Raw genomic sequence first — 47626 nt, 5'->3', positions numbered from 1 at the left:
CTTTCGTCGATACGCTTTTACGCACAGATTTCGCCATACGCAAGTATCCTAGCTACGCGGGGACTTGGCTCCTCCCGCGACCGGACTTTCACCGGCTAGAAGATGCGTGCTTAGCTGGGCACGCCGACCAGAAAAAGGCCGTCGATCTGATCGACGGCCTGATCATCATAAGGATGATCACTGCTTCAATACTGCCAGTAACCGTTTGGCATCACCGGCTGGCGTACTGATGGTTTCATAAATTTTCAGCGTTACAGGGATTTCCAGCTGATCCGAGCTCACATTATCAAAATTAATGATCTGGCTCCCGCTCATCAACCGGTTATCTCCTGCCAGCGTGTAAACCTTGGAGGCTATCCGCGTGCCCTCGTTATTCTCCAACTGCATATACAGCTTCGGATTGCTGGGATCTACGATCACCTCATCGGTTGTATGCACGTCAAGGTCCATCTTGAATTTATAGTTAAAGGCGTATGCCCGGGTCGTAGGATTCGCCATCGTAACGGCGGATTCAGACCAGGAAGACAGCTTCAATTCAAAAGGATAGAATGTAAGCAAAGTCGAATCCGCTGCAGCCGGATTGACCGCCACACTGGTTTCAGCTATCGGAAACTTATACGTTTGCTGCCCCTGCTGCTCCATAAGACGGAAGGTAAATCGGGGCGCATCCTCAGATAACGGTACGGTAAAGGTATACGTGACTACTGTCCCCAATCCGGGCAGCACCTCCTTCACTGGGCTCACAATCCGGCTGCCGCCATAGGTGATCCCCCGGCCATTCTGCAGCTCGGCCGTCACATCCGGAACAGAAATCGGGCTTCCGCTCGGATTCATGTATTTCAGCTGCGCTACTGCCGTCTTGAAGCTTTGCCCCTCATTTTCGAACCAATCCAAACTCATCAACGAGACGCCTAACTGTGGACTGACCGCTTGGCTTAGCGAATCTATGGCGATGGGGGTGCCAAGCTCATATGCCGGCAAGGCCATCGGCGCTCCGTAAGAGTCCGGAAGCCTGAAGCCGATCCGTCCCGTATAATAATTCATGGGCGCCGTTTGTCCTGGCTTCAAGAAGCTTTCAGGCGTTAGAACATAGAACGCGGTAAGCTGCTTGTTCAAGTCGGTCGTGACCGCATAATGCAAATACTTCTTTTCCCCGGGATTGAGGACAACGGGCTCCTGCTCGATTCGCTTCCCTACAAACGTTTGTCCATCCGCTTTTCCCCCGAGGGTAAAATCCGGAACGGTTTCCGTATAGCTGCCCGGGTTTTGTACGATGAGCTGAACCATATAGGTCGGCGCTTGTCCTGTAAATTGTCTGTTCAATCGCGAGGCCGTATATTTCAAAGCGGAAGATTCCCCCGGAACGGAGAACGTGACCCCCCAATTTCCCAATAAAGCCGGATCCTCAATGACAGCGTCTTTACCTCGCCATACGATCGATCCGATGGGGGCATCGGCCAGCAGAGTCTCCTGCTTCGGGTACACCTTCTGATTGACATCAATCCAGAGCATATCCGTTACATTCAGGTCCGTTTTCACTTCGATCTCGGTCATATAGCTTAATTCGACAAAGCTCTGAGCGGGAATCGAACGCGGGTTGCTTGCGCTTGGCTGCAGGGTATACACCGTGCCGTCCGACGCTTTGATCCGAAGCTCATAATCAGGGATCCGAATCGCGGAGCCCGATGTGTTCTTCAGCTTCACTACAGCACCCATGCGCCAGCCGGCGGTTGTCTTTTCCTGCAGCACGCTTTTAACTTGGGCTTGTGTATTGTCCGTAATGTCGTAGCTTGGCATAGCCGTGGTCAGCGTTAATGCTCCTGTACCGGATGACTTCGTAGTTCTGGAGCCCGGTATATATTGCTGCTTCGCCTCGTAAGAAGAGGTAACCAACAGATCGCGGGTGGCGGCAGAGGTTCCTCCGAATGTTCCGTCCGCTGCACCGCCCATCAGCTTTAATTGGATCGCCAGAGCAGCGTAGCCTTTGGCCCAGTCCGAAACGGTCGGGTCGTTTAAGCCTGCAGGCGATTTGGCTTCAGCGTCTTTATTCAAGCCGCGGATCAGGAAGGCGGCCAGCTGTTCCTTGGTCACTTCGCCAGCCGGATTGTAAGCATTCTGGGCGACACCGTCCGTAAGATTAGCCTCTTTGAGCGCTTCAATATAAGGCAGGGCATAGCCGTTAGCCGGGTCGTCGGCGCTTACGTCGCTAAAGCTGGAGGATTTCAACGAAGCGTCCACCTTCAGGCCGAAAATCAGCGCAGCTACCTTTGCGAATTGAGCGCGGTTCATTTTGTCCTTCACACCGAATCTGCCGTCCTCTACACCATCAAAAATACCTGCGGATATCATTGTGTCGTATTTGGCTTTAACAGAAGCGTCCAAATCCTTTAAATCGCTGAAGTCAGCGGATGACTTCGGTGGATTGGCGCCTAACGCCGCGGTTGAAAACATAGACAACGCTATAGCCGTTGCCAGCAGTAAAGAAATACGTTTCTTCATTTGAGTAAACCTCCCGAAATCACTTGCTGCAATCACTTTTTTACTACAGGGGCTTTTTTCTTGCCGCTCAAGAAAAACACAAACGGAATACAAAGAAATGCAGGGATGGCCGAGATGTAAAATGTATCGGCGATCGAACGGACCAACGCTTCTTTTTGCATAATGCCGGCCAAGTATGCGGCTGCGGTTCCCGATGCCGTCGCGAGATCCACCGCCCAGGAATAAATCGCTCCGGAGAGCATGGAAAGCGTATCATTGGCCGTAATGGAATCGGCAGACACGCTGTCGGATATATGCTGGTAATGAAGGATTTGACGGTTGCTCATGATCGCGGCAAAAAGCGCGATCCCCAAAGACCCGGCCACCTGACGGCAAACGTTGGACAGCGGAGAAGCGTTGCCGACCTGCTGAGGAGCCACGGCCATCATGCCGGCTGTGGTCAGCGGCATCATACAAAGGCCGATTCCTATTCCGCGAATCGTTAATATGAGATTCAGCCAATGATTCGGTGTATCGGTCGTCAAATGATGCAGCTCTATCGTCATGATCCCCAGGAGAGACAAGCCTACGACACCTAAAGGAACGATCCCGAACCGGTCCGCCAGCTTCCCGCTAAGCGGCATCATCAAAGCCATGGCAATCGACTGGGGCATCATGAGAATGCCCGTCTGCATCGCAGTAAGCCCTTGAATATTTTGCAGATAGAGAGGCGTTAAGAACGTGCCTCCCATCATCCCCATCATAACCAGGCTGCCCGATATCACGCTGATTGTAAATTTGATATTTTTGAAAATTTTCAAATCGAGCACGGGCTGCTCCACTCCGAGCTCTACCCACAGCAGCAGAAGAAGGCTGAAGAAGGCAACAAACAGCAGGCTGACGATGTAAAAAGAGGTCCAACCTTCAGCTTGGCCTTTGCTTAGGGCCAGCAGCAGCGATCCAAAAAAGATCATGGAAAGCACTGCGCCGGCCGTATCGAATTTGAGCCCTTCTTTGCGCGGCGCGTCTTTCAATAGGATCTTACCGAGTACAACGGCCAGGATACCGATAGGGATATTGATAAAGAACAACAGACGCCAGCTGTAGTATTGAATCAAATATCCGCCGAACGTCGGCCCAAGTGCGGGAGCTACCATGGCGGCAACGCCCCACAGACCGATCGCAGTACCAACCTTCTCTCTCGGAAAGGTCGAATAAATGATGGACATCCCGATCGGCATAATAAATCCGCCGGCGAAGCCTTGAAGCACACGAAATAAGATGAGCGAGCTGTCGCTCCATGCAAGCCCGCAAACCACCGAGCCTATGGTAAAGCCGGCAACCGAATAAACAAATACGGTTTTGTTCCCGAAACGCGCTCCCAAAAAGCCGCACATGGGAATGACCATGGCGGAAGCCAGCGTATATCCGGTGATGACCCACTGCACCGTATTGATATCGGAGCCGAATACCGCGACGAATTTATTCATCGCTACATTCATCAGACTGCTGTTCAGTACAGCGACAAAGGTGCCCATCACGATGGCGATCAAGGCAAACCACATCCCGCTGTCACCTGACTTTTGTTGATTATCCGCCGATGCATCGGCCATAGCTGCAAGCACCTCCTATTGAGCCTTCACCTTGGTGCCGTCCGTCAGCTTATCGTCAGGATTCACGATAATTTGTTGATCCGCCTTGATCTTGTCATTCGGCTGTACATAGACCCAATCCTGATTTTTTTCTTCCGTCTTCACTTCCACCAGACGAGCCGTATCGTTATCCATCGTAAAGAGATATTCCTTATTCTCTTTTTTCACGACGGCGCTTTTCGGCACTTCAATTCGGCTGTTTCCGGTACCGTCAAAATGGACTTCGGCCACCATACCGGCAAACAACAGACCGTCCTTGTTATCCACCTTTACTTTGACCGGGAATGTATTGCTGTTCGGGTTGGAGACGGGACTTACAAAGGAGATCGTGCCCTGGAACAATGGATCGGGCATGCTTTGAACCTTCACGCTTACAGGTGTCCCTACGCTCACTTTGGTAATTTGACTGTCCGTGACGGTCAGCTCCACTTGCACCTGATCCATATTGACCAAAGAGATGATCGGCACCCCAGGCTGAGCCATCTCGCCCGGTGATATGCTTTTCTTCACAACGACCCCGTCGATCGGTGCCGTAATCGTCGCATTGTTCAGGCTGCTGTTTGCCAGCTCCAGTCCCGCGTTTAACCGGTCAACCTCCGCCTGAAGCGCTTTGAGCGTATTGTCCGTAGGTCCGATCCGGGCCTGTTCAAGCTTGGCCTTGGCCGCCTCCACCTGGGCCGCCGCCGCTTTTTGCGCGGCCTGAGCCTGCTGGTAGCCTGCCTTGGCTTTCTCATAATCAAGCGTCCCTTTATCCAGATCCTCCTGCGTCACGCTGGAGCTGCTGTCAAACATATTCCGCAGGCGGTTATACGTTGAGGTACTGAGGTCTAAAGCTGCGCTGGCCTGCTGCAGAGCGGCCGTTGCTTGCTCATACGCGCCCTGCGCCATATTCACGGCGCTCTCGAGTCCCTGTATCTCCTGCGTGCGGGCTCCGGCCTGCGTATCGGCCAGCTTCGCCTGCGCTGCGGCCACGCCGGATTGTGCCTGCTTCACCTGCTGCTGCAGGTCGTCGGTTTCCAGCTGAACCAGAACATCGCCTTTTTTCACCTTATCGCCCTCCTGCACATTCACCCCGGCCACTTTACCGGCCGTCTTCGAGACGATTTTGATATCTTGATCGGGAATGATTTTACCGCTTAATCCGGGATCCGTGAATTGCCCAAGCTTGATGACCTTGACGGGCACGCTTGCGGTATCCGCACTGCTTGCGTCTAACGTAGAGCTGCATCCCGGCAAAATGCCGACGACCGCCATCGTAAGAACCGTCGGAACGATCCATTTATGTACTCTTTTCATCGCTAACTAACCCCTTTTCAGTTGCTTTTCAAATGAATTTTGATCGTAGTGCTCATTCCCGGCGATACATCCAAACCCAGCTGATCGTCAATAGAAATTTTGACGGGAATGCGCTGGGTGACCTTGGTAAAGTTACCGCTCGTATTCGTTGAAGGAAGCAGCGAAAAGGTGGAAGCCGTGGCCTTGCTGATTTCTTTTACATGACCTGTCAGAGCTTTGCCGGGGAACGTATCCACATGGATATCTACCCTTTGTCCTTCATGGATTTTATGAATCTCCGTTTCTTCAATATTAGCCGTTACGTATAATTGCGCCTTATTCACTACCATGGCAACGGTTTGACCCGGAGAGGCGACTTCCCCTGCTTTAACCAGTGTTTTAATGACCGTGCCTTCAATGGGAGCTCTTAATGCCGCTTGATCGAGGCTGCTCGTAGGCAAATTATTGCTGTCCTGCTGTCCGATAATTTGATCCGCCAGAACATGATCCCCTTCATTCACCTGCAGCGATATCACCTTGCCTGTAATGCGGGGCATGACTTTGTAAATATCTCCGGCAAGCCTGGAGTCATCGGTCGAGACATAATTTTGCCCTTCATACCAGAAGTAACCGCCAATCCCTCCTCCAACGACCACAAGGGCCGCTAAAATAACATACAATACCGCTTTGCGCTTCATGCCTTCTCCCCAACCTTCATTTCTATTTGTTTGTTCAGCAGTCCAATGGATTTCACAATCATATTCAGTTCATGCTCCGGCAGGCCGCTCAAAAGCTCGGTAAAAAACGTTTCCTGAAACACCGAGCTTCCCGCCATTTTTTGCTGCAGCTTTTCCGTTTTGCGGATCCATACCATGCGGCGGTCATGTTCATCCCTTTCGCGTTGAATCCAGCCATCCCGTTCCAGCCGATCGATAATGCCCGAAACCGTACTGTAGGACAGCTGCACCGCATCGACAATCTGCCCGATCGTCTTGGGCTCCTTATAAATTTGATGAAGAGTCATCCATTGAGGAGGCGTTATGCCGTTATCCCTCATCGTTTTGCTTAAAATTTCATTGTGGCTTCGAATCAAATCCTTCATCAGCCTGACGATCTCACTCTCCAGGCCCATCGTTTCACCCCCCCATGCAAGTTGTTTCTATATTACAGAAATAGTACTTATAAATATTTTAGAACTATATATTTCGTGTCACTAAATTTTTATATATGAACTATACCAAAAAAAGCCGTAGTTGGAAATCCTGAAATAAAGGCATTTTTCCTCAAAAAGATGCATTTCAAGCGATTCATCACATCATTCTCTCACCGATTGACATGATGTCACTTTCCTGCTGAATGTCACTGCCGTTCATCAAAAAAGAGGCCTTAAAGGCCTCTCCTACAGCTTCCTATTTTATTGAATGATGGTGAGTATCGATAACCCAAGGATGGCGACAATCAACAGGTGAATCCCGTTAGCGCGAACCCCTGCGGTAAGTCCCGTAGTACCGGACAGACGGCTTACCAATAAATTTAACGGATTCACCGGACTGAGTACGGCTGAGATAGACCAAGCCAGCATGAGCAAAATCGCGAGCGCAATGGGAGTGGTCCCCAAGGCCTGGGCATCCATTTGAGTGACAAGCGCAGTCACGATGACCATCGGATGAATGCCTATAAAGGTTACGAAAACCACCGTAACAATGACCGATATCTCGAAAATAAAAAATGACTGTTGAGCCAAGCTGATCAAGGCCCATTTAATCCCGCTTCCAAAGGTGGTGCCCTGCAGAGCGTTCCCTAATAGTCCTGCGCTGGTAAACAGTACGATTTCATTATTCATAATAGGTACGGACCGTTTCCGAAACTCGGTCCATTGGGCACCCAGCCGTCTCCAATCCTTGGATAACATCCCCCAGCATAGAGGGAAAGAAATGGCCAACAGGCTGACGATAACAAGCATCGACCAATGGGTCAGAGCTTCCAATAGAAAGGTCGTACTCATCAAAAGCACGACAATCAAAACCAATCGAACCAGTTTTTGACGATAGCTTCTGTCATGTGATTCTTCTGCGGGCGCAGCTTCCTTGAAAGAATCCAGGCTTAGGGGATGACGTTTGGACCAAATCGCAAACAATGCATTTCCGATCAGGAAAAAAAGAAGGGCAAAGCAGATGCCGTAAGCCATATATTCGACTGTTGGAATCTTCAAGTAATAGAGCACCAGGGCAACGGATGCAAAATAGGGCGACCACAGCATGGTTGTCGAAAATCCTACCAAATAGCTTTTGGCCAGCATCACAGGAGGAAGCTTTAGGCCTTTAAGCAGTTCATCGACGATGCGGATCGAACCGATATTCAAAATCGGACCCAATACAAACAACACGCTCGTAATTCCCGCGAAAAGCTTACGGGGATGGTGCAGCAGGCCTCGCAGCAGCGTATCGATGGCATCAAAATATCCGCCAAGCTTTAACGGTATGGAAAGCAGAGGCACCAAAATGACGAGGGTCAGCAGAGGAAGGTTCATCGATATTCCTTCACTTACGCCATCGAACCCTCTTCCTTTTTGAAACTCCACAGCGATGCCGGTAATCAGCATGCAGATCCCAAACCAACGCGGTACAGTACTGGCCTGCGTAGCACTCCCCATAAAGGCAGCCAGTGCCATACAAATGACCAGATACTCCAGCCATTGAGCGTGAACAAAATATTGGATGAGGAATAATCCGCACATGCCCAAAATCAAATAACTTCGCACCAGGTATTTCGCCTCCAGCTTTCATTAAGAAAAAGCCGGTTTTCTTCTGTTAAGAATCCCGGCTTTTGGTTATATGTTTTGATTCAAAGAATCATGATTTCACGAATATGGTTTTGATGGACGTATAAAATTCAATGGCCGCCTGACCTTGTTCACGGGAATGAGAGCTTGATTGCTTCATACCGCCAAATGGCGCCTGCAGCTCGACTCCGGCCGATTCCGCATTAATACGAACCAGGCCCGCATCCATCTCTTGGATAAATGATAGCATATTTCCGATGTTTTGTGTGAAAATGGAGGCACTTAACCCATATTTTGTATCATTGGCCGCTTCCAGCGCTTCTTGTATGGTATCCACCTTGATTAAAGCAAGCACCGGACCGAAAATCTCTTCCTGAGCAATAACCATATCGCGGTTTACATTTTCGAATACGGTTGGCTCAACATAGAAGCCGTTTTCCAAGCCGCCATCGGTAATCCTCTTTCCGCCTGCCACAAGAACGGCTCCTTCTTGCTTCCCCTTCTCGATATAGGATAATACGGTTTTCAATTGACTTTCACTGGCGCAAGGCCCCATCCATGTATCACTGTTTAGTCCGTCGCCGACTTTAATTTCTTTCACTTTAGCTAGCAGCTTTTCTTTAAATTGATCATAAATTTCACTTTGTACAATGACACGGCTGCTTGCCGTACATTTTTGTCCCGTGGAACGAAGTCCGCCGCTGATGGTTGCTTCGACAGCCAGGTTGAGATCCGCATCCGCCGCAACGATAACAGGATTTTTGCCTCCCATTTCAAGCTGATATTTGGCCCCCCGGGCTACGGCGCCTTGAGCCACGAGTTTACCGACTTGGTCAGAACCTGTGAAGCTGATCCCTTTAATATCGTTGTGGTCAATGATACCCTGCCCGATCACGGAGCCGGCACCGGTCACCATATTGAGCACGCCCGCAGGAAAACCTGCTTCAGCGAAGCATTCGATCACTTTGGCCGCCGTTACGGCTGTTTCTTGTGCAGGCTTGAACACTACGGCATTACCATAAATCAGTGCAGGAGCGATTTTCCAGATCGGAATCGCTACAGGAAAGTTCCAAGGCGCAATAATACCTACCACACCGAGGGGAACGCGATTGGTGAACATCAGCGCTTCGCTGTCTGTAGACGGTATCACATCTCCAACCTTACGCATGCCTTCACCCGCATAGTAGCGAAGAATCGCTACGCCTCTGGCCGTTTCGCCTTTGGCTTCAGGAAGCGATTTGCCCATTTCTCTTGTCATCGTTTCCGCAATGTCGTTGAGACGGGCTTCAATTATATTGGCCGCTTTGAAGAGATAATCGCCTCGGGCGGCGCCGGAAAGCTTTCTCCATTTAACTTGAGCTTCCTTAGCCGCTTGAACCGCCTGATCCAAATCCGCCGCCGTCGATTTTTGAATATAGCCTACCACTTCCTGTACATTGGCAGGGTTCGTGCTCTTATCCACTTCACCTGAGGAAGAAGCCGTCCAGCTTCCATTAATATAATTCAAATAAGTATTTGTTTTGGTTTTCTCTCCAATAGTCATCTGTATTCCAACCCTTTCTATGGCATTCATAGGTAATGACAAACGATGATTAGTCCACTAAAGTCACCTGGGCTCCATATCGCTGGGCTGCGCTTAACAACTCGGCATGAATTTCCTTGGACAATGCGATTCCGTTTTTGCGTGCTTCCTCGGCTCTTGCATATTCCAGATCGCCTGGCATATAGACTTTATCAAAGCCTTTGGCCGGCGCGCTGTCACGAGTTTCACGCTCTTTATCCCCCATACGTTCAAGGAACGCATCGATCGGCATCATGGCATTGACATTGAGGGCTGCAAACATGTGTCCCAGATTTTGCGGAACCGGATCATCATAAAAGCGCGGGATTTGTGCGCCGTATAGCGCTCCGGTCAATACTCCGGTTAAAATGTCCACCATAATAGCCAGGCCGGACCCTTTGGCTCCCCCGAAAGGCAGCAAACTTCCTTTTAACGCCTCATGAGGATCGCTTGTTTCCTGCCCGTCGATGGTAATGGCCCAATCCGTCGGAATCGGCTTGTTCATCTTGGAAGCCAATGTGATTTTGCCTCTGGCCTGATTGCTTGTAGCCATATCCAGCATAATCGGCTTGCCGGATGGAGACGGCACCGCAATCGAAATCGGATTCGTACCCAGCGTAGGAACCTTGGAGCCGAATGGAACCATAACAGGAGAAGTATTCGTCATCGAGATGCCGATCATTCCCTGGGCTGCAATTTGAGCCGTCCAATAGGCTGCTGTGCCGTAGTGATTCGAATTCCGGACGCCAACCCAGGAGCTGCCGTATTCCTTCGCTTTCTTGACCGCAACGTCGACGGCTTCCTGGGATACGATCTGACCCCACCCGTTGCCCGCATCAAGCAGTGCGGTTGTAGGCGTTTCGGAAACGACGGTGATGTTCGTTTCCTTGGTCACCAGGTTATTGTCCAGTCTGACCAGGTAATCGTTCAATTTGGAAACACCGTGTGAATGAACGCCTGTCAGGTTGGCATGCACAAGCGAATCTGCGATAATTTCCGAATCACGCCCAGGAATCCCTGCTGCGATCAATACTTGTTTACAAAACGCCGTTAATTTTTCCGGAGATACTCGAATATCGGACATGGTTTACTTTAGCTCCTTTATTTGCTGGATTCGATGGCTGTTTTTTTAGGAAAACGATCTAACGTATGCTTCAAGATGCTCTCCAGCTGAGCGTAATGCTCTTTCTCGACCGGAATCAGCGGCGCCCGCACCTTACCGCCGACAGGTAATCCCATGATCTCCATACCGGCCTTGATTAAAGAAACGGCATAGCCTTTTCTTTGTTTACGAATGTTGTTGATCGGGAAAATCACTTCTTTATATAGCTCATTCAGTAAAGAATGATTATTTTCTTGGACGGCGTTATAAAACATTCTCGATATGTGAGGAATATAGTTCGAAATAGCCGATGTATAAGCGGTATAGCCTAACGGGACATAAGCCGGGTAAGTCACTTCGGCAAACGGCATGCCATTGATCCAGCTCAAGCGGTTGCCTAAGGTCTGAACGAACTCGATATTGCTCTCCATCTTCCCGAAGCCGTCTTTAAGACCGATGAACTGGGGAAGCTCGGCTAATTTAGTCAAAGTACCCAATGATAATATGGCATTGTCGCGTTGATAAACAATGGCATTCAAATCGGTAGATTCGATAATGGTCTTAAAATATTCATATAATCCGGATTGTTCTCCGTTGATTAAATAAGGAGGCAAAATTAAATATCCGTCCGCCCCTTTGGCTTGCGTGATGCGTGCCAATTCGACAGCGTCTTTGATATTTCCCCCAACGCCGGTGTATACGGGTACTTTTCCCTTGCTCAGCGAAACGGCAAGCTCCACAATCGCTTCATATTCGCTGCGTGTCAACGATTGAAACTCTCCCGCGCCGGCCGAAACGTAAATCCCATCCAATCCTCCGTCAATCAAAAAGTTAATGTTTGCGGCTAATGCCTGTACATCCAATTGATCGTTGTCTTTAAAGGGGGCAACGGGAAAGCCCAGAATCCCTTTGATTTGATTAGCAGGTTTACTCATTCGTGCTCCATTCCTCTCCATATATCTGTTGTTATGTTATGGTCCGAATCAAATGCAATCTCAATAGGATCACCCCATACTTGTAAGCGGGGATCCCCCTTCATATCCGCCAAAACCGATTCGGATACCAAAATATTTTCCAATTCCAATGTATTTTTGATCCATACTACCCTCGGATTTTGAAGATCGATATGGTAACACGTTCTCAATGCGGTGCTTATGGCCTCCCGGTCATTGGACATAATGACTGGAATTTTAGCGGAATCCAGAACTTTGGACGTAATGACGTTGGCATAGGTATAGCTCAGATTGATTTGTTCAAAAACCCGTCTGGTGATCACATCGGCCACGCCAATTCCACAGGCATTTCCTTTCGTTTCCTTTGTTAATCCACGAACGAAAACCCGCTCAATTTGAGGCGCATTGAATTTTTGCGGAGCTTTCGAAGCGGCCCGTCCTGTGATGTTAGGATCCATTCCCGAACCGCTGATGTTTTTGCCTATTTCATTGACCATAAGCAAATCCACTTGTTCCGGTACAATTCTGGGCATGTATTTTTTCGCTTGAACAAGCAGCTCTTTATCTTTAAGAATCAGCTCATCCGGTGTGACGGCTTCGATATGTGCTGTCTTGTCGTAAGCATTCTCCAGGACTCCAATTCCAAAAGCGATAGGCGCATGCTTCAGATAAATCTCTGCAACTTTGGGCAGCAAAGCGGGCATATGGGCAAGCGGATGCTGATGAATCGCCAGCGTCCCCTTGTGCCGGCCTAAGCCGATCGCCATCATTTTTAACAAGCCGCTTTCATGATCTCCCTTAAAGCTCGTATGAGGCTTTACCCGATTGATGAAGACAATGGCATCGGAATGATAGGATGCTTCATCCAGGTAAATGGGGGTGCCGTCATCCAAGGTGCCGATCTGAACGACATTCATGGAGTTCAGGATGGGAACACCCATGCTTCCTTCCGTAATGCCCAATTCCGCCAGCATCTTGATCTGGCCTTCTGCGGTTCCGCCTCCATGGCTTCCCATAGCTGGAACAATGAACGGTTTGGCTCCCCATTCCATCAGTTGATGGACTAGTGTAACCACCAGTTTGGGCAGATTCGCAATTCCCCTGCTCCCAACGCCTACGGCGACACGGGACCCGGCTTTAATCGAACTTCTTATCGCTTCTTTGTTCAGTTCCTTTCTCATTTCGCCTTCAATATCACCAATCGTTGGCGCTTCAAACACTTGACGTACAGGTATCATTCTCGGAAGCGGAACGAAATTGCTTAATTCACCTGTCAACATTGGCTTGCACCCTTTCGTCCGTTACATAATGAGGGTATATCATCCCTTATATGCCGGAGATGACATACCCTATATCCTAATTCCGATTACTTGATCAGGCCGATCTTCTTCGCAACCTCACCGGTGGATTTATACGTTTCTTCGGCAATTTTCTTGAAATCCTCCGGACCGCTGTAGGCCGGGGAAATTCCGATCTTTTTGAAGTTTGCAATAACTTCAGGGTCTTCTAAAGACTTTTTGAAGGCATCATGCAAAATGGTCACAACTTCTTTTGGAGTTCCCTTCGGAGCGACAATACCCGTCCAAGCGTTGTATCCGGTATAGCCTCTTTCAGCAAGCAAAGGCGCATCCGGAATCGCATCCGATTTGGTGGTACCGATATTGGCCAGAATGCGCAGTTCTCCGGCATCCACTTGCGGCTTGGCTTCATGAACCTGTACAACCGCGCCTTTCACATGTCCGCCGAGCAGCGCAGTAATTGCAGGCGCAGCACCATCATATGGCACGTGCTTCAATTTTAGTCCATCTTTCAACGCAACGGCTTCCAAATTCAAATGCTGCGTATTTCCTACGCCCGGAGTAGAATAAGTAAATGCGTTCGGATTGTTTTTCGCATAATCCAACCATTCATCTACGGTTTTCCAAGGTGCATCCGCTTTCACAACCAATACGTGAGGTACAGAGTTTGCGATCAAAATCGGTTCAAAGCTGTCAAAGGAGTACGGTGTTTTACCGTAGTTAGGCTGAATGGATAAATTTCCAATCGTCGCCATGGAGATCACATAGCCATCCGCTTTGGATTGGGTAAGACCGGTCAATCCGATGGTGCCGCTGGCGCCCGGTTTGTTTTCCACAACAACGGAACCGTTATTCGGGAGATATTTGGAAACTACGTTTGCCAATGTGCGCGCCGTTATATCCGTACCTCCGCCGGCGGCATAAGGAACGATCAGCTGAATCGGTTTTTCTGGAAACTTGGACTTCGGAGCTTCAGCTGCGTTGGTGGATGCAGCCGGAGCTGTACCTTGAGTCGTGGATGCTCCTGTACCGCACCCTGCCAATACGGAACCTGCGAGTGCTACTACAGACAATGCGGAGAGAATCGTTTTGTTTTTGCTTTTCATTTGGATTTGCCTCCCTTTTTATGTTTCATGCCTGCCCATCAGGTTTGAAGTATTCGTTTTTTTTGTGTATACTTCACTTGAAATTGTTTTTTATATCTTCTTCTTCACCTCCTGTTACATGGTGTCAGCCTGCATGACTGGACACCATGTAACAGGAGGTGCTTTTTCATTGTCTGTGCATTACAGTGAAACCTTAACTCTCTAGGTCTGGCTTTCTTTTCTTTGCTTTAATATTTTTTGTCTTACGTAATCCAAATGACGGTACATTTGGGCAAAAGCTTCGGACGGCGACCTCTTTTTCAATGCTTCGTAAATGGCTGTATGGTGTTCAACCGCAACATCCCGTTCTCTAAACTGGATATTTTTACTCATCCGGTCAAAAGCCATCAAGAGGGAATCGATCATGCCTTCCAGAATGTAATTGTTTACGCTAAAAGCAATGATACGGTGAAACTCTTTATCCACTTGCGAATAGTCCCCCGGATGTTCGGAAAGAGCCTTAACCGTCCGGTAGAGCTCATCTAGCTGCTGATCTGTGATTTTCTCGGCAGCCAGCGTGATCATTCCCAGCTCCAGTCCCATCCTGGCCTCGATAATGGAGGGCAAATCATCTCCTGCCAGAGACAGCATATTCGTGTACGGTTTACTGCTGATTTTTTCTGAAAAATAAGTACCGTCCCGCGTTTTTCTATGAATGATCCCCAGGGATTCCAGGGAACTCATAGCCTCGCGCAATACAGGTCTGCTGACAGACAGCATCTTCGTCAATTCCGTTTCGGGATACAGCTTATCCCCGGGCTTTAATTGTCCGGAGACAAGAAGCTGGATGATTCTGTCCGCCACTTCTTTTGCCAATGTTTTGCGAGGAACAGAATCCAGCACGATTTCTTGATTTTTCTTAATCAATTCATTCCACCTTCTTTTTTATTTGCCATACATTAAAATTGTATGACAAATAAATCAAAATTACAATTACTTCTTTACATTTCCACGTCGCTGGCCAGCAAGCCCTTCTTATTCTTTACGCCTGCATAAATGCTAAAAATTAGAATAATAAAAGAAATGGACAACAGTACGAGTGAAATCGGTCTGGTAAAAAATCCAAGAAAACTTCCTTCAAACAAAATCATCGATTGCAGCAGCGAGCTTTCCAGTAATTGTCCAAGTACAAAGGTTAAAACAATAGGTGCCATTGGGATATCGAGCTTTTTCATGAAATAACCCAAAACTCCGAAAATCAGCATAAGCCACACATCAAACAAGCTGTTATTTACACTAAATGCGCCAAGAATAGCGACTGCAAAAATAATCGGGTATAACAGCTTCGCGGGAACCAGAGCGATTTTGGCCCATACGCCGGCTAAAGGTAAATTTAAAATCAATAGAATCAGGTTCCCGATGAACATGCTTGCAATGATTCCCCACACGACGTCGGGATTGTTTTGGAATAACGTAGGACCTGGAGTTAAACCGTGCATGATAAAGGCTCCGAACAACACGGCAATCGTCGGTGAGCTCGGGATCCCTAAAGTGAACAACGGAATTAACGCCGCTCCGCTGTATGAGTTGTTCGCTGTTTCCGGTCCGGCAACCCCTTCGATGGCGCCTTTTCCGAAACGCGACGGATCTTTTGCCACTTTTTTCTCGAGAGAATAAGATAAGATGGCCGGAATGACGGAGTTTGACCCCGGTACAAGACCCACCAGGAAGCCTAATCCGGTTCCTCTTCCGATTGCGGAAAGCGTCCGTCCCCATTCATCGCGGCGAGGCAGCAGCCCTTTTACTTTTGGCGGCGCTTCCAACTTGGTGATATTCTCCATGCCGATCATAATTTCGGAAAGACCGAACAAGCCCATCGATATGATGACAAAATCAATGCCGTTCATTAAATTCGGCTCGTCGAACGTAAACCGGATGGCGCCGGAAACGACATCCATGCCGATAAGAGCCAAACACAAGCCTAATAGTGCGGAGATGATTCCTTTGACAATCGATTTGCCCATCAGACCAACTACCGTGATCAGCCCCAGCAGCATGAGGGCAAAAAATTCGGGCGGACCAAACCGTAACGCGAATTGAGCTAAAGGCGGCCCGATCACAACGAGCCCAATGATGGAAACGGTTCCGCCGATAAACGAACCAATACCGGCAACCCCTAAAGCGGTCCCCGCTCTCCCCTGCTTGGCTAGAGGATGACCGTCAAGACACGTGATAACGGAAGCCGCTTCCCCCGGCGTATTGATCAGAACGGAGGTAATCGTCCCGCCATACATCGCCCCATAATATATACCTGATAGCATGATGATGGCTGAAACCGGCTCCATAGAAAACGTGACGGGCAGTAAGATCGCAGTACCTGTCGTCGGGCCCAATCCCGGAAGCACGCCGACCAGCATCCCGATTGTAACTCCGATTAAACAATACAGCAGGTTCGATAATGTAAGCGCTGTTTCAAAACCTTGTATTAACTGCAGCAATGAATCCATTGAATCCTCCTACCATCCCAAGGCATTAACCGGAAGCGGGATATCGAGAAATGTGTGAAAGACGACAAACAAGCATAAAGAAATGATGATGGCAATGATAAGACCCGAATACCACTTAAATAATCTCCTCAGGATAAAAAACAGCATGAGGGTACAAGCAAGAAGAAACCCTAAATATTCAACGACGAAAAGAAATACAACGGCTGAAGCCAACAATGTGATGACATGCCCTAAACCAGTTCCCGTTGGAAGAATTTCCGAAAAAGAAATGTTCTCCTTCAAAGAGCTGATGATATAAATGAATGAGAAAATCCCCAATCCTCCGCTCAACCAAATTGGAAAAAATCCAGGTCCGGGCCCCGTATCCGTGTAATAATCCAATTGAAGGGACTGCCAAAAAATCACTGCAGAAAACAGCACCATCAATAAGCCCATGTAAACGCTGGCATTATTTTTTACCACGTGATCACCTCCTGATGTCTAGTATTTTAAGCGTTTTCATATCCAGCTAAGTCATATTGTAATACAAATTGAATAGTAATACAATACGTTTTTTTTGAATTATTCCGATAAATTTTGGCTGAAATCTTCAACATCATTTGTGTCGATGAGTCAATGAAAAATGAAAGAAGCGCCGCAGGTTTGCAGCGCCTTTTCGCTTTTATTTATGATCGTGCAAGGCAGCTGCCTTTTGGTAGAACTCTTTGACGGACGGATACAAGCTTTGGAACAGCTCAAAATGTTGGCTGTATACGGGAACTGCATCGGGCTCAGGGGTATATCGCTGTGTCTCGTTATTTCGATTGAACGTAACCAGATCCGCTTTGGTAAACATCCCGATCGCCAAGCCCGCCAAAAAGCAGGCCCCCATCAGAGCGGTCTCCCCCACTTCTTTGGTTTCAATGACGGTTTGCAGTACGTTAGCCTTGATCTGATTCCAGACTCTGTTCTGAGAACCTCCCCCTATGGCCGGCATGATGGCAGGAGACAGCTGATATTCATCACGTAAAATATTCATTAACTGCCGCAATCCGAAGGAGCAGCCTTCCATGATGGCTCTGGCCATGTCCTCCTTCCGGGTATTGAGAGACAGGCCGATAAACAGGCCTCTGGCATCAGGATCCCATATCGGCGACCGTTCTCCATGCATATAAGGAAGGAAAACAACTCCGTTGGAACCGATCGGACTCTGCTCGGGCAGTCGGACAAAAACGTCTTGTATGGAACCTTCTCCCCGCAGGAATTCATTGTAGTACCATTGTACAGCTGCGCCCGGTGTGGACATGGCTCCATGGGATAACCATTGGTTCTTCACGACATGACAGCGATTGAGAAATCGCTGGTCAAAGCGTTCTGTGGAATCGCTGACCACCGTAATGACATCGGACGTGCCTACAGATTCAAAAATTTCTCCAGGCTCGATACATAATGCAAATGTAGAGCAAGCCGTATCTGCGGCGCCCGCGATTACAGGGACTGGGGTAACGCCGAGCTCGACGGTTAACAGCTCCAGCATTGGACCCACGATTTGGCCTGGTTCTACGATCTCCGGCAGCAGCCCCTTATCCATGGCCAGTCCATGACATATCTCTTCAGACCAGCAATAACGCTGCACATCAAACAATCCGGTAAAGGAAGCCTGCGTCCAATCCATCACGAATTGACCGGTCAGCTTGGCCAGCAGATAGGTGGACAAATGGCCCCACTTGTCCGCGAGGCAATACTGCTCTGATTGATGCTTTCGGCTCCACAGCAAGCTGGTTGCCGAGATCATCCCCGGCTCCAGCCGGTTTCCGGTAATCGAGAATATCCGATCCTCGGAAACTTGAGCTCTAATCCATTCGGCTTCCTTCTTGCTTCGCTGGTCGATATAAAGAATGCCGTTGCCCAGATGATTCCCCTGGCTATCCATGAGAATGGAGGCATTGCAAAACGTACTCAAGCTAAGGGCGGAAACCGAACCGCCTGCAGACTGAATCTCGTTTGCCGTTTGTTTAATCAGTGAACGGACCTTGCTCCATACCTCTTCCGGGTCGATTTCCATTGCACCGGGGAAAGGGTATTGCAAAGCGTAAGAATCACGAGAAAGGAAAACCAGTTTCCCCTCGTGATTCATCGCTCCAATCTTAATTCCGCTAGTACCGACATCAATTCCGATGATGTGTGACAATTCAATTCACCCGAACCTTGGAATTTTTTATTGGTTTGTTAATTCTTCATATAATTCTGCCGCTTCTTTAACGGAACCGTCTTTATGAATAATGTGGCTAAGCGCTTTTACAACCGCAGTAGGATTTTGGTTATTCCATACAAACCGGCCGAAGGTGATTCCCGCTCCGCCTACATCCAGCACGTCCCGGGTCATTTGGAATGCCGCGCGGATATCGTTACCTGTGTCACCGCCGGCCACCACCACCTTCGCCGGAGTAGAAGCAATCACCTTGCTGAACGATCCCGGATCTCCCGTATAGTGCGTCTTAATGATGTCTACACCAAGCTCGGCGCCAAGCCGTACCGCATAAGCATGATGGCGCCAATCCATCTTTTCGCTGTCTGGAATTTTGTTTCCGCGAGGATAAATGTGGGCGATCACAGGCATGCCATAGCTGCTCGCTTCAGCCGCAAACTCGCCGAGATTACGGATTTGCTCCGGCTGGTCATCTCCGCCGACGATGCAGCCCAAGGAAACCGCATCGGCTCCCAGACGAACCCCCTCCAGAACACTCGTTACCCAAGCATCGTAATTCGGCTGCCAAGGCGAAAAGGTGGAGCATTTTAAGACAAGGGAGGTCTTCCCGGCGAACGGTGCAAAGCAGCTCTCCACCAATCCCTTATGCATGGTAATACCATCCGGACCCCCGCTGGCAATTTCATGAACCTTGCGTTGAATCGGCATCAGCTCTTCAAAGATCCCTCTGGCCGTTGCCTGGTCCACTGCAACCGACAATAATCTTCCGTTCTCGCTAAGCAAACGATTCAAACGAACCTGTTTTCCGAAAAATGACATGATACAGCACTCTCCCTCAAATTTTATCTATTTATTGATTAATCTGAATAACAGATTTCATCCCTTTGCCTGTTTTTACATCAAGAATGGCCTGCTCGATCGTTTCAAGGGTGTATCCTTCGGTAATAATCACATCGGTATTGATCAACCCCGCAGAAATGAGGGACAAAGCTTTATGATAGTCGGCTCGGGTGGAGGCCGTTGTTCCCACAACCGTGATTTCATTGTAATGAATCAGATTAGGGTCCATCTCCGACATCGCGCCATGGTTAAAGCCGGCAAACAGATTGACTGAACCGCCTTTGCGGGCAAGCTTCAGACAATCATTAACGATTTGCGAAACGCCAATCGCCATAATCACGGCGTCTGCTCCCAATCCGCCGGTTTCGCGCATCACTACATCATAAAGAGACTCTTTGCTTGTATTCACGACCGTTGTCGCGCCGGCGATCAACGCTTTTTCCAAACGGTGATCGATCAGTTCGCTGACAATGATTTTGCTCGCCCCTGACAGCTTGGCCAGTTGAACGTGCATTAAACCAATCGGTCCGGCTCCAACAACAACAACGGTATCGTTCAGCTGAATGTTGGACTTGCGGTTGCCGTTGATGCAGCAGGACAACGGCTCTGCAATCACTGCTTGCTCAAATGTGACATGGTCAGGAATCTTCGCAAGATTGCCGGCAGCAAGAGCCGTTGCCGGAATGCGCACATATTCGGCAAACCCGCCGTCGAATTCATAACCGATAGCCGTACGGTTCGCACAGGCATTCTCACGGTTGCTTAAGCAATAAGGACATTTGCCGCACGGGATGACCGGAATTACACCAACGCGGTCTCCCACCGCAAATCCGCTTACCTCCTCGCCTACCTGTTCAATCGTCCCAACCATCTCATGCCCGATAACCGACGGAAGGCGGACGCCTTTCGTCTTTTTCCCGTCAAATATACGAACGTCCGTTCCGCAAACGGCACTGACATTGATTTTTACAAGCACGTCATTGGATGTAATCTCGGGTTTGGCGATGTCCTCCAATTGCATGTTGCCAGGTCCATGAAAAACAGCTGCTTTCATTCTCTCCACTCCTATATCTCTAATGTTATTCATAAGCGGAACTGTAGTTAGTTCCGCTTATGTATCGTTGCGTTTCTTGTCTTAAACAGGCTGTCGGATGCTTTCTCCGGGCATTTTAGAGCAACGGCCGTATAGATCGAATCGATGATCATCAATTGGGCAATACGGGAAGCCATCGCATCCGTACGGAACATCGTTTCCCGGGCGGCGGTAAACAAGTTAATATGAGCCACTTTCGTCAAGGGTGATTTGGAAAAGTTAGTAATGGCAATGACGGTGGCACCTTGTTCTTTAGCCAGCTCTGCAGCATGCAGAACATCCAGATTCGTTCCCGAATGGGAAATCGCCAGAACCACGTCCTGAGAGGTCGAAAGGCTGGCCGACATGGATTGTAAGAATACATCCGTATAAGCCAAGGTTTTGATTCCTATTTTGAGGAACTTGTGCTGGGCATCCAGAGCTATCGAGCCGGATGCCCCGGTTCCATAAATTTCTATCAGTCTGGCCCCGGCGATCGCTTCTACCGCCTTCTCCAATTCTTCATCCTGCAATACTTCCAAGGTATCGTAAATCGCCTGAATGCTGGATTCGGAAATTTTCTTCTTGATGGAGGGGACATGATCATGAAGCTCAATACCTTCTTGAATCTGCTTTTCAGGCCTCACTACGTCCTTGGCAATATTGATTTTCAAATCCTGAAATCCTTTGTAGCCGATCCGTCTGCAAAACCGGATAATCGACGAGTCGCTTGAACCGCTGCGTTCGGCCAACTCCGCAATCGCCAAATGAATAATCTCTTCAGGGAAGGATCTAATGTAATCGGCTATTTTCTTTTCACTTTGACTCAACTGCTCATATACAGATTCAATCCTCGTTAAATAACCAGGTCTCCTGTTGTTTGCGATATTTGTCATGTAGAAACCCCTCCTCTTACCCGTTATTTAACAAAATTATGCTGCTCTGTCAAAAAAGCCTCCAAAAATTCAAGCGTCATATGAATGCCCCGCTTCACCGTTTCCTGACTGCCCCCGGCAATATGCGGAGTTCCCAAAACATTAGGCAATGCCAGCAATTCGTTATAGAAAGCAAACGGTTCATCGCCAAACACATCGAGTACCGCACCGCGCAGACGCTTGGAGACCAATTGCTCTTTCAATGCGGGGTAATCAATCAAATCCCCTCTTGCCGTATTGATCAAAACCGCTTCCGGTTTCATCAAGGCCAGTGTTCCGGCGTTGAGAATCGGCTCCGCTCCTTTAGGCTGTCTTGCGTGCAGGCTGACAAAATCCGATGCGGACAGCAGCTCCTGAAGCGAAAGCTTCGTTACACCGTCTGCAGCAAAATCCTCGTCCTTCACATAGGGATCATAAGCCGCGACTTCGACTTGAAATCCCTTCAGAATGCGGGCCAAGTGACGGGCGATTCGCCCATAGCCGATCAAGCCGAACGTTTTCTTGTACAGCTCGACCCCCGTACGCTCGAATTCGTAATAACCCGGCTTCCATACTCCTTTTTTCAAAAAAGAGGAGCTTTCGGGAATGCTTCGCAGGAAGGAAAGCAGAAGAGCTATCGTAAATTCAGCAACCCCTTCGGCATTTTTCCCGTTGGTGTTAAAGATCGTGATGCCCCGCTCCTCCAAATAAGCACGATCAATATTTACAGGGCCTCCCCTTAAAATAACGACAGCTTTCAGCTGGTCCGCCTGCTCAAGCACTTCGCGAGGAACGGCAGCACCATGTACAATCAGGATGTGGATACCCTGCAGCTTATTAAGCAAGGCAAACGGCTCTCCATAAAATTCACGGACGCCGCATGGCTCTTTTATTTCATTAGGATCATCCCATGACATTCCGCTGGGAACGCATGTATCATCGTCGAGCATAAATTGTTCAACAGGAAAATCATATTTTATCGTTTGGATATCAAGGTTAAACCGATCCGATAGGTTATTCTTTAACGCTTCCCCCACCATAACAGGATCGAAAAATTTATCCCCCACAATCAATACTCGGTTCATGCTGCGTATTTCCCTCCTACTATTTACTTAGGAATTCAATAGGTAACAAAATGATCTGCGGGAACAGCGTAAGCAGCAGCAAGAGCAAGCAGTGCAGCAGCAAAAATGGCCAAACGCCTTTAATCACTCCCTGCATCGTTGTCTGTCCTACACTGCAAGCGACATTCAGAACGGTTCCCACCGGAGGTGTCAATAATCCAATGACACAGTTGAAGATGAAAATGATTCCGAAATACACCGGATCAATACCCGCTTCCACCACAATCGGCATAAGCACGGGGGTCAGAATCAAAATCGTAGGCGTTAAATCCATTGCGGTACCCACTAGAAAAACCAAAACATTAATCATCAGCATCAACAGAATCGGATAATTCATTAACGGACCGAGTAAATCGGCAATTTCACCCGGAATATTAGCGATGGTAATAAACCAGGCCGATACCATCGCGCAAGCAGCCAGGAACATGACAATGCTCGTCGTTTTGGCGGCCGAAGCAAACAGCTTGTAGAGATGCTTGATTTTTAATTCGCGGTAAATGACCAGCCCGACAAACAGAGCGTAGAACACCGCCACAACCGCTGCTTCCGTGGGAGTAAAGACACCACCGCGCATACCTACGATAATGATAACCGGTAAAAACAGCGCCCAAATCGCACGTACCCCCGATTTAAATACTTCCTTGAGCGGTTTGCGGGAAACGGGTTCAAACTGCTTTTTGCGCATCAGAAGCCACCAGGTAATGGCAAGGCCAACGGCCATCAAAAGACCAGGAACAATCCCGCCCAAAAACAGCTTCGTAATCGATACGTTAGCCGTAACACCGAAGACGATCATCGGAATACTTGGCGGGATCATGGGCGCGATAATTCCGCTGGACGCAACCAAGCCTGTGGACTGATCTCTATCATAACCGGACCTGATCATCATAGGGATCAAAATAGCGCCCAATGCCGCCGTATCCGCAACAGCAGACCCGGAAAGACCGGCAAAAAACACGCTGCCGATGATGACCACATACCCCAAGCCGCCCCTGATATGTCCCACAAGCGACATAACGAATTCAACGATCCGCTTCGAGATTCCCCCAGCGTTCATTAATTCCCCGGCAAGAATAAAAAACAGAATGGCCGTGAGCGAGATGCTGTCCGCCCCGCCGATCAGACTCTGCACGATCACTTGAGTATCAAACATCCCAAGTAAAAACATTAAGGCTACACCGCTGATTAACAGCGCAAACGCAATCGGCATGCCAAGCGCCATTGCACCGAGCAGCGAACCCACAAACACAACCAACGCCATTTTGTTCCCTCCACTGCTCTTATTTCGCGATCGGCTCCGTCACATCCTCCGATTCCTTAACCATGACATATTCATCGTCCGATGTGTTTTTAAACAAGGCACGGTACAGGTTAAAAAGGATAATGATTCCCATGCTGATGCTTGTTACAATTCCAATTCCATAGACAAAGGACATCGGCAATCCCGTGGCAGGCGCGTTGCTGCTGTGTCCGACGATCGTCATTTTCCAGCTTCCCTGCAATACGAGCCATAAACAATACAACACTGCCAAATTGCTGATCACGAAAACCATCTTTCTCCATTTGACAGGTATTTTTTTTACGAACATGTCGACTCCAAGGTGCTGATGATCTCTAAGTCCGGCAATGGCTCCCAGGAACGTCAAATAAATAAACAGGAAGCGGCAGGCCTCTTCCGCCCATGGGATACCGGAATGAAAAAGATATCTTAACGCTACATTGCCGAAATAAAGGACACACATCACGGCTACGATAATAAACAGCAAAAAATTCAACAAATGATTAACGGCCTTCGACATTTTTGGCATCCTAAGCCCTCCTTTCCTGCAAATAACGGTCATAGCGGCTTTCAAACAGCCTGCCCATTGCTTGATCCGGCTCCAATAAGGTTTTTCTCTGCTGCTCTAACAATGACTTCACCTTATGGTTTACATCACGAAAATAGTGGAGAGTTAACCCGCACAACATATATCCTCCCAGAGACGTCATGTCCACATCATGAATGACTTCGATAGGCTTTTGAAGAATGGACGATTTCATCTGCAGGAAATTTTCTGATTTTGAAGATCCGCCAACCAAACGCAGCAAATCGGTTTGAATATTCAGCTTCTGATTTAAGTGTTCCAAAAGAGCTTTGGTTTCAAAGGATAAGCCCTCCATGACAGACAATGAAAAGTCCTGACCGTCGTGTGAAGGCTGCAATTCGATGAACCGCCCTGTCCGGGACGGCTGCATTCTCCTTCCTGAAGGTATATATATAGGAAGAGATTGTATCCGGGGAATCACCGTTTCCGAATTGAATTGCCGTTCCCACTTGAATAATTGAAAAAGCTGGTTTGCCCATTCCATAATCTTGCCCGTACTAGCGACATACCCTACCACAAAAAACTCATTATCCAAGACATGACTTTCTAAATTGCACTCTTCATGAACAAAGGAAAAGGAAGATCCATGAGGATAAGGGAGTACCAAAGCCTCTGATGTCCCCGTAGAATTCAATGCAACGGACGAATGATTGATTCCACCCGCGAGTGCGGCAAACATATGATCATGTCCGCCCACAATAAGCTGGGTTTTTCGATAGCCTGGATGCATTTGATAGTCCGTATCCAGCGTGCCGATCACGGTTCCCGCCTGTCTAGGCTTCGGAAGCTTCTCCAAAGGGATCTTGAAGTGATCGGCAGCGGATGCATTCCACTGCTTGGTTAAACAATTAAACAGCATGGTTCTGGAAGCCTGGGAGTAATCGGTTATAAACTCTTTTTCCGATGACAGGTGATAAACAATATAATCCGTTAAATTCAACCATTGATAGGCTTCCGATAAGATCTCGGGATGATGTTCAGAGAACCACTTCATTCGAAACGGCAAATACATCGGTAACGGATACTGTTGAATCTGGGGAACAATCCGGTCAAGATCCGGTATATTTTTCTCCGCCGCGCTTCTCTGATCATTCCAGCATATACAGGGATACAGCGGCCTTCCCTGCCGGTTAACCGGGATGAAGGAACAGGCCATACCCGAAACAACGATGGCATCAATCGTTACTTCATTGGAGCTTTCGCCGACAACCGACTTTAGAATATAGGAAATCGCGACAAGTGCTTGATCAGGATCGATTTCCGAGATCCCGTTTTCGAGTCTCAGGAAGGATGTCGGATGGATCACTTGATTGCATTTTTCGCCGTCTGCAGAGAATAAATATCCTTTAATATGCGTGGTGCCCACATCCAGAGTAACAATACCTTTCATCCGCCTGTCTCCCCACACTTCAACAGTTATGATTAAATCGGCAGGGCCCAAGAGCCCCGCCTTTGGATCAATGCTTTAGTTATTTCGCCGCTTCAACCAGCTTATCAATCAGCTCTTTTGTATATTCGGATTCCACTTCCTGGTATACTACGGAGACTTTATCCCGGAATGCCTGTTTTTGTTCCGGAGTGAGCTTGGTTACGGTCATTCCTTCTTTAGTCAGCTTATCAATCAAATCGATATCCCCTTGTGCAACCAATCCTCTTTCAAGCTTTCCTGCTTCTTTCACAGCATCTTCAATGATTTGCTTGGCTTCGCTGTCAAGTCCATCCCAGAACTTCTTGTTGAAGCCGACGATCAGTGCATCCCAGCTGTAATCCCAAATGGTAACATGCTTCTGGATTTCCTGGAATTTGGAAGCATCGATGGTAACAAGCGGATTCTCCTGCCCGTCAATAACCTTTTGCTCGAGAGCGGAGAATACCTCACCAAAGGCCATCGGCGTTGCGGTCGCTCCCAAATGCTTATACAGGCTTAAATACATTTTGATTTCAGGCACACGAATTTTTAAGCCTTGCAAATCTTCCGGAGATGAAATCGCTTTCTTGGAATTCGTAATTTGGCGGAAGCCGCCTTCCCAATAACCTGCTCCATGAATACCTTTCGCTTGAAGCGTATCCAAAAGTTCCTTACCCACTTGTCCGTCGACTACATCGTATGCTTTTTGTCTGTCATTAAACAGAAACGGAAGCGAAATAGCTCCAAATTTCTTTTCAAAACTGGCAAAGACTAGGTTAGAAACCGTTGCCATTTGTAATGTACCCGTTTGCAATTGTTCGATCATGGTTTGATTATTGCCGTTGGAAAGCTGTCCATTCGGATAAATCGTTACCTTAATACGCCCTTCACTCTTCGCATCAACGATTTTGGCAAATTCCTGCAGACCTTTGTGGCGCGGAGAGCTTTCAGGGTCATTGTGCGACGCTTTGATCTCTACTTTTGGTTTTTCGTTCGCAGAACCTGTAGTGCTTTTGCCCTCTTGGGCTCCGCAGCCCGCCAATGTAAGCGATGCCACGAGTGAGATAGCAACCATTTTGAAGCTTAAACGTTTCATAGTGTTCCCCTTTCAACTATTTAATGTATATTTCTGTTGTTTATTATAGAGGGTTTGAAGTTTAATTTCAAGTATTTATTATTTTTTTGAAGTAAATCACCAATAATTCATTCTTGGTATAAACATCGCTTAAACAAGAGAAAAGGGATAAAACAGAAAAAAACATCCTTCTATCAAAGGATGTTTTCATACCAAGACGTGTTACTTGACGGCATCGGCGTAACGGTTATCCGTTACATCCGCCGGTTGTTTCGTTTTGGCCGCCGGATTTTTCTCGCTTAATTCTTTCAAAATAAATTCAATTTCACTGTCGGGAAGATGAAGGTCGCTTGGCCATAATTCTTTATACACCTCATAAGAAACATCCAGCACCTTGGGATCCGTCACTTTCATATGCTTCTCTAGAGAGGTTAAAGTCGCCGCCTTATCCTCCTTCATTTGCTTGCCGGCCTCTACGTACGCCTTCATGAAATTTTCAACAGCATCAGGATGCTTCTCGGCAAAAGGCTGATACACGCCCATAATGCCGTACATTCCCAAGATACCTTTAACCTCATTCATGTTCACAACCTGCTTCAAGCCCATTTGTTCAGCTTGAATCGTCACCGGCGGGGAGATCAGACCCGCTTCAATCTTCCCTTCATTGATGGCTGCAAGGATGGCCGGAGCACCGCCGGCATATAAAATTTTCACGTCCTTTCCCTGCTGCATTCCGATGGAACGAATCATGGTACGGGCAACATAATCGTTGGCTCCCCCTGGTGCTGTTGATCCGATCGTTTTGCCCTTTAATTCTTCTAATGTACTGATATTTTTTGAGTATAAGGAGTATGCAATCTGCCCATACGTGCCGATGACTCTGACCTTATCCGTCTTGAGCGCCGCATCGATGACTCCCGGTCCGTCTAAAACAATCTGTACATCTCCCGATACGGCGGCAGCCACGGAAGCTGCGGCATCAAGAGATACCCGTTTGACCTTCAGACCGTATTTCGCCCAAAGTTCCGTTTCCTGTGCGTAATAAATCGGACCGAAGGTCGCACTGTCACCCACAGTCGCAACGGTCAATTCCACAAGCGGTTGTTCTTTAGACTTCGCCTCTTCCCCCGTACTCGCCGGGTTCGCAGCAGACGCCTTGGCGTCAGCCCCGGAGCTTGGGCTTGGATTACTCTTCCCGCAGCCGGTCAAGGCGATGAGCAGCACTAACAAGAAAACAAACGCGAGCTTGAGCTTTTTATGCACAGGCACTCACCATCCTTCACTTCGTTTAAGTTTCGCTTGATCGGATTATTTCACGGATTTCCGCAATCTTCGATAAGAATTCAGGCTCCGCTTTCGTCGCTTCAGTTCTCGGCCTTGGCAGATGAATTTCCATATTCGCACTAACCACACTTCCAGGCCCTTTGGATAAAACGATAACCCGATCCGCCAAAAACACAGCTTCATCAATTTGGTGCGTAATAAATAAAGCCGTTTTTTTCGTTTCCTGCCATATCCGCAGCAGTTCGTTTTGCATGACCTCACGCGTCTGCGCATCCAGTGCCGCGAACGGTTCGTCCAGAAGCAGCAATTCCGGATCGGAAGCGAGCGCCCGTGCCAAATTGACCCGCTGCTGCATACCTCCGGACAGCTCATTCGGAAACTTGTGCTCATGCCCCCCAAGTCCGACCAACCCGATCATAGCCATCGCTTTTTGCTGCATGACCGATTCGGCCGTGCCGCGCAGCTCCAACCCATACTTCACATTGCCAAGCACTGTTCTCCACGGAAGAAGCGCCGGCGATTGGAATACAACGGCCCGATCCTTCCCGGGTCCGGCTATTCTTATCCCATCCAATACCAATTGACCTTGATTATGGGGAAGAAGGCCTGCCACCGCATTCAAGAAAGTCGATTTACCGCATCCGCTCGGTCCGACGATACACACAAACTCCTGAGGCTTAATGTGCAAAGAGATATCCCGAACCGCTTGAAAACGCTCGCCCGTCCGCTTCACCCGGTATTCAATGCCTACACGCTCGGCAACCAATTTATAATCCGTCGGCATCTCCATCGCCTCCTTATGCTATTTATGAATATCTACACGCCACTTGTCGAAATGCTTTTGCAGCATTTGAATCATTCCCGTTAACAGCACGCCAAATCCCGCAATAATGATCAGACCGACGAAGACTAAATCCGTCTGGAACGTTTGTCCCGCCGTAAACATCATGTGCCCCACCCCTTCGGTCGCCGCCACCATCTCGCCGACGACAACCCCGACCAACGCATGACCGAGGCCCAAACGAACGCCGGATATAATGGCCGGCACCGAGCTCGGCAAAATAATGGTCTTAAAAATCTGCCGGTCCTTTGCATTGTAGGAACGAGCCACATTCAACAACACCGGATCAATGGTCTTCACTCCCATCAACGTATTGATGACGATCGGGAAGATCGAGCCGAGAAAAATGATGGCCACCTTCGAGCCCAAGCCAATACCAAACCAGATAATAAACAACGGTACAAGCGCGATACGCGGTGAAGCGTACAGGAAATTGATGATCGGGTCGACCAAATAATTGAATTTGGGGTACCACCCCATTAATATTCCCAGGGGAATCCCCACAATGAGCGCAAGGCTGAACCCAAGCAGCAGCTCGACTCCGCTGGCAATAAAATCGTTCGCAAAATTTTCCGATAACACATACTGAATTCCCGCTTGCGCGATTCTCGTCGGAGAACTCGTAAACATCAAATCAACAATGTTCAGCCTCGCAAATATCTCCCATAAAGCCAGCAGCAGCACGACACCTGTAAAGCCCAAGATGCCGCGTTCATTGTTGTAATAAAAGGTGCGCCACTGGCTTTTGGGAAAATGCGGCATATCGATGTTCCGTGCCTCGGCCATTTTTTCAGTTTTGTTCATCGTGATCTCCTTTCGTGTTGAAGCTTAATGTTTCTACCGAACTGCGTTGATCAAATCACTCTCCATCACATTCTCCAATTCGTGCAGCGAAAGCACCGTGGCATACTTGGCATTCAAGTCAAAAAGATTAGTGCAATGCGAGAAATAGGATCGGTCGAAGCAACAATCGTCTATAACAAACGTGGAGTAACCGTTAGAGTGTGCATCCACCGCAGATGCGCGAACACATCCCGACGTAGACACTCCGCATAGGATTAAAGTGTCTATTCTTTCTTTGACTAAATAGGCCTGAAGAGGCGTCTGAAAAAAAGCGCTAGCTTTCGTTTTTTCCAAAATCCACTCCCCTTCTTGGGGTGCAACCGGTTCGGGAAATTCATTATACTTCGAATCAAATGAAACAGCCCGTTTCGATTTCGTGGCCTTTCCCGCAAACCATTGATTGACGGTAGAAGACCGAGTATGCACGACAGGGAATTGCTTGCTGCGAAAAAGCCCGATGAGACGACGAATTCTCGGGATAGCTTCCCAAGATGCCGGTCCGCAAGCCGTCGGGAACTCCTGAATCGCCTCCTGCAGAGTAAGAAATTCGGAGCCCGTAAATCCATACGTTACGTCAATGACGATCAGAGCAGGCCTTTGACCCAGCTGTAAAGTCCCTAGAAATCCGGCTTTTTGATATGTCAGCCGTTCCTCCTCCGGTATTACTTTCATCCATTCTTTTATTGAGAGCTGCTCTTCAGTCATTTCATCCCCATCCTTTCAGCACATCAGCACACGTGATATCTTCGACCGGTCGCAAACTCGTCCTCCCTCGTCTCCAACTGCTCCTGTGTCATCAAGTGTTGTTCGAGCAAAATCCTTTCAAAAGCCTCCCCCCAAAGATGATAGTAAGAGGAAACGACATCCTCATCCGGATGGCCACTCTCGGCTTCGCCGATTTCTTTGACAAATTCACTGTTAAATGCCTTCCACGGATAAACTCCTTTTTCGGCCATGAGCACCGCCATGGCAAAAATTCGGCTTTCCCATGGATTATGGAAAATAAGCTCTCCATTTTCACGCGGCAATTTCATCGATTCTTCCAAGTCTTTCATGAAGCTTTTCGTATCTCGGTTCATCACAGGACTCCTTTACTTTCATGATTTGGCAAGCTTTACTTTGGATACTCCAATCATCGAATCCCGGGTCACAAGACCGGCAAGCTCCTCCTCCTTCATGAGCTCTGTTCCATGTGGCCGCTCCGGCAAAATAAGATAACGAACCTCCGCATTGCTGTCCACTACACGGATTTCTACGTCCTTATCGATTTCCAACCCGAACTCACGAAGCACACTTCTCGGATCCATAACCACTCTGGAGCGATAAGCCGTACTTTTATACCAGGCGGGAGGCAAGCCCAATAACCCCCATGGATAACAGGAGCACAGCGTACATACAACCACATGATGAATATCCGGCGTATTTTCCAGAACCACCAATTTATTTTTCAGCAGATCGCCAAATCCCAATTCGGCGGCGGCTTGATGTCCGTCTTGCAAAAGCCTTTGCTTAAACTCGGGATCAACCCAGGCTCGTGCGACAACCTTTGCCCCATTCATTGGTCCGATATCGGAAACATAATGCTGAATTAATTCATCCACCTCTTGTGCCGAAATCAAACCTTTCTCGATCAATAAGGATTCGATAGCCATGGTCCTTACTTCATCAAACGATTCCGGCAGACCGTGATGATGGTCGTGATCATGATGGTGGTGATCGTCATGATTTTTCATTCTTTAATCCTCCCAACTCCAAATAATCTTCCCACATTTCGATATAAAGCTTGTCTTTGGGCGAGGCGTCTTCTCCCCACAAATCTTGGGCCTCAAACCGAACCCGATAGACCGTCTGATAAAGATCTATTCCTTCTTGAACTCTGGCATCGGGCAAAATAAAGCTTCCATGAATCGCTTCGACCACTCCCTGCTTCCCGCGGACATACCTTGGAGCACGCGTATGCCCCAACGGAGACATCACCTTCACCCTCACCAGCGTACCCGGCGAATATTTAGGCTGGACAAATTCGTTTTTCTGCTCAGATCCGGTTGTCGCGGGGATGGCAAATCTCCTTTGGGTCGAAGGGACTTGAGGCAGTATATTTCGATAGGGCTGCAAATGAGACCTATAAGGCAAGGCTTCCGGGGAGATCTGAGCGGCTTTCACCTCAACCTCTTTCTCCGTAAGCACTCCTCTTTCAATTAATAAGTGTTCCATTCTTAACAGCCAGATTTGATAATAGCTTGAACCCAGATAATAAACCGGATTCATTCGTTCAATAGCATGTCTGGATTCATCAATATTGTAGATTTTATGTTTCTTGCTAACCAACGTATGGATCGCCCTCATTCGTCCTTCCCATGGTTCATGAAAGACAGGTTCATTCTCCTCCCATTTCACCGGACCGAAGCCGTCCATACCGCCAACATCATGGATGCTGTTCATATCGCCAACTCCTTTCGGGTTAGATCCTTATTTGACCGCATCAGCATACCGGTTATCCATCACATCCGCAGGTTTTTTGGTCTTGGCTGCGGGGTTCGTTGCAGCCAATTCATCCAATAGGAATTGAACCTCGTTTTCGGGAATATGAAGATCCGTCGGCCAAATATTCTTATAAATCTGGTAAGAATCCTCCAGCACCTTTTCGTCCGTCAAGTTCATAAACTTCTTCAGGACGGCTTTGGACGCGGCATCATCGGTCTTCATGAGCTTACCGGCCTCTACAAATGCCTTCATGAAGCTTTCAATCGCTTGCGGGTCTTTTTCTGCAGAAGGACGATGGACGCCCATAACTCCATATTTCCCCAAGACCCCGTCGACTTCATTGAGATAGGCAACACGTACAAACCCCATTTGTTCAGCCTTTACCGTGGTTGGAGGAGTAAGAATACCCGCTTCGATTTTCCCTTCGTTCATGGCGGCCAAAATCGCCGGAGGGTTGCCCGCGTACAAAATTTTCACATCTTTCCCATGCTGCAGGCCAATGGATCGAATCATGGTGCGAGTGACATAATCGATAGCTCCTCCGGGGGTTGTCGAACCAATCGTTTGGCCATTTAACTCCTCCAATTTGCCGATGCTTTTCGCATAGACCCACATCGGAACTTCCCCATACGTGCCGATCACCTTGACATTCTCCGTCTTTAGGGCCGCATCGACGATGTTCGGTCCGGCAAAAACCACCTGGACATCACCCGATATAAGAGCCGCCACCGAAGCCGCGGGATCGAGAGAAACCTGTTTAACCTTCAAACCGTATTTGGCCCAAAGCTCGGTTTCCTGTGCAAAATAAATCGGGCCGGTTGACGGCGAATGGCCTACAGTAGCAACGGTCAGCTCTTGGAGCGGTTGATTCTCGGGCTTCGCCTCTGCCGCCGCATTCGTCGGGCTCGCATTAGATGTGCCGTCAGCACCGGAAGCTGTACCCTGACTACTCTTCCCGCAGCCGGTTAAAACGATAAGCATCACGAACAAGATCACAAACGCACCTTTGAATGTTTTTTTCACGGACTAACACCCATCCTTCGCTTCGTTTCATCATTCTCTTGATTGTTTTTTTCATCTTCAGTTGCAATCCGTCTTTACCTTGCTGATTCATTCAGCCCTGACGGTCAATGCCCTTTCACGGAAGATTTTGCAGACTCCGGAACCGGCTTGCGCATAAAATACATTGTCCCGAATATCAAAAGCGCGGCCCCCATACCTCCGAAGGCAAACGATAAACCCATTAAAGCAGATAAAGATCCGAAAAATAGAGGGTTTAAACCTGAAACCACCCGGTTCGACAAGCTTCGGATGCTCATTCCCATGCCTTGATTCTTTTCATCCAATACAACCGATAATAAGCGCCATGGGCTGGTTAATCCCTGTGCAAAGCCCCCATCCGAACATCACCACGATGATCATCCAGTACGGTTGTGCCAATGAAAGAAGAAGCATACACATCCCGCCGATGAAAATGCTGATGGACATCATAAAATGATAGGACATCGCCTTCAATAACAAACCGATGAACGGGCGAATCAGCATCGTAGCCGCAGCCGCCACTGCCAACGATGTTCCGATCTGCGAATGTGTCAGCGATTGTTCCGCCATGAACAGGGGCACGAACGTCATACGGGCATCGACCAAAACATACAACACTGCGTTCAAACCAATCGCCGCCCCAAACGACTTATTGTCACGCATAAGCCGGTATGCCGTACCATAGGACTTCCAGAAGCGGAATGTAATCTCCCGGCTTCGCTTCCTGCCTTCCTTCGGAAGCCATAGAGACAAAAGCAAGCCCATGAAGTTAAGGCCAACTAACCAACAAAACACGTAGACGAATCCACCATGCTCTGAAAAGAATCCGCCCGCCGCAGGACCCGCCAATTGGGCAAGCGAATTGACAAAGGTAAAATGAGACAGCAGACCCTCCCGCTTCCCTTTTTCCTCTTGCAGGCGGGCACTGATGGATACCGCAGCCTGAAGGGCGCTCCAAATCAATATGGTTCCGATACCATATAAGATTTGGGAAGCGATGATAGGGATGATCCGTTCGTAGATTGCCCCCATCAACAGCATCATACAACTGACGACCCCCACCGCACTTCCTGCAAATACAGACCGGCGCGGGCCTATTCTATCGATTAATCCACCAAGGGGAATCGCAAAAAACAGCGGCATAATCGATTGAACCGACATGAAAATACCGACAAAAGCCACATCGTATCCTCTATCGGCAAAATAGAGAGAGAGCATCGGACGCATCATGCTGCAGCTGAACCAATAAAAAACGGCCGAAATAAATATAATGATGAGTCCCGGGCTGCGCCATTTCATATCGTTTTAAACCGGTTGATGACTTGATCTTCACATTCGTATCTCACCACGAACCGACTCCTTCATCCTTCATCCAATTTCTCACCACAATTTTCTTATCGGTTCAACTCAAAAGCAAAAATGGGTTAGCATAGGTTCTATCGTGCTAGGTAAGACCCCTGTTTTACATGCGGGACCCCCCCATGAGCGCAAGACGGCTCACGACTTGTTCCGTAAATTTCGTGAGCTTATGCTCGTTCCATACCATATATACGGTACGGCCTGGAAGCAATGAAGGCGCCTTTTTCACATAAATGTTCTTTGAAGCAATATATCCGTCTTCATCCACCTCCACATGTTCGGTTTGCAGGTAGGATCGAGGGATGATGGCATTGCCGACGCCTTTTCGAACAAGCTCGATTAACAGCTCCATATTATCCACCCTTGCTATTACCCGCTGTCCCTTGATGTGCAGCATATCCATCAGCAATTCCAGGTTTTGTTCAATCGTACCCCTGTGCTGCAAAAGAACAAACGGATGTGAGGTTAAAAACTCACGAAAGTCTCTTGGAGGCTCATGACTGATCAACACGACATCCTCCTGCTGCAGCGGCAGCGAATGCACTCCCTCCGGCGGCTTGGTATCATATATGAATCCTAAATCCAACGCCCCCGACCTGATTAGAACGAGTATTTCACCTGATCCCGCCGTTGTCGTTTCTATAATTTTCGTCGGGTCTTCCGTTTGGCAAACAGACAAAATACCCGGTACATACTTCACCGCCAACGAACGCGTCACCCCAATTAAAAATGACTCGCCGAACGATGCATTCGATAAAGATTTTTCTCCTTGACGGATGGTGTTGATCGAACCGATGGCATATTTCAAAAAACAAACACCCGTAGGAGTCAGCTGCACACCCGACCTGCTTCTGACAAACAGAGGGAAACCTATTTTTTTCTCCAGGTTTTGCATTCTTGTGCTTACAGCCGACTGCGCCATGTACATTCTTTGCGAAGCTTTATTCATGCTGCGCTCTTCCGATACGGCAATGAAAATTTCCAAATCGACCAATTCCATCATCCACACCTCTCCATCATGTTTATGGATTTGTGACCATTGGATATCCAAACCTGCATTTTTCCAAGATACAAAGGTAATATTGTGTTAGAATTGTTTACATACAAATTATAACACACCTGATTTCAAGGATATATCTCCATTTAATATAACAAAAAGATATATAATGTTATATTAAATAACACATTAATAACACAAAATTAGGGGGGTGCTATGTTTATTCAAACCTATATGCCGTGGTTTGTTTTCTGTTATCTTCCAAACAAACAGGCGTCCGTCCATCGGTAAGATACCGGCAGACGAACGCCTCGCTTCAATGATATAACTTATTAATTCGTAACAGCAACCCATTTCCCTGACCGAATTAGAACAACCTCAGAACTGCTCAGACCATAGGGGTATTCACACCGGAGCTCCCTTAAGCCTCTACCTTTTCTGCGATCGCTTCTTGATAGAGCGTGTCGCCCTCATGTAAAGCTGCGATGATTTGATCCGCAGTCAATACCCGGCCGAACCCTCTTCTCATGGTCCGTAGCGTCGCTTCATGCGCAATCGCGCTGTCGGTAGCGTTGATATCTTCTCCGAATACGATATGATAATTCAGGAAGTAACCGGTTCTCGCTGTCGATTCACAGCAGAAATTGGTAAGCGTGCCGCAAATGATAAGCGTTTTCACACCCAAGTTGCGCAGCACGTAATCCAAATCGGTGCCGGAGAAAGAGCAGTAAGCATGCTTGGTCCGGATTACCCGCTCACCCGGCAGCGGATAAATCCCCTCATAAATGTCGGCCCCCGGGGAACCTTCCTTGATGGCGCCGCTTTTAATGGGATTCCAAAATTTGTAGAAATCGTGGGCGCAATCCTCCGCAATGTTATGCGCGGTATAAATTACAGGAACACCTGCTTCTCTGCAGGCTTCGATGGTTTTCTTTACTCGTGGTATCATTCGGTAGGCCTCGGGAACACACATAGGATGCGAAGGGTTTACAAAGTCTTCTTGAAGATCCACAACAATTAAGGCGCATTCTTCTTTTTTGATTTCAAACGTCCAATGCTTATCCGTATTGTAATCTCTTTCAGCAAAATCGATAAATTCTTTTTCACCGGAAAAAACACCCTTGGTCTCTAACTGGTCAGAAGTTAGCAATTCATCCTCCCTGCGCTTGTAAATCTGCAAAAACTCTGAAACCGCTTTACTGTCCACACAAAAACCTCCTTTAAAAAAGATATGATGTCAAGCTGAAATAGATCATCAACGTTGTTCTCCCTTTATTAAAGTATTCTGTATACACTGAACAGGAGTCATGTGTAATTCGATAACAGAGAGAGAACGGTTGATAAAAAAATAGTATCCTACTTTATGATCGCTGTCAATTTGACTGACACTAATCGTCAAATCCATGCAGTATATTTCAATTACCTATTATTTTTTCAAAGAACCGGTGAACTCGCTCCAAGTTATTAATAAAAAATCCTTTATCAAGGATGGAACGGATTTTTCGTTCGTATCCAAAAATAAAGGATTTCTTATAATATTGACCATCTTTACATCAAATTATAGATCCTGGCTTCATAAGGATTCAGCTTGAATGACTCGCTTTGAACCTGCTGCTCCGGATAGTTGGAGATGATGATTTCTTTAGCTTGTGAAGACACGGATTCAGGAAGCTCACAGGTTACCGCCTGATCCGAGATATTCAGAACAACGAGCCATTTCTCGTTATCAAGCACACGCAGGTAAGCGTAGATTTGCTCGTGATCTTCAAGCAAAGGCTCATAGCTTCCGTAGACCATCACTTCATGTTCTTTTCTAAGCTGAATGAGCTTTTTGTAGTAATAGAAGACGGAATCCGGATCGGCCAGAGCCGCGGCCGCATTGATTTCCTTATAATTCGGATTCACTTTAATCCATGGCGTACCGTTTGTGAAACCGGCGTTCGGCGAGTCGTTCCACTGCACAGGCGTTCTTGAATTGTCCCTTGCCAAATGAAGCAGGCTTTCAAAGACTTCTTGGGGATCTCTGCCTTTTCCCACTTCTTCCTTGTACTTATTTTTCATCGCAATATCGTTGTAATCCTCAATGGAATCGAAACGGACGCCTGTCATCCCGATTTCTTCCCCTTGATAAATATACGGCATTCCCGGAAGCGTATGCAGCATAGTCGCAAAGCATTTGGCGGATTCCACACGATACGTTGTATCGTTACCGAATCTCGTAACAAGTCTAGTGTGGTCATGGTTATTTAAGAATTGTGAATTCCAGCCCTTCCCCCACATGCCTTCAACCCATCTTTTTTGAATATCCTTGAACCGCAGCATATCCCAATGCGCCATATAATCGCATACTTCAAAATGGAACAACGTATGCAGCTCCCCGCGGTCTTCTCCAACGTAAAGCACCCCGTCCTCAGGTGTAACGAATGGAATTTCCCCGACGGTAAAAATATCGTAATGCTTCAAAACCTGATCATGCATCTCCTGGAGATATTCATGGATCCCCGGATTATTGCCCAAATAAGAAATATGGTCAGGATTCTCCGCATCTGGGAAGCCCGCTTGCTTGGCGAGAAGATTAATGACGTCCATCCGGAATCCGTCGATGCCTTTATCCAGCCAAAAGCGCATCATGTCGTAAATTTCTTCCCGTACCTTAGGATTCTCCCAGTTCAAATCCGGCTGCTCGACCGCAAAAGAATGGAAATAATATTCCCCTGTCCGGTTGTCATATTCCCATGTCGAAGGTGTAAAATACGATCTCCAGTTATTGGCTTCGTTCCGCCAAATATAATAGTCTCTTTTCGGATTATCCTTGGAGGAGCGCGATTCTACAAACCACGGGTGCTGATCGGACGTATGATTGACGACCAAATCCATAATCAGCTTCATTCCGCGGGCATGAACCTCTTGAAGAAGCCTCTCAAAGGTAGCCATCGTTCCGGCTTTGGCCATCACGGACCGGTAGTCCGATATATCGTAGCCATTATCGACATCGGGAGAGCCGTAGCACGGATTTAACCAAATCACATCGGCGCCGAGCTCACGAATATAATCCAGCTTTTGAATAACTCCCTCTAAATCTCCATAACCGTCCCCATCCGTATCATAAAAACTTCTCCAATATACTTGGTAAACGACCGCTTCTTTCCACCATGCCTTCTTCATGCTCTCACTCTTTCACTTATATACTAAGGATGTCATTATTAAATTAACGTATTACGGCGGCTTTTGCAATTTATCGCTCATTTGCCTTCATTGAAGTGAAAAAAATACCCTTCGGCCTCCACCTTCTCTATTTCCTGTCTAATGGCTTCAAACGTCTGACTCGCTTGCTTAGCAACCTCTTGTCCGGAGTGGACCTCTCGCATATTGATATCAATAGCCTTTAATCAATGTGGAAAAAAGCAGCAGCATTTTCGTTTGAAGACTTATTATTTACTACTTTTGCCGAAAATGACCAAGATAAATATCGACATCATCTCATGCCTTCGAAACCTTTGGTTTGACTTCACGGTTTTTGTATAATGAGCGTATGTCTGAATGTTCTAAAGGAGCTATCCATGTCGAATCGAAAATGGAATTGGGGAATCCTCATTCTTTTCATTATATTTGCCTGCCTGCTGCTCAGCTTCTTGTTATCCGCGCTGCGCATTCGGGAACTGGTTCAGCCCCTGAAATCAGGTGAAACAGGTGCGGATAGCCATCATATCGTGCTGATCTCCCAAGAGCTCGACAATCCGTTTTGGCGATCGGTAGAGCAAGGCGCCCGTGAGGCCTCCGAAAAATATGGGATGACGCTCGAATATACGGGGCCGTTCCGAATCCATCCTCCCGAGCAGATCAAGCTGTTGGAGAAATCCATTGCCGCCAAAGCGGATGCGGTTTTGATCCAGGGCATCAACGATCCATATTATCGGGCGCTGATCGACAGAGCCATGGACCTTGGGATTGCTGTCATTACCGTGGATACGGATGAACCCGGCAGCCGGAGATTGTCTTACGTAGGTACGGATAATCTGGAAGCGGGAAAAAAAATGGGCGAGCTTGTTGCACAAGCCGCAGGAAGCCAGGGCAGCATAGGTGTACTGCTGGGCGATGAAGAGGCGGACAATCAGCGGCTTCGTCTCGAAGGCTTTCGCTCCGTCCTCAGTCGTTATCCAGAGCTTCAGATCGTCGATGTTCGTTCGTCGAATATCTCCCGTCTTCAAGCAGCCGGACAAGCGGAGGATATCCTGTTAAATCATCCGCAGATCCGCTATATGATAGGGTTCAGCGCGCTGGATGGAGTGGGGATGATGGAAGCCGTCGAGCGTGTCAGGCCGCAAGAAGTGAGCATTTTCGCATTCGACGATTTGGAGGATACGAAAGAAGGCATCCGGCAGTGCAGGATCGTGTCGACGATTGTGCAACAGCCTCATGAAATGGGATTTGATGCCGTATCGATGTTGCACAATTATTTCCAAGGAAATAATCTGCCGCAGCAGCACTTTACTGCGATCGCTGTGCTTGACCGAAATACCGTCGGCAACGGAAGCGGAGGAAAGTGCCGATGACCATTCGACAAAAACTGCTGATCTTTATTCCATTGCTGGTCCTCCTTGCTAACTCGGTAACCTTCTTTTTGTTTGAAAGCGGGAAAATTGTACAGCAAAGCTACGATTTAATGATGGACCGCATCTTGTTATATAAGCAATCCGCACAAACTTCCGAGGACAACCTCCGTTTGCTTTACGGTTATTTGGTCAATCCCGGCGGAAGCAGCGAAGCTGAATTGGAGCAAGCACGTGCAAAGCTTCAGGAAATTCGGGACGGCTTTTCCGAAGCATCGAGCTCCTCTCTTCCTGCTTCAACCTTAACGAGCTACGTTCATTTGTTGGACACGCTTGTGGAACAGGAGCAAGCGGCGCTTGCAGCAGCAGAGGCTCAGTCACCGCGTGCTGCGCTGGCCCATTACGGAGAGGCGGAGAAGACAACCGGGTTTATCCGTGAGGAAGCGCAGCGTCTCGTGGATTTGGAGCTTGGTTACTATCAACCGATTTACAGACAAATTCAAAATGAAAATACGCTGATGAACCGTTTAGGCGCAGCAGTGTTTGTCATAAATACAGTGATGAGCATCGTTCTTGCGATCTGGATTTCCCGCAGCATCACCGGCCCTGTCAGCCGTCTTGTCCATAGGGCTAAACAGATGTCCAGAGGAAATCTGCAAGTAGATGCTCCGCCGCTGCGTTCCGGCGATGAGCTTGGCCTATTGTCGAATGCCTTCAACCGAATGTCGGAAGACCTGAAAGCCTTGATTGAGAAGGAGAAAGAAAGTCTGGAGAAAGACCGTCTGGTCAAGGAGTTAGAGCTGCAGGCACTACAAAGCCAGATTAATCCTCACTTTCTATTTAATTCACTCAATGTGCTCTCGAAGCTGGCTCTGTTGGAAGGCGCGGAAAAGACCAGCGATTTGATCATCTCCATGTCGAATCTTCTTCGCTATAATTTGCGCAATCTCGATCAGCCGGTTACACTTCAGGATGAGCTTGAGAATGTTAAAGAATACATTACGATACAAAAGGCCCGTTTTCGGGATCGGATCCGCATTGAGATGGATATCGACGAATCCGCGCTGCAGGAGCCTATCCCTTCCCTAACGCTTCAGCCGATTGTAGAAAATGCATTTGTACACGGCATTGGGAGCTTGGAAAAGGGTGCTGTTATCCGCATTCAGATTGCGCGTGGTCCGAAGGCTGTACGCATTGCGGTTTCTGACAACGGGAGCGGGATGACAGAGGAAGTCAGGCAAGCCTTGCTGCGGCTGGAAGCAGCCTCAAATAAAAAGAACTCTACAGGCATTGGAACGAGAAATGTGTTCAAGCGGCTGCAGTTATTTTACGGACAACCCGATCTTGTAGATATTGAGAGTCAACCTGCAAAAGGAACAACCGTAACAATTCGAATTCCCAATAGAAAGGATGGTGACCAAAACCATGTATCGGATATTGATCACGGATGACGAGGATTTGGAGCGCGAAGGATTGGAATGGATCATTCAGCGCATGATGCCGGACACCTTCCAAGTGATTCATGCCGAGAATGGCCGAATGGCGATCGAGCTTGCGGAGGAGCACCGTCCGCATATCGTGATGATGGATGTGAATATGCCCGGGATCCAGGGGCTCGAGGCCCTGCGGGAAATGAAAGAGCGTCTTCCGGATACGAAATTCGTGCTGGTGACAGCCTATGATTATTTTGCTTATGCTAAGGAAGCCCTTTCCCTCGGTGTGAAAGAATACCTCGTCAAACCCGTTAGGCGGGAACAGGTGGTTAAAACGCTCGAACAGCTTATTGGAGAGCTGGAGCGGGACAAACGCAAACGTATGGATGAGCTGGAGCTTAGACACAAAGTGTCACAGCTGCAGCCCATGGTCGAAAATGAACTGGCCTTAATGTTCATGGTCGATCAAACATTGGATACGGGCGTAGAGGAATTATCTGAATGGCTCGACTTCCCTCTCGATCAAGGCTGCGCAGTGGTGGTCGCTTTCCCGGAGCACGTATATACTCAAGACAAGAAGAAAATATACGATGTGATCCGCAGCTTTGCCAAGACACTCGGAGCAGCCTGCATTGTCAGCTCTTTAATTGACCGTCATATGGCCATATTCATACGAAAATCACCCGGGGTTCAAAATGACCTGTGGGAAGAGGAAACCAGGCGGTATGGGGAAAAACTGTGCGCTTGGGCCGACCGCCAGCTTGAGGTGGCGGTGTCCGTAGGCATAGGAACGGCTAGGAGCGGAGCGGAAGGATTACGCAAATCCTATTTTGAAGCGGTGTTTGCGTCCACCTATTTTGAGCATGGCGGGAAGGTGTGCCAATTTGACAAATTGAAGCAGGGATCCGGACTGGGCATACCCGAGTCGGAAAAGCATTCTCATCAAATGGAATCGCCCCACCGCTCCTACGTCATCTCCGCCCTTCAGCGAATCCGCGAAGAACGCGAACAGCAGACATTAAGCGTTTTGGAAAGAGCCAAAAATTATATACAAGCCAGATTCGCTGAGGAAATATCCCTTGAAGAAGTTGCGGACTCCGTCCACCTGAATCCTCATTATTTCAGCAAAATATTTAAACAGCAGGTGGGGGAGACGTTTATTGATTTTGTCACCGGCCTGCGTATCGATAAGGCTAAAGAGTTAATGGCATCTGAGCATTTAAGTCTTAAGGAAATATGCTTTATGGTCGGTTACAAGGATCCGAATTATTTTAGCCGCGTGTTCAAAAAAAATACCGGACTTACGCCAACGGAGTACCGCGATCAAAGCAAATAAAGCTTCTTTTTCCCGTCCATGCCGCTTACGTCATGGACTTTTTTATGTTGGCAGGACAAAAATGTGCTAGTTTTTCGTCCAATCGCCGCGGATAACGGATAGTGCAAATTAAATGCGGGAAGAACACTGATAAGTGAAGATGATTTCCGCTTCGATCCAGCGCTTCCCGTGATATAATGAAGCTCGTTTCTGAATAAGAAACAGGGTCAAACCGGGGATAAATCAATACGGATTGACGGAAAGGAGATAAACATCTTGGAATTAACTGCGAACAAATCCAATGAACAAGTGAGCATGAAGTTTGTAACGCTTGTTTCCATTGTTGCCGCCTTGGGTGGCTTATTATTCGGATTTGATACGGCTGTGGTATCAGGTGCGATTGGTTTTATGCAGCAAAAATTCAATTTAAACGATCTTCAGGTCGGCTGGGCCGTTTCCAGTCTGATTATCGGCTGTATTATCGGAGCCGCTATGTCCGGTGTACTAAGCGACAGGTTCGGACGAAAAATGGTGCTGATCTTCGCAGCGATCCTGTTTATCATCGGGTCTATCGGGTCTGCGATACCGGCAACCTTTACGGGTTATATAATTGCCCGTATCATCGGCGGAATCGGCATAGGGATTACATCTACCCTATGTCCGCTATATAACGCGGAAATCGCACCCGCCAAATATCGGGGGCGCCTGGTGGCTTTAAATCAATTTGCCATCGTTACCGGCATATTTCTTACGTATTTCGTCAATTTGTGGATTGCGGGATCGGGAGACGAAGCGTGGCAAGTCTCCTCCGCCTGGCGCTGGATGTTCGGCATAGGCGCCATTCCCGGCTTCCTGTTCCTGTTTCTTCTCTTCTTCGTACCTGAAAGCCCCAGATGGCTGATCAAGCAGGGTAGACCGGTAGAAGCGCTGCCGATTCTGCTGCGGATTCATGGCGAAGATTTAGCCAGACAGGAAGTGCTGGATATCAAGGAGTCGTTCAAGCAGGAAAGCGGATCAATCCGCCAGCTGTTTAAGCCGGGGCTGAGAGTCGCTTTGATTGTCGGGGTGGGGCTGGCTATCCTTCAGCAGATCACGGGCATCAATGCGATTATGTATTATGCCCCCGAGATTTTCAAAGCGACAGGAGCCGGCACGAACGCCTCCCTGATCCAGACCATTTTGGTCGGTTTGATCAATTTTCTTGCCACCATTCTTGCCTTGTGGCTCATCGATAAAGTGGGGCGCAAAGCTCTGCTGCTTGTCGGTTCAGCATCCATGACAGTGTGCCTGGTGGTCATAGGCGTCGCCTTCCAAACAGGGCACACAGCCGGGCCGGTAGTATTGATCTTTATATTGCTTTATGTAGCTTCCTTCGCCATCTCTCTCGGTCCGGTGGTATGGGTAATCATGTCCGAAATTTTCCCGAACCGTATCCGCGGAAAAGCTACGGCCATGGCGGCCATGGCGCTGTGGGCAGCCGATTACGTCGTATCTCAATCGTTTCCGCCGCTGCTTAGTTCTGCGGGACCGGCGATTACCTTCTGGATCTTTGGAGCCATGGCCTTATTCACCTTCTTCTTCACCTGGCGCATTGTACCCGAGACGAAGGGCAAATCGCTTGAAGAAATCGAAACCTTATGGGAAGCAAAAAAAGCTTAATCGTATTGTTAAAATGCCGTACTCCATGTACGGCGTTTTTTTTATGTAGGGCAAAGTAACCTCCGATATATTAAGAAGACAGCTGTCCGGTGAACATAGTTATAGACTGGCAGCGGCGTTAAACCAACGGGCAGAAATCTTAAACTAAGGTTTTGTTAAATTACAATGTGGATTTTGACCAAAGGAAAACCGCCCACTGAAAAGGGGCGGTTACTTAACAAACGCTTAAAAGCTACGATTCATTTTGTTTTCAAAGAAATCATTTAATTGCGTCCCCTCAACTACATACTTCATTTGTTTGTAGTCTGAGTTTAAATCATTTCTTGTGATGTATATATCCTTTTTGTCATACTGAATTCGTATTTCAGCGTTAGATTTTAATTCAAACACAATCCCCGCACTAATGTTTGGATTGACGACTTGTACTTCTCTAATCCTGTTTGTTGGCACTGAATTAATCCAAGAACGAATTTGATTAATTTCTTCTTGGCTTAAATTCACATCCTCTTGTTTCCATGTTACACCATCAAGAATCCACTTTGTCATGTTTACCTTTACCACTTCTTCGTTACTTGCTATTTCTTTATTAAGAATTGCAGGTCCTTCAATCGGCTTTTCGCGGTTGTATAAAAATAACAATAACAGTCCAAATGATACAATTCCCAAAAGTATAGCAACAGACAGTTTGTTTTTGTTAACCATTGCTTCCCTCCTTAACTTGGAAATTTTATGTAATTATAATACGTTGAAAAATTGATGCAGTTGCGCTGTTTGAATATTTCGATGCTTTAGAGCCACCATTCCGATGAGTAATGAGCCAGCCTTCCGGAGAAATTGAGCCACCCTTCTGGTGCTGGGAGCCACCCATTATCGAGGCAGATATGGTGCGGGAATCAAGGGCGAGCGTAGCGAGTTCATCTTGACCCTTGAATCCCTCTCCAGCCCAAGATCCTGTCATAGGGTGGTCTTGACTAAGACCACTATGATGGGGAAGCGCCGGAAAAAACCAAGGTCAAACAGGATTTTTTGATCGAATTAGCCTCAAAGGAACGATTGACTGAAGGTTCCATACTAAAAATTTCTGGGGAGTATGATGTTAAAGTCAATGATTATTTCGTTAAAATTTCATACAAAGACGAGCCAGATGTGATTTATGTTTATCATAAGAATAAAAATCAAGCTTTCTTTTTGAGTAATATAATAACACCAGTTTTCTGTTAAACGTTAATTTTACCGGGCTCTGCTTATGTGCTTACATTAATATATATCATTATTACTTTTAATAAAAATACTAAATGTTCAGTTCATGGAATTTATAGCATCCTTTATCCCCACCTCCGAATAACGAAAAAACTACTAGAGCCTATATAGATCAACCAGACTGTTTATAGGTATTTATTAAACACAAAGACCGCGGTTTCCCGCGGTCTATATCTATTATATGCAATTTTTATAAAATGGTCGGGACGACACGATTTGAACATGCGACCCCCTGGTCCCAAACCAGGTGCTCTACCAAGCTGAGCTACGTCCCGATAATCTATTTTATGCCGGTAGAGGGACTTGAACCCCCACGGTTTCCCTCACGATTTTGAGTCGCGCGCGTCTGCCAATTCCGCCATACCGGCTTGCAGAATTCACTACGTGTCCTGAGAGATGCGGCCTTGTGGCCGACTACGATGTTATCCTACCGAAGCTTATGCTCCGACGAACTCCATCGTTCTCATCTAGCTCAATTCACTTGTTTCACTACGTGCCCTGAGAGATGCGGCCTTGTGGCCGACTGCGATGTTATCCTACCGAAGCTTATGCTCCGACGAACTCCATCGTTCTCATCTAGCTCAATTCACTTGTTTCACTACGTGCCCTGAGAGATTCGAACTCCCGACCTTTTGATTCGTAGTCAAACGCTCTATCCAGCTGAGCTAAGGGCACATATTCATAATGGAGCGGAATACGGGATACTCTTCGTTATACTCCGAGACTGCGAAGTATTCCTAACGAAGCTTATGCTCCGACGAACCCAATGGGTTCTCACCCTGTTCTCCATATAAGTAATGGAGCGGAAGACGGGATTCGAACCCGCGACCCTCGCCTTGGCAAGGCGATGCTCTACCCCTGAGCCACTTCCGCAAGATATTTGATTGGTTGCGGGGGCAGGATTTGAACCTGCGGCCTTCGGGTTATGAGCCCGACGAGCTACCGGGCTGCTCCACCCCGCGATAGATAATGGTGAACGCTGACGGGATCGAACCGCCGACCCTTACCCTGTCAAGGTAATGCTCTCCCAGCTGAGCTAAGCGTTCATAATATGACCCGTAGGGGATTCGAACCCCTGTTACCTCCGTGAAAGGGAGGTGTCTTAACCCCTTGACCAACGGGCCTCAATCTATGTATTTCTTTGTAAGAAGTGGCTCCCCGAACAGGACTCGAACCTGTGACAACTCGATTAACAGTCGAGTGCTCTACCAACTGAGCTATCAGGGAACATTATGTTAAACCCTGCTTTAGGCAGGCTCGCTTGGCGACGTTCTACTCTCCCAGGACCCTGCGGTCCAAGTACCATCGACGCTGGAAGGCTTAACGGTCGTGTTCGGTATGGGTACGCGTGGTTCCCTTCCGCCATCATCACCAAACTAAG

Annotated in this window: 40 protein-coding genes, 8 tRNA genes and 1 rRNA gene; 4 read left to right on the top strand and 45 right to left on the bottom strand. The window is 47.9% G+C overall.

The window, feature by feature from the left end; genetic code table 11:
* Nucleotides 1-177 precede the first annotated feature (177 nt).
* The 35 genes from ACZYR9_RS21800 to ACZYR9_RS21630 all read right to left on the bottom strand — a co-directional run bounded on the left by ACZYR9_RS21800 (nucleotide 178) and on the right by ACZYR9_RS21630 (nucleotide 39193).
* Nucleotides 178-2499 (bottom strand): S-layer homology domain-containing protein, encoded by a 2322-nt coding sequence (locus ACZYR9_RS21800; RefSeq protein WP_488980560.1) that lies wholly within the window; start codon nucleotides 2497-2499, stop codon nucleotides 178-180.
* Nucleotides 2500-2531: 32 nt separating this feature from the next.
* On the bottom strand, nucleotides 2532-4091 hold the full coding sequence (locus ACZYR9_RS21795; protein WP_488980559.1) for a DHA2 family efflux MFS transporter permease subunit: 1560 nt from the start codon (nucleotides 4089-4091) through the stop codon (nucleotides 2532-2534).
* 15 nt (nucleotides 4092-4106) lie between these two features.
* Entirely contained in the window at nucleotides 4107-5426 is a 1320-nt protein-coding gene (locus tag ACZYR9_RS21790) for an efflux RND transporter periplasmic adaptor subunit (protein WP_488980558.1), read from the bottom strand.
* A 17-nt stretch (nucleotides 5427-5443) separates the two neighbouring features.
* Nucleotides 5444-6103, bottom strand: a complete 660-nt coding sequence (locus ACZYR9_RS21785; RefSeq protein ID WP_488980557.1) for an HlyD family secretion protein — start codon at nucleotides 6101-6103, stop codon at nucleotides 5444-5446.
* Nucleotides 6100-6537, bottom strand: coding sequence for a MarR family winged helix-turn-helix transcriptional regulator (locus tag ACZYR9_RS21780; RefSeq protein WP_488980556.1), 438 nt, complete (start codon nucleotides 6535-6537; stop codon nucleotides 6100-6102). The genes ACZYR9_RS21785 and ACZYR9_RS21780 overlap by 4 nt, the downstream gene beginning before the upstream one ends.
* A gap of 282 nt (nucleotides 6538-6819) precedes the next feature.
* Nucleotides 6820-8166, bottom strand: coding sequence for a hypothetical protein (locus ACZYR9_RS21775; protein ID WP_488980555.1), 1347 nt, complete (start codon nucleotides 8164-8166; stop codon nucleotides 6820-6822).
* Between the two features lie 91 nt (nucleotides 8167-8257).
* Nucleotides 8258-9730: an alpha-ketoglutaric semialdehyde dehydrogenase GucD gene (gene gucD / locus ACZYR9_RS21770; protein ID WP_488980554.1), complete on the bottom strand. Its 1473-nt coding sequence runs from the start codon at nucleotides 9728-9730 to the stop codon at nucleotides 8258-8260.
* Between the two features lie 49 nt (nucleotides 9731-9779).
* Nucleotides 9780-10832 carry an Ldh family oxidoreductase gene (locus tag ACZYR9_RS21765; protein WP_488980553.1) on the bottom strand — a complete coding sequence of 351 codons (1053 nt, stop codon included), beginning with the start codon at nucleotides 10830-10832 and terminating at the stop codon, nucleotides 9780-9782.
* 17 nt (nucleotides 10833-10849) lie between these two features.
* Nucleotides 10850-11785, bottom strand: a complete 936-nt coding sequence (gene kdgD / locus ACZYR9_RS21760) for a 5-dehydro-4-deoxyglucarate dehydratase (protein ID WP_488980552.1) — start codon at nucleotides 11783-11785, stop codon at nucleotides 10850-10852.
* On the bottom strand, nucleotides 11782-13083 hold the full coding sequence (locus ACZYR9_RS21755; RefSeq protein ID WP_488980551.1) for a nickel pincer cofactor-dependent isomerase, group 22: 1302 nt from the start codon (nucleotides 13081-13083) through the stop codon (nucleotides 11782-11784). Before ACZYR9_RS21755 ends, kdgD begins: the two co-directional genes overlap by 4 nt.
* Nucleotides 13084-13169: 86 nt before the next feature.
* Complete coding sequence (locus ACZYR9_RS21750) at nucleotides 13170-14207, bottom strand: Bug family tripartite tricarboxylate transporter substrate binding protein (protein ID WP_488980550.1); 1038 nt, start codon at nucleotides 14205-14207, stop codon at nucleotides 13170-13172.
* A gap of 201 nt (nucleotides 14208-14408) precedes the next feature.
* A complete protein-coding gene (locus ACZYR9_RS21745; protein ID WP_488980562.1) occupies nucleotides 14409-15110 on the bottom strand; it encodes a FadR/GntR family transcriptional regulator in 702 nt (233 codons plus the stop codon).
* Nucleotides 15111-15187: 77 nt separating this feature from the next.
* Nucleotides 15188-16693 carry a tripartite tricarboxylate transporter permease gene (locus ACZYR9_RS21740; protein ID WP_488980549.1) on the bottom strand — a complete coding sequence of 502 codons (1506 nt, stop codon included), beginning with the start codon at nucleotides 16691-16693 and terminating at the stop codon, nucleotides 15188-15190.
* 9 nt (nucleotides 16694-16702) lie between these two features.
* Nucleotides 16703-17155, bottom strand: coding sequence for a tripartite tricarboxylate transporter TctB family protein (locus ACZYR9_RS21735; protein WP_488980548.1), 453 nt, complete (start codon nucleotides 17153-17155; stop codon nucleotides 16703-16705).
* Nucleotides 17156-17354: 199 nt separating this feature from the next.
* Entirely contained in the window at nucleotides 17355-18863 is a 1509-nt protein-coding gene (locus tag ACZYR9_RS21730; protein WP_488980547.1) for a xylulokinase, read from the bottom strand.
* Between the two features lie 27 nt (nucleotides 18864-18890).
* Nucleotides 18891-19700, bottom strand: coding sequence for a class I fructose-bisphosphate aldolase (locus ACZYR9_RS21725; protein WP_488980546.1), 810 nt, complete (start codon nucleotides 19698-19700; stop codon nucleotides 18891-18893).
* Nucleotides 19701-19731: 31 nt separating this feature from the next.
* Entirely contained in the window at nucleotides 19732-20775 is a 1044-nt protein-coding gene (locus tag ACZYR9_RS21720) for a zinc-dependent dehydrogenase (RefSeq protein WP_488980545.1), read from the bottom strand.
* Nucleotides 20776-20822: 47 nt separating this feature from the next.
* Nucleotides 20823-21689 (bottom strand): MurR/RpiR family transcriptional regulator, encoded by an 867-nt coding sequence (locus tag ACZYR9_RS21715; RefSeq protein WP_488980544.1) that lies wholly within the window; start codon nucleotides 21687-21689, stop codon nucleotides 20823-20825.
* A 23-nt stretch (nucleotides 21690-21712) separates the two neighbouring features.
* Nucleotides 21713-22792, bottom strand: a complete 1080-nt coding sequence (locus ACZYR9_RS21710) for an NAD(P)-dependent oxidoreductase (RefSeq protein ID WP_488980543.1) — start codon at nucleotides 22790-22792, stop codon at nucleotides 21713-21715.
* A 19-nt stretch (nucleotides 22793-22811) separates the two neighbouring features.
* On the bottom strand, nucleotides 22812-24092 hold the full coding sequence (locus ACZYR9_RS21705) for a TRAP transporter large permease (RefSeq protein ID WP_488980542.1): 1281 nt from the start codon (nucleotides 24090-24092) through the stop codon (nucleotides 22812-22814).
* Between the two features lie 19 nt (nucleotides 24093-24111).
* Nucleotides 24112-24639, bottom strand: coding sequence for a TRAP transporter small permease (locus ACZYR9_RS21700; protein WP_488980541.1), 528 nt, complete (start codon nucleotides 24637-24639; stop codon nucleotides 24112-24114).
* A 1-nt stretch (nucleotide 24640) separates the two neighbouring features.
* A complete protein-coding gene (locus ACZYR9_RS21695; RefSeq protein WP_488980540.1) occupies nucleotides 24641-26086 on the bottom strand; it encodes an FGGY-family carbohydrate kinase in 1446 nt (481 codons plus the stop codon).
* Between the two features lie 79 nt (nucleotides 26087-26165).
* Nucleotides 26166-27200 (bottom strand): TRAP transporter substrate-binding protein, encoded by a 1035-nt coding sequence (locus ACZYR9_RS21690; protein ID WP_488980539.1) that lies wholly within the window; start codon nucleotides 27198-27200, stop codon nucleotides 26166-26168.
* Nucleotides 27201-27401: 201 nt separating this feature from the next.
* Nucleotides 27402-28442 carry an ABC transporter substrate-binding protein gene (locus tag ACZYR9_RS21685; RefSeq protein WP_488980538.1) on the bottom strand — a complete coding sequence of 347 codons (1041 nt, stop codon included), beginning with the start codon at nucleotides 28440-28442 and terminating at the stop codon, nucleotides 27402-27404.
* A 25-nt stretch (nucleotides 28443-28467) separates the two neighbouring features.
* Nucleotides 28468-29247: an ABC transporter ATP-binding protein gene (locus ACZYR9_RS21680; RefSeq protein WP_488980537.1), complete on the bottom strand. Its 780-nt coding sequence runs from the start codon at nucleotides 29245-29247 to the stop codon at nucleotides 28468-28470.
* A gap of 18 nt (nucleotides 29248-29265) precedes the next feature.
* Nucleotides 29266-30108, bottom strand: a complete 843-nt coding sequence (locus tag ACZYR9_RS21675; RefSeq protein ID WP_488980536.1) for an ABC transporter permease — start codon at nucleotides 30106-30108, stop codon at nucleotides 29266-29268.
* Between the two features lie 33 nt (nucleotides 30109-30141).
* Nucleotides 30142-30852 (bottom strand): cysteine hydrolase family protein, encoded by a 711-nt coding sequence (locus ACZYR9_RS21670; RefSeq protein WP_488980535.1) that lies wholly within the window; start codon nucleotides 30850-30852, stop codon nucleotides 30142-30144.
* Nucleotides 30853-30875: 23 nt separating this feature from the next.
* Nucleotides 30876-31226, bottom strand: a complete 351-nt coding sequence (locus ACZYR9_RS21665; RefSeq protein WP_488980534.1) for a nitrile hydratase accessory protein — start codon at nucleotides 31224-31226, stop codon at nucleotides 30876-30878.
* Between the two features lie 18 nt (nucleotides 31227-31244).
* Nucleotides 31245-31880 (bottom strand): nitrile hydratase subunit alpha, encoded by a 636-nt coding sequence (gene nthA / locus ACZYR9_RS21660; RefSeq protein ID WP_488980533.1) that lies wholly within the window; start codon nucleotides 31878-31880, stop codon nucleotides 31245-31247.
* Nucleotides 31867-32589, bottom strand: coding sequence for a nitrile hydratase subunit beta (gene nthB / locus ACZYR9_RS21655; RefSeq protein WP_488980532.1), 723 nt, complete (start codon nucleotides 32587-32589; stop codon nucleotides 31867-31869). The genes nthA and nthB overlap by 14 nt, the downstream gene beginning before the upstream one ends.
* A 27-nt stretch (nucleotides 32590-32616) precedes the next feature.
* Complete coding sequence (locus ACZYR9_RS21650) at nucleotides 32617-33654, bottom strand: ABC transporter substrate-binding protein (RefSeq protein ID WP_488980531.1); 1038 nt, start codon at nucleotides 33652-33654, stop codon at nucleotides 32617-32619.
* A 315-nt stretch (nucleotides 33655-33969) separates the two neighbouring features.
* Entirely contained in the window at nucleotides 33970-34971 is a 1002-nt protein-coding gene (locus ACZYR9_RS21645; protein WP_488980530.1) for an MFS transporter, read from the bottom strand.
* 163 nt (nucleotides 34972-35134) lie between these two features.
* Nucleotides 35135-36034 (bottom strand): LysR family transcriptional regulator, encoded by a 900-nt coding sequence (locus tag ACZYR9_RS21640; protein ID WP_488980529.1) that lies wholly within the window; start codon nucleotides 36032-36034, stop codon nucleotides 35135-35137.
* Nucleotides 36035-36449: 415 nt separating this feature from the next.
* On the bottom strand, nucleotides 36450-37235 hold the full coding sequence (locus ACZYR9_RS21635) for a cysteine hydrolase family protein (RefSeq protein ID WP_488980528.1): 786 nt from the start codon (nucleotides 37233-37235) through the stop codon (nucleotides 36450-36452).
* A 341-nt stretch (nucleotides 37236-37576) separates the two neighbouring features.
* A complete protein-coding gene (locus ACZYR9_RS21630; protein ID WP_488980527.1) occupies nucleotides 37577-39193 on the bottom strand; it encodes a glycoside hydrolase family 13 protein in 1617 nt (538 codons plus the stop codon).
* A 395-nt stretch (nucleotides 39194-39588) separates the two neighbouring features.
* Between ACZYR9_RS21630 and ACZYR9_RS21625 the strand changes: the two genes are divergently transcribed.
* The 4 genes from ACZYR9_RS21625 (at nucleotide 39589) to ACZYR9_RS21610 (ending at nucleotide 44985) form a co-directional block, all read left to right on the top strand.
* Nucleotides 39589-40581, top strand: coding sequence for a substrate-binding domain-containing protein (locus ACZYR9_RS21625; RefSeq protein ID WP_488980526.1), 993 nt, complete (start codon nucleotides 39589-39591; stop codon nucleotides 40579-40581).
* Nucleotides 40578-42029, top strand: coding sequence for a sensor histidine kinase (locus ACZYR9_RS21620; RefSeq protein WP_488980525.1), 1452 nt, complete (start codon nucleotides 40578-40580; stop codon nucleotides 42027-42029). Before ACZYR9_RS21625 ends, ACZYR9_RS21620 begins: the two co-directional genes overlap by 4 nt.
* Complete coding sequence (locus tag ACZYR9_RS21615; protein WP_488980524.1) at nucleotides 42004-43347, top strand: response regulator transcription factor; 1344 nt, start codon at nucleotides 42004-42006, stop codon at nucleotides 43345-43347. Before ACZYR9_RS21620 ends, ACZYR9_RS21615 begins: the two co-directional genes overlap by 26 nt.
* Nucleotides 43348-43593: 246 nt before the next feature.
* On the top strand, nucleotides 43594-44985 hold the full coding sequence (locus tag ACZYR9_RS21610; protein WP_488980561.1) for a sugar porter family MFS transporter: 1392 nt from the start codon (nucleotides 43594-43596) through the stop codon (nucleotides 44983-44985).
* A gap of 225 nt (nucleotides 44986-45210) precedes the next feature.
* On the opposite strand, the gene ACZYR9_RS21605 is transcribed toward ACZYR9_RS21610, so the two are convergent.
* From ACZYR9_RS21605 to rrf, 10 genes are all read right to left on the bottom strand, one after another.
* Nucleotides 45211-45687 (bottom strand): hypothetical protein, encoded by a 477-nt coding sequence (locus ACZYR9_RS21605; RefSeq protein ID WP_488980523.1) that lies wholly within the window; start codon nucleotides 45685-45687, stop codon nucleotides 45211-45213.
* A 756-nt stretch (nucleotides 45688-46443) separates the two neighbouring features.
* Nucleotides 46444-46520, bottom strand: a tRNA-Pro gene (locus tag ACZYR9_RS21600).
* A gap of 13 nt (nucleotides 46521-46533) precedes the next feature.
* Nucleotides 46534-46613 (bottom strand) — tRNA-Leu (locus ACZYR9_RS21595).
* Between the two features lie 233 nt (nucleotides 46614-46846).
* Nucleotides 46847-46920, bottom strand: a tRNA-Arg gene (locus tag ACZYR9_RS21590).
* Between the two features lie 123 nt (nucleotides 46921-47043).
* Nucleotides 47044-47118 (bottom strand) — tRNA-Gly (locus tag ACZYR9_RS21585).
* Nucleotides 47119-47130: 12 nt separating this feature from the next.
* Nucleotides 47131-47207: transfer RNA gene (locus ACZYR9_RS21580), tRNA-Met, on the bottom strand.
* A gap of 8 nt (nucleotides 47208-47215) precedes the next feature.
* Nucleotides 47216-47291 (bottom strand) — tRNA-Val (locus tag ACZYR9_RS21575).
* 6 nt (nucleotides 47292-47297) lie between these two features.
* Nucleotides 47298-47369, bottom strand: a tRNA-Glu gene (locus ACZYR9_RS21570).
* Nucleotides 47370-47396: 27 nt separating this feature from the next.
* Nucleotides 47397-47472: transfer RNA gene (locus ACZYR9_RS21565), tRNA-Asn, on the bottom strand.
* Between the two features lie 32 nt (nucleotides 47473-47504).
* Nucleotides 47505-47621 (bottom strand): 5S ribosomal RNA (gene rrf / locus ACZYR9_RS21560).
* Nucleotides 47622-47626: the final 5 nt, after the last annotated feature.

The organism is Paenibacillus sp. F024 (genome assembly GCF_057814255.1).
Note: the sequence above shows the minus strand (reverse complement) of the source record. Positions and strands in the feature narration are given on the sequence as shown.

Coding starts and splice junctions, on each gene's coding strand:
- ACZYR9_RS21800 (WP_488980560.1), bottom strand. CDS start 2,499: ATGAAGAAACGTATTTCTTTACTGCTGGCAACGGCTATAGCGTTGTCT.
- ACZYR9_RS21795 (WP_488980559.1), bottom strand. CDS start 4,091: ATGGCCGATGCATCGGCGGATAATCAACAAAAGTCAGGTGACAGCGGG.
- ACZYR9_RS21790 (WP_488980558.1), bottom strand. CDS start 5,426: ATGAAAAGAGTACATAAATGGATCGTTCCGACGGTTCTTACGATGGCG.
- ACZYR9_RS21785 (WP_488980557.1), bottom strand. CDS start 6,103: ATGAAGCGCAAAGCGGTATTGTATGTTATTTTAGCGGCCCTTGTGGTC.
- ACZYR9_RS21780 (WP_488980556.1), bottom strand. CDS start 6,537: ATGGGCCTGGAGAGTGAGATCGTCAGGCTGATGAAGGATTTGATTCGA.
- gucD (WP_488980554.1), bottom strand. CDS start 9,730: ATGACTATTGGAGAGAAAACCAAAACAAATACTTATTTGAATTATATT.
- ACZYR9_RS21765 (WP_488980553.1), bottom strand. CDS start 10,832: ATGTCCGATATTCGAGTATCTCCGGAAAAATTAACGGCGTTTTGTAAA.
- kdgD (WP_488980552.1), bottom strand. CDS start 11,785: ATGAGTAAACCTGCTAATCAAATCAAAGGGATTCTGGGCTTTCCCGTT.
- ACZYR9_RS21755 (WP_488980551.1), bottom strand. CDS start 13,083: ATGTTGACAGGTGAATTAAGCAATTTCGTTCCGCTTCCGAGAATGATA.
- ACZYR9_RS21750 (WP_488980550.1), bottom strand. CDS start 14,207: ATGAAAAGCAAAAACAAAACGATTCTCTCCGCATTGTCTGTAGTAGCA.
- ACZYR9_RS21740 (WP_488980549.1), bottom strand. CDS start 16,693: ATGGATTCATTGCTGCAGTTAATACAAGGTTTTGAAACAGCGCTTACA.
- ACZYR9_RS21725 (WP_488980546.1), bottom strand. CDS start 19,700: ATGTCATTTTTCGGAAAACAGGTTCGTTTGAATCGTTTGCTTAGCGAG.
- ACZYR9_RS21720 (WP_488980545.1), bottom strand. CDS start 20,775: ATGAAAGCAGCTGTTTTTCATGGACCTGGCAACATGCAATTGGAGGAC.
- ACZYR9_RS21715 (WP_488980544.1), bottom strand. CDS start 21,689: ATGACAAATATCGCAAACAACAGGAGACCTGGTTATTTAACGAGGATT.
- ACZYR9_RS21710 (WP_488980543.1), bottom strand. CDS start 22,792: ATGAACCGAGTATTGATTGTGGGGGATAAATTTTTCGATCCTGTTATG.
- ACZYR9_RS21705 (WP_488980542.1), bottom strand. CDS start 24,092: ATGGCGTTGGTTGTGTTTGTGGGTTCGCTGCTCGGTGCAATGGCGCTT.
- ACZYR9_RS21700 (WP_488980541.1), bottom strand. CDS start 24,639: ATGCCAAAAATGTCGAAGGCCGTTAATCATTTGTTGAATTTTTTGCTG.
- ACZYR9_RS21695 (WP_488980540.1), bottom strand. CDS start 26,086: ATGAAAGGTATTGTTACTCTGGATGTGGGCACCACGCATATTAAAGGA.
- ACZYR9_RS21690 (WP_488980539.1), bottom strand. CDS start 27,200: ATGAAACGTTTAAGCTTCAAAATGGTTGCTATCTCACTCGTGGCATCG.
- ACZYR9_RS21680 (WP_488980537.1), bottom strand. CDS start 29,247: ATGCCGACGGATTATAAATTGGTTGCCGAGCGTGTAGGCATTGAATAC.
- ACZYR9_RS21675 (WP_488980536.1), bottom strand. CDS start 30,108: ATGAACAAAACTGAAAAAATGGCCGAGGCACGGAACATCGATATGCCG.
- ACZYR9_RS21670 (WP_488980535.1), bottom strand. CDS start 30,852: ATGACTGAAGAGCAGCTCTCAATAAAAGAATGGATGAAAGTAATACCG.
- ACZYR9_RS21665 (WP_488980534.1), bottom strand. CDS start 31,226: ATGAACCGAGATACGAAAAGCTTCATGAAAGACTTGGAAGAATCGATG.
- nthA (WP_488980533.1), bottom strand. CDS start 31,880: ATGAAAAATCATGACGATCACCACCATCATGATCACGACCATCATCAC.
- nthB (WP_488980532.1), bottom strand. CDS start 32,589: ATGAACAGCATCCATGATGTTGGCGGTATGGACGGCTTCGGTCCGGTG.
- ACZYR9_RS21645 (WP_488980530.1), bottom strand. CDS start 34,971: ATGAAATGGCGCAGCCCGGGACTCATCATTATATTTATTTCGGCCGTT.
- ACZYR9_RS21640 (WP_488980529.1), bottom strand. CDS start 36,034: ATGATGGAATTGGTCGATTTGGAAATTTTCATTGCCGTATCGGAAGAG.
- ACZYR9_RS21630 (WP_488980527.1), bottom strand. CDS start 39,193: ATGAAGAAGGCATGGTGGAAAGAAGCGGTCGTTTACCAAGTATATTGG.
- ACZYR9_RS21625 (WP_488980526.1), top strand. CDS start 39,589: ATGTCGAATCGAAAATGGAATTGGGGAATCCTCATTCTTTTCATTATA.
- ACZYR9_RS21620 (WP_488980525.1), top strand. CDS start 40,578: ATGACCATTCGACAAAAACTGCTGATCTTTATTCCATTGCTGGTCCTC.
- ACZYR9_RS21615 (WP_488980524.1), top strand. CDS start 42,004: ATGTATCGGATATTGATCACGGATGACGAGGATTTGGAGCGCGAAGGA.
- ACZYR9_RS21605 (WP_488980523.1), bottom strand. CDS start 45,687: ATGGTTAACAAAAACAAACTGTCTGTTGCTATACTTTTGGGAATTGTA.